Below are 43829 nucleotides of genomic sequence, written 5' to 3'. Positions count from 1 at the left end.
TCGACCATTATTATCCGTCGTACCCGAACCATTTATACGATTATCTTTATCAAGTAAATCAACATGAGTATTTGGATCCGTTGTCACCGTAATCGGTGTTTGAGTACCGGCTTTACCAACTAAGTCAGTATCAAGTGTTGGAACCGTTGGTGGCGTAGTATCAGTTGCTTTAACCGGATCAGACGTAGAACTATTTGGATGTTCCGCATTATCAGTGGCTTTCACAGTGACGTTACCTTCAGGAATAGGCACCGTTGGTGTAATTGTCGCATGACCCGTGTTATCAGTCGTACCCGAACCGATAACATTACCATCTTTATCCAGTAACTCCACTTTCGTATTTGGATCGGTCACTACTTCAACAGGATCTTTTGTTCCCGCTTTTCCATCTAGAGTTCCAACAACTGAAGGTTTCACCGGCGGTGTTAAGTCAGTCGCTTTTTTCGGTTGAGATGTAGAACTATTCGGATGTTCTGCATTATCAGTCGCCTTGGCAGTGACATTACCTTCAGGAATCGGTTTTGTCGGTGTAATTGTGACATGCCCTGTATCATCTGTCGTACCCGAACCAATAATATTGCCGTCTTTATCAAGTAAATCAACATGTGTAATTGGATCTGTTGTCACCGTAATTGGTGTTTGAGTACCAGCTTTACCAACTAAATCTGTGTCAAGAATTGGAACAGTTGGTGGCGTTGTATCTGTTGCTTTTTTCGGTTGAGATGTAGAACTATTTGGATGTTCCGCATTGTCATAAGCTTTCGCAGAGACATTACCCTCTGGAATAGGTTTCGTCGGTGTGATTGTAACATGGCCTGTATTGTCTGTTGTACCCGAACCAATAACATTGCCATCTTTATCTAATAATTCTACTTTCGTATTCGGATCAGTAGTAACTTCAACAGGATCAGTAGTTGTCGCTTTACCAGTTAAATCACTTGTAACCACAGGCGTCGTTGGCGGTGTCGTATCAGTCGCTTTTTTCGGTTGAGATGTAGAACTATTCGGATGTTCTGCATTATCGTAAGCTTTCGCAGTTACATTACCTTCCGGTATAGGTTGAGTTGGCGTAATAATGGCATGACCATTAGCACCCGTTGTCCCCGAACCAATCACACGACCATCTTTATCTAATAACTCGATACGAGTATTAGGATCAGAAGATACGTCAACAGGTGTTCGAGTAGTCGCCTTACCAGTTAAGTCAGTATTAACGATTGGGCTACCTGGAGGCGTAGTATCCGTCGCTTTCTTCGGTTGAGAAAGTGAACTATTCGGATGTTCTGCGTTATCCGTTGCTTTAGCACGTACATTACCTTCAGGAATAGGCACCGTTGGTGTAATCGTAACTCGACCATTATTATCCGTCGTACCCGAACCAATTATACGATTATCTTTATCAAGTAAATCAACATGAGTATTTGGATCCGTTGTCACCGTAATCGGTGTTTGAGTAGTCGCCTTACCAGTTAAATCATTCGTCACAACAGGTTCCGTCGGAGGCGTCGTATCTGTCGCTTTCTTAGGTGCAGAAGTTGAGACATTTGGGTGTTCCGCATTATCGTAAGCTTTCGCAGTTACATTACCTTCCGGTATAGGTTGAGTTGGCGTAATGATGACATGACCATTAGCACCCGTCGTACCTGAACCAATGACATGATTATCTTTATCTAGTAACTCGATACGAGTATTAGGATCAGAAGACACATCAACTGGAGTTTTAGTTGTTGCCTTACCTGTTAAGTCAGTATTAACGATTGGACTACCTGGTGGTATAGTATCTGTCGCTTTTTTCGGTTGAGAAAGTGAACTATTCGGATGTTCTGCGTTATCCGTTGCTTTAGCACGTACATTACCTTCAGGAATAGGCACCGTCGGTGTAATTGTAACTCGACCATTACTATCCGTCGTACCTGAACCAATCACATGATTATCTTTATCAAGTAAATCAACATGAGTATTTGGATCCGTTGTCACCGTAATTGGTGTTTTAGTAGTCGCCTTACCAGTTAAATCATTCGTCACAACAGGTTCCGTTGGAGGTGTCGTATCAGTCGCTTTCTTAGGTGCAGAAGTTGAGACATTTGGGTGTTCCGCATTATCGTAAGCTTTCGCAGTTACATTACCTTCCGGTATAGGTTGAGTTGGCGTAATAATGACATGACCATTAGCACTTGTCGTGCCTGTTCCAATGACATGATTATCTTTATCTAGTAACTCGATACGAGTATTAGGATCAGAAGACACATCAATTGGAGTTTTAGTAGTCGCCTTACCAGTTAAGTCAGTATTAACGATTGGGCTACCTGGAGGCGTAGTATCAGTCGCTTTCTTCGGTTGAGAAAGTGAACTATTCGGATGTTCTGCGTTATCCGTTGCTTTAGCACGTACATTACCTTCAGGAATAGGCACCGTAGGTGTAATCGTAACTCGACCATTATTATCCGTCGTACCCGAACCAATTATACGATTATCTTTATCAAGTAGCTCAACACGTGTATTCGGGTCTGTCGTTACGGTAATCGGTGTTTTAGTAGTCGCCTTACCAGTTAAATCATTCGTGACGACTGGCTCCGTCGGAGGTGTCGTATCAGTCGCGTTCTTAGGTGCAGAAGTTGAGACATTTGGGTGTTCTGCATTATCGTAAGCTTTTGCAGTTACATTACCTTCCGGTATAGGTTGAGTTGGCGTAATAATGACATGACCATTAGCACCTGTTGTCCCTGTTCCAATGACATGATTATCTTTATCTATTAACTCGATACGAGTATTAGGATCAGAAGACACATCAACTGGAGTTTTAGTTGTTGCCTTACCTGTTAAGTCAGTATTAACGATTGGACTACCTGGTGGTATAGTATCTGTCGCTTTTTTCGGTTGAGAAAGTGAACTATTAGGATGTTCTGCGTTATCCGTTGCTTTAGCACGTACATTACCTTCAGGAATAGGCACCGTCGGTGTAATTGTAACTCGACCATTACTATCCGTCGTACCTGAACCAATGACATGATTATCTTTATCAAGTAAATCAACATGAGTATTTGGATCCGTTGTTACCGTAATCGGTGTTTTAGTCGTTGCTTTACCAGTTAAATCATTCGTCACAACAGGTTCCGTCGGAGGTGTCGTATCAGTCGCTTTCTTAGGTGCAGAAGTTGAGACATTTGGGTGTTCCGCATTATCGTAAGCTTTCGCAGTTACATTACCTTCCGGTATAGGTTGAGTTGGCGTAATGATGACATGACCATTAGCACCTGTTGTCCCCGTTCTAATGACATGATTATCTTTATCTAGTAACTCAATACGAGTATTAGGATCAGAAGACACATCAATTGGAGTTTTAGTAGTCGCCTTACCAGTTAAGTCAGTATTAACGATTGGGCTACCTGGAGGCGTAGTATCCGTCGCTTTCTTCGGTTGAGAAAGTGAACTATTAGGATGTTCTGCGTTATCCGTTGCTTTAGCACGTACATTACCTTCAGGAATAGACACCGTTGGTGTAATCGTAACTCGACCATTACTATCTGTCGTACCTGAACCAATCACATGATTATCTTTATCAAGTAGATCAACGTGAGTATTAGGATCCGTTGTTACCGTAATCGGTGTTTTAGTTGTCGCTTTACCAGTTAAATCATTCGTCACAACTGGTTCCGTTGGAGGCGTAGTATCCGTCGCTTTGACCGGATCAGACGTAGAACTATTCGGATGTTCTGCATTATCAGTCGCCTTGGCAGTGACATTACCTTCTGGAATAGGACGAGTTGGCGTAATTGTAACACGTCCATTAGCACCAGTCGTACCCGAACCAATCACACGACCATCTTTATCTAATAATTGAACACTCGTATTTGGATCCGTAGTTACTTCAACAGGCGTTAAAGTAGTCGCCTTTCCACCTAAAGGTGTTGTCACTCTAGGTTTAGTCGGTGGCGTAGTATCCGTCGCTTTGACCGGATCAGATGTAGAACTATTCGGATGTTCTGCATTATCAGTCGCCTTGGCAGTGACATTACCTTCCGGAATTGGTCTTGTAGGTGTAATTGACACTCGACCTGAACTATCTGTTGTTCCGGTACCTATGATTTGCCCATTTTTATCTAATAATTGAACATTCGTATTCGGATCAGTTGTAACTGTAACAGGGTCAGTCGTACCTGCTTTTCCTCCTAGAGGTGAAGTAACTCTAGGTTTAGTTGGTGGCGTCGTATCCGTCGCTTTTCTAGGTGCAGACGTTGAAACGTTGTTAGCAGGATCATAAGCTTTGGCAATCACATTACCTTCAACAATAGGAGTTGTAGGAGTAATGATTACATGACCATTTCCGTCAGTTGTGCCAGTACCTATAATATGACCATTTTTATCTATTAAATCCACTCGTGTATTTGGATCAGTTGTAACGGTAATTGGAGTTAAAGTCGTCGCTTTACCTGTTAAATCTGTATCTACAGTTGGAACTGTAGGTGGAATTGTATCCGTAACAGGTACATGATCTGAATCGATTGAGTTAGGTGTCTCTGCACCATCTGTAGCACGTGCATAGATTTTTCCTAAAGGTAGTGGCTCTCTTGGCGTAATTATACCGTGACCGTCCATTCCAGTAAGAACTACACCATAACTTTTACCATTTTCGTCAAAAATTTCTACTCTAGTCAATACATCTGTAGAAACATCAATAGGCGTTCTTGTACCTACTTTATTTACTAAATTAGTATTAATTACTGGTTTTCTAGGTGGTGTTGTATCAGTAACGTGTTTTGGATCAGATGTTGCATTATTAGTTGCATCAGTTTGATCATATGCTTTCGCAGTGATATTACCTTCGAAAAGATAATGATCTGGAGTGATATTAACATGTCCATTAGAACCAGTAATTCCACGACCGATGACATTATTATTTTTATCTAATAGTTCTACTCGTGTATTAGGTGTAGATGTAATGTCGATAACTGGTGTAGAGAAAGCTTTACCTGCAACATCTGTATTAATGACTGGTTTCATTACAGGTATCAGCGTTGTCGCTTGAACAGGAATCGAAACAGAACTATTCGGATGTAAAGCATTATCTGTAGCTTTCGCAGTCACATTTCCCTCAGGAATAACTCTATCTGGCGTAATAATCACATGACCACTAGCATCCGTTGTACCTGCTCCAAAAATACGTCCATTTTTATCTATTAATGCAACATGTGTATTTGGATCAGTAGAAACATCAATTGGTGTTAATGTACCAGCTTTGTATACTAATCGTGTGTTAATTACAGGTGTTGTAGGTGGAATTGTGTCAGTTGCAAATTTAGGATCAGATGTTGAAACTTTTGTTTCATCACTGTGATTATAAGCTTTTGCAATGACATTACCTTCAGGTATAGGGCGAGTTGGCGTAATGTAAGCATGTCCATTAGAACCTGTTGTACCTGTACCAATTTTGTTACCATTTTTATCAAATATTTCGACTTTAGTATTTGGATCTGTAGATACATCAATAACTGTTGTCGTTGTTGCTTTACCTACTAAATCAGAGTTAATTGTTGGTTTCACTGGTGGTTGATTCTCGATAGATGGCAGTGTACTATCTTCAGGTAATATACGACCTGATAAAACTGTATAAGCAGATTTACTTACACCACCCATAGCAGCTGTATTGGCATATGACCAAGCATTTTCTAGCTCGGCAGTAGTTACATTATCTCTTAATTTAACTTCAAGGTGCATATGATACGCACGATTTGCACCTTCAGGATGGTTAGGATCTACTTGAATACCAATACCATAGTTCCATCCACTGAAAATGCCTCGTTGATCTTCGACTGCTTTTCTCAAATCAGGATTATTTCTATTTGAGTGGAAATATTCGTTCGCATCAGAATTAAAACTTCTACCTGGACGAACACCGAAACTAAGATAAAATGTTGTATGACCAAAATCACGCTGATTACTTCTTAGCATATCAATCATTTGCGTACTATTATCTGGATCGATAATAAAATCGCTAGGTGATTCACTTAATAAACTATTTCTACCACTTCTTTTTTCGTAAGCTGCATAAGATAGATTTCTAACTGAATCGCTAGCGAACGAACCATCTGAATTCAATTTCATTACTTTATATGGTAACAGCAAAGCCATACCTAAACGTTGTTGTGATCCAGGTGATATAAAATTAACGCCGTCATTATTAAAGAATACATCATAAACTAAGTATTTTGAATTACCTTCATGTTTATAATAAGCACGCATGACGGTCTTTCTAGAAGTTATACTTTCTACACCGTTTTTTTGTTGACCAGTACCAAGCGCTCTTCCATCAGGTAATGAAGCATAGTTACGTTGATATACAATGACGTTTTTCCCAGCATTCCAACGGCCATTCAATGTAGTAAATCTAAAATTCGTACCTTTTTCCATTTGTTGACCGTTTCTAGGATCTCGTTTACCTGATTGAGATCGAGTAATAACATTGACTAATGAATTACGTGTTTGCTCTAATCTTGTAATAAAATCTAAAAGTGATTGTTGCGAAACATTACTAGATTGTGTGAAATGATTACTTTCTACAATTATTTTTTTCGCTTTTTCAATGTGAGGATTTGAAGGTTCTAAAGTTTCAACTTCTGGTAATTTACTTTGAATTTCTTGAGTAAGATCAGTCAGTTTAGAAACGTTTTTGTCCTCAATCTTCTGTTCATTATCCGACTTAGATGCTTTAGTTGTGTTTAGCTTATCATCAATTTGTTTAGATGGGTTTGAGCTAGAGTATTCAACTTGTTGTTTACTTTGATTCGAAGATCGCGTCCCTACGATCGATGAAGATTTTTCTTTCAGTTCATTTGTTTTTTCATTTTTTATGACTGGCGATTTTTCTTCCATCTTTTCTTTAATAGATGTTGATGTCGAATTAGTAATTTCTTTTTCGCTTGTTTGAGTTTCTATAGTATTTTTTTCTGTAGTTATGTTGTCATTTTCTTTTGACTGCTTATTGATTTCTGCAGCTTGATCAGAAGTTTGATCATTTTGAATTGTTATTGCATCATTTGGATTACTATTATTGTCTCGGGATGCTTGTGGTTCAGTATTTTGCTGTGCTTTTTCAACTGTCGCATTGGTATTTTCATTCGCATGGGCTTGATCGGTATGCGTTCCTAAAAATACTAACGTGGCGATTAATGTTGAGAAAGTTCCCACTGCATACTTTCGAATACTGAACTTCTGCAATTTATCTCGATGATTCATTGATGCGCTTCTCTCCTATTCTATGTTGTATATTCTTGATGTTGATGTTATGAGTAGTTTTGAAAAAAGTAATTCCGATAACACATAGCTCAATATCAAATGGATTGATAATTAAGTTACCGTATTTATTGTCTTAATTTTTGTCAGTCATTAGAACATAAAAAATTACTCGACAAAAGTTTCACAACTCCTCTCGGGTATTAATTTCAATTATCATTATGAAATGAACAATTCAATAGTTGTTCTATTTAATTGTATCATTAATTTAATTTAGTGTGAAATAGATTTTATTTTAATAAAATAAAAAAGTATAAATATTGAGAAGCGTTATAAATTAGTCGAAAAAGAGACTCAAAACACATTATAGGTCTTGAGTCTTGTACTAAATTATAATTTTGTTGATATATATTTTCTAGAAACATAAAGTTCATGTTCATTGCAAATTGAAAGTATGTGGTTAAGTGAATGTGCATAAGCCATATCTCTATAAATTTCCATGCTATTTAGTGGCACATCAGTATATATTTCGGCTAACTTTTTTGACAAAGTTAAATTATACTTATCTGCTTCAATTTTCTTACGTTGTCCAGGAGTCAATTGTTCAATATTGGATAATACATTCTCAACACTTCCATAAGTTTGAATCAATTTAAGAGCTGTTTTTTCACCTATACCTTTAACACCAGGATATCCGTCTGCAGAATCACCCATAAACGCTTTAATATCAATTAATTGTTGTGGATTTAACTGATATTCTTCATTAAAATGAGTTAAAGTATAACGATTATAAATATTAAATCCTTTCTTTATTAACCAAACTTCTACATTATTATTAATGCATTGTAATAAGTCTTTATCTCCAGTGATGATGTGGACCTCGTTATTATCAGAAAATGTTTTTGCCAAAGTTCCTATCACATCATCAGCTTCATAATTAGTCATTCCAACATTTATAAAGCCAAATTGGTCTGAAATTTCTTTGACGTAGTCAAACTGTGGAATAAGCTCTTCTGGTGGTGATGGACGATTTTGTTTATAGTCAGTATACATATCATTTCTAAAAGTGGATTGTCCCATATCCCAACATACGGCTACATGACTAGGATTGATTTCATTTATTGCTGTGAAGATATGTCTAACGAAACCTTGAATTCCGTTAGTTGGTATACCTTTTGAATTATACATAAATTGATTGTGTAAACTTGTAGCATAAAAATGTCTAAATAATAAAGCCATTCCATCTACTAATAGGACACGATTTTCCATATTTTGTGCCTTCCTTCTATTTTAATAGTGCGTTTAATTTTTGATTCGCAATATGTAATTGGTCGATTAATGTATTATCTAAATTAAATGATAATAATTCATCGATTTGATCTTGAATCGCATCCTCAATTTGCGCAAATTTCTCTTCAGCTTCTTTATTCATTGAAGCAACATACTGAATCAATGCCTGTCTAAATTCACTAATTTGATTTTGCAATAACTCTAACGTATGTAAACTGATTTGTTCTTGTAACTCTCGTTGAGTATTTGGATTCAAAATTCGACGTTTCGTTAATTGTTTAGGTAAAGCATTAATCATGTCATTTAAATCAACACGCAAGAATGCCTTTTCAGTAAAATTAGGCATAATCGAAAAATCAGAATTAATAAATACATGCAATTGATTTAATTTTTGGATTGTCGGTGCGACTTGTTCGCTAAGTTGACGGTTATAATATTTCTTGATTCGTTCAACTAATAAACTTTGTTCTAAATATAGTCGTTGATGTATTTGATCCAAAAATGCTTTAGAAGAAACTTTCTTTTCATCATTAAAATCACTATTTTGAGTCATCTGACTATTATATATACTTTTAACATCATCCAATAATTGTAATTTTAATCTACCATTTAAATGATAAATCTGATCTTCAACTTCATTATTAGTATGTTGTTCGGTAGTATATAGCAATTGATTTGGTAACCTTTGTTCATTTTGATATTTCTTCAATTGTTGCTGACGTTGTTCAATATGAGATTGGTTAGTTTTATAATCATGAATCATCTCTTCGAAAGAAATATTGATTTGCTCAAGTTGTTTAACCATTTGTTGCTCTAAAATTATATTTGAATCAACTTCTACAAATTGGTCAATGCTATGACGCAGCTGATTAATACCTTTATCGTTCCCTCTCAATGCTTGTCTACTTGAAACACCAAAGATATCTGACTTCAAGTTTACTTGAGTTAAAGCATCTTTAACGTAATGTTTTACCGCAGTTAAATCATCACTGTTTTCTGCAAGGTCTACAGCGTTGATAACCATTTTGAATGCTTGATTTTCATTAAGTTGATTCATCTCTTTCATATGTTCGATGAAGTTTTTATCATTATCTGTAAATGAATGATTAAAATAACTCACATATAAAATTAAATCGGATGAAGTTAGAATTTGTTCAGTTTCGTTTGTATGACGTTGATTGTTTGAATGTAAGCCTAGTGAATCAACGATTATTTTTCCTTTCAACCATTCTAATGGTAAGTTGATGTGCACGGTTTTAACAAAAGTAGCAAACTCATCTTCAGCACTCCATTTTTTTATTTTCTCTTGAGAAATCGTATGTTTCACACCTTCATCCAACATATCTTTATACATAGAAAAATGTTTGTGAACTGCACTTACAAAAGCAAGTTGGTTCTTTTCTAATTTGTTTTTTAATTGTTGTACATCAGATTGGACAAATGCTTCGAGTGATTCGAAAGAAACATTATAGTATTCAATGAGTTGATTAAGTTCATTTAATAGTTGTTCTTCAGTTTTAAGTGTGATTTGACTATCCTCACCGTAAGATAATTCTGTCGTAGCTGCAGTTGTAGGATTTGGTGAACTGACTAAGTATTGCCCACCTAATAAGGCATTAATTAAACTACTTTTTCCTGCACTGAATGTACCAAATACACCAATTTTGACAAGTTTATTTTCTAATCGTTCTAACGTATCTTTAATATCATTTTTTGTTCTATCAAATAATGGTACAGGTTCAATAATGTTTAATGCTTCTTGAATGTTAACCTTTTTAGTATTACGCTCATTTAAATTTTCATCAGACGCTTGCTCTTCTTTTTCTAAAACTTGATCATTGCTTTCTAGAATATAGTTTGCTTCAGTTCTACCTATTAATTTATCTAAAGAGTCATCCATATGAATATAATAATGTTGATAATTTTTAGTTGTTAGAGATTCTTTTAAATTTTGTAATTCAATATAATGTTCATATATCTGTAGATCATCATTAGTTTCTTCAGTTAAACCTTGCGCTTGTGTATGATCAATCGCTTGATTAAATAACGGATTGGATTGTTTTTCTACAAAATTAGTAATTGCTTTAAGCACTTCATCACTAAAAGTAAGTACATAAGTATTACTTATACTCGTTTGAGGTTGATATAAATTGGAAATTAAACTTGAATCTATTTCGTAATGTTGATTTAATACATCATGATTAACTTCAGAGTTATTAATAAAACGCGTTAAAAATGACATGTCCTCTCGTAAGGGTTGTCGAATTTGTTGATTAACTTTGTCTTGAAGTTTAGAAACAATATTCTGTAAACGTGCTTCTTGTTCCTCTTGCTTTTTCTTCTTTTTATTTAAAAGGCCGCCAACTTTAAAATCATCACTCATACTTTCAAGATAATGTCTAATATCTTCACGCATGTCATGTGTCATAATGTATGCATTATCTAATATATCTTTTCGCTTTTGTTTTAAAAAACTTAATAATTGATCAGGATTATTTAAGAGTCGAGCTTCTTCACTAACGGCTTGATTTTGTTGAAATTTAGTATAGGCTTGTTCAAATTCATCTTCATTTATATTAAGCTGTTCTAGAATATCTTGTAGTTCATTTTGAATATATCCTAATTGAGCCTCTGTAATAAACTTAACTGTACGATTTACATAATCCTCAATTGGTTCTCTAGAATTATCTTTCTGTATTAAATATTGAGAAAGACGTGAAAGTTCATTTTCGGGATGATCGAATTTTGTTACATAGAAAATATCTGTAAGTTTAATATCCCAATCTTCTATTGATTTATTGACTCTTTGTTTGAAAGTTTCAAAAGTAATTTCATCATCATTATGTTTGTCGATTTGATTAATGATAAAAATGACTGGTATACCTACATCATTCATTCTTTTAATAAATTGAAAATTTAATGCAGATTGTACATGATTGTAATCTACTGTATAGAACAAAATGTTGCTTGTATACATGAATTGTTCAGTTGTAGACTGATGTGTAGCTACGTTTGAGTCTACGCCAGGTGTATCTTGAAGCGTAAAACCATTTTTGAATTTTGAAGAAGGAAAATTAATTTCAACAGACTCTACATCTACATTTAAACGATTCATTTTTTTGACTTCGTCATATGTTTTTAATTTAGTATATTGTTGATTTTCTAAATTAGCTATAATTTCTTGTTTATCTGCAACAGATACAATTGCAGTATTACTTGTGGTAGGTACTGGTGAACTTGGAAGAATATCTTGTTCTAATAATAAGTTAATTAATGTAGATTTCCCCGCTGAAAAGTGACCAACAAAAGAAGCGGTATATTGGTTTAAATATACCTTTTTTATTACTTGATTAATAGTATGTATTAAAGTTGAATTTTTTGATTTTTCAACTTCTTTTTTTAATTTATATAAAATATCTAATTGTTCATTATTAGCCATGCTAAGTCCCCTTTGTTTCAAACATTCAAATAAAAAAGTAACAGCCTGAGACATACTTAATGTAACAGGCTATTCTTAATCCGGTAGGCAGATTTAAAATTAAATATACTGTTTAAGTTTACTCAACAAAAATTATATTTATTAAAGTAAAAACTTTAATTATTATTTCTGACTCGCTACCTATTTATTAAATTTTATCACAACAATAGTTTGAAACAAATATAAAGAATAGTTAATTGAACCAAGCTGGTTTATCTCCATCAGTGTTTGGTTTATTGACACCTATATTTTCTTTAGAATATAATTCTGGATTTTTCGCTATACGTACAGCTAAACTTGCAATACTACGTCTTGAAACTTCTGTTCCTCTAAATTGAGTATCCTTCGATGTAACTTCGTAATCTGTCTCATTTTTAAATGTAAGCCATGCTGGACGAATAATAGTATAATCTAATGTTGATGCTTCAATAATATCTGCAGCTTTACGATATTTTGTCAATTTCTCTCCAAATTGAGATTTATTAAATTCATTAAATTTAGCTGGTAATTCATCGTAAATACCAGGGGCAGCTACAAAGATTAATCGTTTAACATCTTTTTTAGACATAGCATCTACAATAGCTTGTGCTTCGATATCTAATGATCCAGATAGACTAGCAAATACAACATCAACTTTATCAAGTGCTTGCTCTAAATCTTTTGAGTTTTTTGCATCACCTTCATAAACTGTTACTCGATTTGATGCGTAATCAGGAATTCGATGCGCATTTCTTAAAAATAAATCAACATTAAAATTAGAATCCTCTAAAAATATTTTAGTAGCCTCGATAGAGACCTTACCATTTGCGCCTATTATTAATACTGTTTGCATATTATTTCTCTCCTAACTAAGATGTATATAAAATTATGTATTTGTATCTATATTTAACACTCTTACTATCACTTTACATCAGTAATAATAAGAGTGCTAATGAATTGATTAAATTAATTAAATATTATTAGATACATTAAGAAAAATTTACAAATTTAATAAAAATTATATAGTAGTTGGCTTTTTACCCCAATATTGGTAATAAGTACATTCAATATAGCCGTTAAATAATTTTCTTCTTTTAGTAGCTTTTCGATTAACTAAAAATTCAAATTCCTTGTTACTAGTCAAGATGTAAGTTGATAAATGTGAATGTTGATTCATTAATTTACCAATATAACGATACATTTCTTCGACTTCTTCCCTATCTCCAATTCGTTCACCATATGGAGGGTTTCCAACTAAAGCTACTGGTTCATCGGTGTCAATTGATAATGTATTCACATCTTTAACACTAAATTGGATTATATCTGCCAAACCGACTTCTTCAGCATTACGTTTAGCAATTTCAACCATTTCAGGATCTATATCTGATGCAAATACTTGAATGTCTTTATCGTAATTAGCTTGTTGATCAGCTTCATCTCGCATATCATCATAAATATTGGGAGGCATAATATTCCATTCTTCAGAAACAAAATCTCGATTGAACCCTGGTGCAATATTTTGAGCGATTAAACATGCTTCTATGGCAATAGTACCTGAACCACAGAAAGGATCTATAAAAGGCGTATCTCCCTTCCAATTGGCAAGTCGTACTAGACTCGCTGCCAACGTTTCTTTAATAGGAGCTTCCCCCTGAGCAATACGATATCCACGACGGTTCAAACCTGAACCTGAGGTATCGATAGTCAATAATACATTATCTTTTAGAATAGCTACCTCAACAGGGTATTTAGCACCACTTTCATTTAACCAGCCTTTTTCATCATAAGCTTTCTTTAAACGTTCAACAATTGCTTTTTTAGTAATAGCTTGACAGTCTGGTACACTATATAGTGTTGATTTAACACTTCTACCTTGAACTGGGAATTGCCCTTCTTTATCAATAATGTTTTCCCAAGGTAGCGATTTTGTTTTTTCAAAAAGTTCATCAAATGTTGTAGCGTTGAAACGGCCTACAACAATTTTAATACGATCAGCTGTGCGTAACCATAAATTGCATTGCACAATAGCTTTAGCATCACCTTCAAAAAAGATACGTCCATTTTCAACCTGTGTTTCATAACCGAGTTCTTGGATTTCTTTAGCTACAACAGCTTCTAATCCCATTGGACAAACTGCTAATAATTGGAACATTACGTTTTCTCCTTTTTTATAGATATATTTATATGTTAACAAAATTTATTATGTATGAGTAAAAAATAAAAAGCTCTCCAATCAATGGGAGAGCTAAACTAGTTCATGATATTTCTGTAAGCCATGTTCTGTACCGTTGTACTCATAACGTACACTAGTTGTACTGGTACGTCGGTGGTAACCATCTGTCTACAAATCTTTATATTCCGAATAAAGATGTCTCGTTTATACGTTGAATTCCGCTAAACAAGTGCTCCTACCAAATTTGGATTGCTCACTCGAGGGGTTTACCGCGTTCCACCCTTCATATTTCTATGAAAGCTACGTCACTGTGGCACTTTCAAACTAATTTAACCATATCATAAGACTTAGGTTATTTCGTTGCCGTCAAATTAATGCCTTGATTTATTGTTTCATCAAGCACGAACACTACAATCATCTCAGACTGTGTGAGCATGGACTTTCCTCTATATTTCTATAGCGATTACCCAAAATATCACTTTTGCGATTATATCATAATTTTTTATACTATAACAGATATTTTTATAGTATATCTGTTGTTAATTGAATACTTAGTATTAGCAATAAATATCCAATTGATAACATTCATTAATTAAGCTAAGTTAAATTACTTTCCAAAAACAGCTTTTTCTAAGTTTGCAATTCGTTTCAAAATATCAACATTATTGTTTGATGAACTTGAGTTGTTTGAAGAAAACGATTTATTGTCAGAAGGTCTCGATGTTGCCACTCTAAGTCTTAATTCTTCAACTTCTTTTTTTAATTTGTTATTCTCTTCAGACAATTTTACAACTTCATTATTCATATCAGCCATTTTTTGATAATCTGTAATGATATCATCTAAAAAAGCATCTACTTCCTCACGACGATAACCACGGGCCATAGTTTTTTCGAAATCTTTTTCATAGATATCTTTTGCTGAAAGCTTTAAAGAAACATCTGCCATTTTTTCCACCTCATTCGAAACTTTGATCTTGCTCCCACTGCATATCATTTATAAAATCAGTGAGTTCATCAAATGCCACAATATCACAAGTATAGTTTGTTTTATTTATAAAATCAACTAACATCCTTTTAAAGAATTTTGGGCTTCCTTCTTGCTCTTCATCATATATAAGTATAGTCATATCTGTATGATCTAACATAAACTGATCTGTTTGTTTAAATTGATATGGTCCTTCATATTCGGTATGATGAACACTTTCCATAAAATCAGCTTCTTGAGCAATTTTATTATACTTCATTTGATTCTGTTCATTCCACTTAGAAGTATGCCCATAAAAAGGTGTTATAATTCCTAATTTTAAATCGGGATACTCGACTCGCAAATCAATAACTACTTCAGCAGTCCACAATTCAATACCAAGTTGTCCTTGAATAAGTACCCACTCAAGCCCCTCATCAATATATTGTAATAATTTATGTTTGATAAAAGCTTTTAAATAATACACTTCAGGTGCGTCATCTTTGAAAATATTTAGTTCAAAAGATTTATACCCTGTTACATACACAGATTTCAAATGCTCAACAACACCCTTCAATAGTTTGATAAATATAATTTAAATCGTAGTTAACAGCTTTTAACTTCTCATTAAAAAGCTTTTTGCTTGTTCTATAAAAGTGACAATCTACTGATAATTCTTTATATGAATTAATTAGTAAATCAAACTTATTAGCATTCATATAACTCAATTGAATAATCTGTGGTTTTAATTTAATGAGATTTTCTAACTTAGTGTCTATCAGTTGCGAATAAGGGTAAACTACTTCATAAAAATCATAGTTCGTCTCGGAATTTTTAACAATATTGTAGCGATCTTCTATAGTATGTAATTCATTGATTAAATCATTTATCAACATAGTATCCACGAAGACGCCCCCCCTATATTCAATTTAATTTATCATAATTTAATCTAACAGTCATTCAAATTGCTATCTATATAAACAGGATAAATACATTGAAATATTGTTTTACTAGTTAATTAACGTTAAAATAAAGTAGATTAATAATGAAATTCATAGATAAGATTAAATACTTATTTGTCTATTTCTATTATTATCTATCATAGTTTGAACATATAATCATTTTTCGTAAATGATTATTAATAGTATTAATTAGTGTAAGTTTTACATAACCACTATTATATGAATTCAAACTTGTGTGGTGAATTAAATGAATTACCCCAATGGTAAACCTTTTAAGGGAAATACGACTATGGTCGGAAGAAATGGTAAATCGAATTCTAGTAATATAGAATATGGTGGCCGTGGTATGACTCTTGAAAAGGATATTGAACTTTCTAATGATTATTATTTAAAACATGGTAAAGCGGTTATTCATAAAAAGCCAACACCTGTTCAAATCGTTAATGTTCATTATCCCAAGCGAAGTAAAGCAGTTATAAATGAGGCTTACTTTCGTACACCTTCAACTACAGATTATAATGGCGTTTATAATGGCCATTATATTGATTTTGAAGCAAAGGAAACTAAAAATAAAACATCTTTTCCTTTGAATAATATTCATGATCATCAAGTAGAACATATGAAAAATGCATTTCTTCAAAAAGGAATTGTATTTTTAATCATAAGATTTAAATTACTTGATGAAGTATATTTATTGCCATTTTCCAAATTTCAAAAATATTGGGATAGATATAAAAATGAAATAAAAAAATCAATAACAGTTGAAGAAATAAGAAAAAATAGTTACTATATTCCTTATCAGTATCAACCAAGATTAAATTACCTCAATGCAGTTGATAAGTTGATATTAGATGAAAGTGAGGACCGCGTATGACGGAAAATAAAGGATCTTCTCAACCTAAAAATGGTAAAAATGGGAAGTCCAAAGCAAAAAAGAATAAGAATGTTAAAAGAACGATTATCAAGATTATTGGCTTTTTATTAATTGCCTTTATCGTTTTAGTTCTATTAGGCATTTTATTATTTGCGTATTATGCATGGAAAGCTCCTGCATTTACCGAATCTAAATTACAAGATCCTAAACCGGCAGAAATTTACGACAGAAATGGTGACTTAGTAAAAAAATTAGATAACGGCGCAAGAAGAGAGCATGTTGAGTTAAAAGATGTTCCTAAAAATATGAGAAATGCTGTGTTAGCAACTGAAGATAACCGATTCTATGACCACGGTGCAATTGACTATAAACGTTTATTTGGTGCCATTGGTAAAAACTTGACTGGTGGATTTGGTTCACAAGGTGCATCTACTTTAACACAACAAGTAGTTAAACGAGCATTCTTAAGTGAAGAGAAATCTATCGGACGTAAAGCACAAGAAGCTTACCTATCCTACCGTCTAGAACAAGAGTACAGTAAAGATGAAATCTTCCAAATGTACTTAAATAAAATTTATTATTCAGATGGTGTTTATGGCGTTAAAGCTGCAGCTAAATATTACTTCAATAAAGATTTGAAAGATTTAAATCTTGCGGAAGAAGCATATTTAGCAGGTTTACCACAGGTGCCTAACCTTTATAATATTTACGACAACCCTAAACAAGCGGAAAATCGTAAAAACACTGTACTCTACTTAATGCATTATCACAACAGAATTTCTGATAAAGAGTATAATGCTGCTAAGAAAATTAACTTAAAAGCTAATTTAGTAGATCGTACAGCTAAGGAACGTCAAATTGGCACTGATAACTCTGATTCAGAATACGATTCATATGTAAACTTTGTTAAATCTGAATTGATGAACAATAAAGAATTCAAGAATAAAAACTTGAGTGATGTTCTTCAAAGTGGAATTAAGATTTACACAAATATGGACAAAGATGTTCAAAAAACATTACAAGATCGTATAGACAACGGTAATTACTATAAAAATGAAGACCAACGTGTTGGTTCTACAATTCTTGATAGTAAGACTGGTGGCTTAGTCGCAATTTCTGGAGGTCGTAACTTCAAAGACGTTGTTGACAATAACGCTGCAACTGATGCGCATTTAACTGGTTCATCATTGAAACCGTTCTTAGCTTATGGTCCAGCTATTGAAAACATGCAATGGGCTACGAATCATGCAATTCAAGATGAATCAAGCTATTCTATTGATGGTGGTACATTCCGTAACTATGATGGAAATGGTCATGGTACTGTAACTGCATATGATGCGTTAAGACAAAGTTTCAACATTCCAGCGCTTAAAACTTGGCAACAAGTTAATTCACAAGCTGGAGATAATGCAGTTAAGAAATTCGCATCAAAAGTTGGATTAGATTATCAAAGTGACATTGGTCCTTCTGATGTACTTGGTGGTGGCGCTTCTGAGTTCTCACCTACTCAATTAGCATCTGCTTTCGCAGCAATTGCTAACGGTGGTACTTACAATAACGCACATTCTATCCAAAAAGTTGTAACAGCTGATGATGACACAATTGAGTTTGACCATACAAGTCATAAAGCTATGAAAGACTACACTTCTTATATGTTAGCTGAAATGCTTACAGGTACATTTAAAGCCTATGGTTCAGCCTATGGACATGGCGTATCAGGCGTTACTATGGGTGCTAAAACTGGTACAAGTACTTATGGTACAGAAATTAACCAACAATATAACCTACCTGATAACGCTGCAAAAGACGTTTGGATTAATGGTTTCACACCTAAATACACAATGTCTATTTGGATGGGCTTCAGTGAAATTAAAGAAGGTGGCGTTAACTCATTCTTAGGTCACTCAGAACAAGAATATCCACAATATCTATATGAGGATGTTATGTCTGATATTACTTCAAGTGATGATGGTGACTTCAAGAAACCAGATTCAGTTAACGGCTCAAGCGCTGATAATTTATCAGTAAGTGGTCACCCAGATAACAACACGACTAATCGTGAAGTAAATGGTAGCAGTGGCTCAAGTTCATCAAATAGTTCAAATAACTCAAGTAATTCTAATAGTAGTAACACTAATAATAGTGGCAATACTAATTCAGGAACTACTAACAATAATTCAACAACACAAGGTACTAATACTGTCGGAAGTACACTTTCAAACATCTTTAATTTAAATAGTATTTTCGATTTTAAAAAATCCTCATAGTGTTTTTGAAATGTTAAATAATTAAAAGAAGGCAATTTCTATTACATTAAATAGAAATTGCCTTTCTTATACCCATTGATTCAAACTTAAATATTTGAATATAAATATAGCCAGTAAATGAATTAAATAACTCATTTTACTGGCTAATTAATGTTAGTATTAACTTTGTCGTTTTCTTCTAATTTGGTAAGACGCATTCATTTTAATTAACTCACTTTTTAAAGTCTTCATTTGACTATAACCCATAAAGTGATATTTTCTAGCTAACATATATCGATAGCGTTCTTCAAAGTTCATTGGAACTACTGGGTATTGATCTAACAATTTGAAATCAATAGTTTCAATTTCATTAATTTCTTTAAAAAATTGAATTATTAAGTCAAAGTACTTATCAATTACTGGCTTTGCGTTTGATGAATTTAATGATCTTTGTTTAGCGTATTCATCAAGTAACTCTTCAATTTCTTCAAATTCTTGTTTATTAATCATTTAATCAGGCTTCCTTTAATTGTGCTTTCATACGTTTTTGCCCTTCTCTACAATCATCTAGTAAGGGACATATGTCACACTTAGGCTTTCTAGCTAAACAATGGTAGCGACCAAAGAAGATAAGTTGATGATGACTTCTACTCCATCTTTCCTTTGGAATAATACTACATAATCTATCCTCTACTTGTGTCACATTATCTTTCCATCTATTAATTCCTAGTCGCTTAGAAACACGTTCAACATGCGTATCAACTGCTAATGATGGCTCATCGAAAGCTACACTCATAACTACATTTGCTGTTTTACGACCGACTCCAGCTAAACTTTCTAATTCTTTATGAGTACTAGGAATTTGACCATTGAATTGTTCGAGTAGTGACTGACAAAGCTTTTGTATATTTTTCGCTTTGTTACGATATAAGCCAATCGAACGTATATCATTTTGCAGTTCTTCGATATCCACATTCAAATAGTCTTGAGGTGTTTTATACTTTTGAAAAAGCGTACGTGTAACTTTATTTACTAAATTATCGGTACATTGAGCTGATAAAAGTACTGCAATTGTTAATTCGAAAGCATTATCATGTTTGAGCTCGCATTCTGCATTTGGAAACATATCAGCTATGACATCTATCATTTCTAGTGCTTTCTTTTTACTTATCATCTAACTTCTCCCCATTTAACCAATCAAATTTTGGTATATGATTAACCGTATGTGTCATAGATGGCTTGTTAAATTGTTCTCTTATTTTCTTAGATTCTTCAGTAGTTGTGACATTATTCTTTTTCCAATTTAACAATATACGATCTACGTACTTGAAACTAAGTTTATCATGACTATATGCTTCATCTAACGCTGCTCTAATTAAAGTAAAGTCATGCTTGTCTACGTCAATCCATTGATTAAGTGTTTCAATTTCATATGGTGAAATAGGTCTAGCAAATAAGGATTCTATATATTGGAAAAGATCTTTAAAATTTTGTTGAGCTTGATTTGTTAATTGTTTTGAATGATCTTGAGATAAAATATTGCTCAATTTTTCATAGAAACCATCTAAATTCATATATTCCGTAAATTTACCTTCTTCGTCCTTTTTTACATGAAGTTGTAATAAATCCCTTTGAATTAAATGTTGAATGATGCTAGTTATTTCACGTGGTTCCATATCTGAGCCTAATTTCAATTCATCTATGAATGGTTGTTTATTTGATGTTTCAGAGGCATAAATCAATTTAATTAAAATAATTAAATCTTTTTCTGTCAGTCCTAATTCACTATAATGGTCAAATAATTCTCTTCTAACGACGACAGGACGTGTTTTGAGTTGAATTTTATTCAAATTGATATTCCTCCTCTTTAAAGTTGAAAAAGCGTCCAGTCAACATGCTGACTGGACGAGTAAATTAGTATGGTATGTGGGATTAGAACTTATGGATATAAACGATTTAATAGTCGTGGGAATGGAGCAGTTTCTCTTACGTGTTCCACACCAGAAATCCAAGCAACAGTTCTTTCTAACCCTAATCCAAATCCGCTATGTGGCACACTACCATAACGACGTAAGTCTAAATAATAGTTATAACTTTCAGCGTCTAATTGATGTTCATCTATACGTTGTTCTAATAATTCTAAATCATTAATACGTTCAGAACCACCAATGATTTCACCATAACCTTCTGGTGCAATTAAATCTGCACATAAAACAGTTTCTTCATTCTCTGGATTTGGTTGCATATAGAATGGTTTAATTTTAGTTGGATAATTTGTAATAAATACCGGTAAATCATAATGATTTGCAATAGCAGTTTCATGTGGTGCACCGAAGTCCTCGCCCCACTCAATATCGTCGAAACCTTCTTCTTTTAAGAACTTAATTGCATCATCATAAGAAATTCTTGGGAAAGGTGCTGATACCTTTTCAAGTTTGCTCGTATCTCGATCTAGTGCTTTAAGTTCTAATTGACAATTTTTAAGTACAGATTTAACGACATGTGATACATACTGTTCTTGGACTTCTAAACTTTCCGCATGATTTGTAAATGCCATTTCTGGTTCAATCATCCAAAATTCAATCAAATGGCGTCGAGTTTTAGATTTTTCAGCTCTGAAAGTTGGTCCAAATGAGAATACACGACCATGAGCCATTGCAGCTGCTTCCATATATAATTGACCACTTTGAGAAAGGAAAGCATCTTCATCAAAGTACTTAGTATGGAACAATTCACTTGTTCCTTCTGGAGCACTTGCTGTTAAGATTGGAGGATCAATCTTAGTGAATCCATTTTCATTAAAAAATTCGTATGTTGCTCTAATAATTTCATTTCTGATTTTCATAACAGCATGTTGTTTTTTTGAACGCAACCATAAATGTCTATGATCCATTAAAAATTCAGTACCATGATTTTTAGGTGTAATTGGATAATCATGTGCTTCGTGAATAACTTCAATTGATTTCACTTGCATTTCGTAACCTAAATCTGAACGGTTATCTTCTGTTATAACACCAGTCACATAAAGTGATGATTCTTGTGTAATTTCTTTAGCTAGTTGGAATGTTTCTTCAGAAACCTCTGATTTAACCACTACACCTTGCATAAAGCCACTACCATCACGTAATTGTAAAAAGGCAATCTTGCCACTTGAGCGTTTATTTGTTAACCAAGCACCAATAGTCACTTCTTGGTTAAGATGTTGTTTAGCTTGTTTAATCGTTGTTTTCATAACCAATCTCCTAATTGTCATTCTTTGTAATCAATACTTATTTATTTTAACAAAATAAATTGTGAAGTTCTAGCATGTGAACACGCTATCTCATTGTATAACAGTTTGAATCATATATTGGCATCAATATTATGTTGGATTTTGTTAACAAGTTTGCTGAATTGTTTAATGTCGCCCTTTTTTTGCTTATAATTTTCTAAAGTTTGAGCAAAAAAGTTTTTATAGTTACTGCTTACAAGTCGATCATCAAAAGAGACAATCAACCCTTGATCATCTTCATTGCGAATTAAACGACCTAAACCTTGTCTAAAACGAGTAACTGCGTCGGGTAAAACATAGTCCTTAAAGGTAGAATCAAATTCAGAATCCATAAGCCAATGTTTAGTATTGTATTTATTCATAAATGGAAGTTTAGCTATCATAACACATTTAATACCTTTAGCTTGATAATCAAAACCTTCGAAAAACGTTGATGTGCCAAGCAAAATTGTCTTATCAAAATTATTAAATTGTTGAACAATTTTATAGTTTTGATTTTGTTGTTGTGTAAGTACTACATAGTCTTCAAAAGTGGGTAATTCATTTAATAACTCTTGTACCATGTGCATCATACGGTAGCTTGTAAATAACACTAAACATTTCGAATCAGTATTTATTACATACTCTTGAATATAATCCACTATAGATGCTACGTAATCATCGATATTTTTGAAGTTATAAGAACTAACATCACTAGGAATAAACACGTTCGTATTCGTGCGATTAGATAGTGTCGATGGAACTTGATACGTGTTAAAATGCACATCTTCCTTAAACCAATTTTTAAAGGCATCAAACTTATGATTAAACGTCAATGTTCCAGAAATAAATGTTAATGAATTAAATTTATCTAAAACGCGAGTCGTTAAAATATCACGAACTGCATAATCTTTAACAATCAATTTAATAGTTGACTTTTGAGTTAGATTCCTAATGGATAAGTAGGCAGTATGTTTATCTTTTAAACTCTGCTCTATACTTCGATAAGTATCATTAATATATAAAAGTTGTTTGCGTAAAGTCTTAATCGTTTTGTGCGTCATACCATTAAAAATTTCTAATGTCTTATTTATCTTATCAACAATCAAATGCAAATCTTTAAGTATCTGAGTTGAATCAAATTCAAATACATAATGGTGTCGATGTATATCATCATCATGAACGTCAGAGTTTTGAATGATTTCGAATATATGATTAAATAGACGCTCATTTAAATCATGTATTTCTGATATATTCATTTTTAAGCCAAATACATCAATCGGTGCAATATCTAAACGTTCTAAAATTCGTTGTTGTTCTAGTTTATCAATCGCTTTTAATAATTTTTCATTTTCATTTTTTCCTATTAAACCAAGTTGGTATTTTAAATCTGAATAATCGAGTTCATTAGTGACTTGGTTTAATGCATAGTCAGGTAAACGATGTGCCTCATCAATTATACAATCATCGAAAAGTTGATAAATTGAATTTTCTTGGTCTGAGTGTATGAGATGTGCATGATTAGTGATTCCGATTTGAATATGATGTGCATTTCGTTTGATGTAATTGTAATAATGTATATCATGTCTAACTGGTACATAAGTTTCAATCTTTTGGTCAAAATACATTTTCTGACCACCTTTAAGATTTAAATCTTGAATATCCCCAGTTTCTGTTTCGATAATCCAGGTCAATAATTGCATTTTTAAAATATTAACTTCATAGTTGGTAGTTTCATCTTTCAAAATCTGACTAATTAAGCCAAGTGAAATGTATTCAGATTTACTTTTTATAAGCGTGGCATTAATTTTAAAGTTTAGTGCTTGATTGATACTCGGAATATCTTTTAGCAAAAGTTGATTTTGTAACAGTTTAGTGTTAGTCGAAATCATGACATGACGTCCAGTTTCAATGTTATACATCAAAGCTGCCAAAAGATATGCCAATGACTTTCCACTACCTAAAGGTGCTTCAATCATAGCTTTATCATTGTGCATGAGTTGCTCTAGGATGATTTCAGATAAATATAGTTGTTGTGGACGATATGTTAGATTAAGTGAACTAACAACTTCACTATACAAATCTTTAAGTGATCCATTAAATGTTGTTTTAGGCGCTTTTAAATCAATTTGCTTTTTATAAATTATTTGTTCGAATTGACCGTATTGATTATCTAAAGGTGAATTTTCATGTTGACGTACCATTTCAAACAAGACATTAAATAAGTCATATTTTAAATTTTTACTTAAATAATAGAGTTGTTTTAATGTATCTATTGGTAGTTGTTCGAACTTTTGAAAGGCTTTAATCATTAGTAATGCAGTAGTAGTAGCGTCTTCATCAGCCCTATGTGCGTTGTCTAAGGGTATGTCGTGTGCCTCTGCTAATTCACTAAGTTGATAACTCTTATCTGTAGGATAAGCAATTTTAAATAATTCTAACGTATCCAGCACCTTTTTTGGTTCAAAATCTATATTACAGTTTTGAAAGGCCTTTTTTATAAAATTTAAGTCAAAATCAACATTATGAGCAACGAACACACAATCTTTCAATTGTTTGTAAATTTCTTGTGCAATTTCATGAAAATAAGGGGCTTGCTCTAACATGGTATCTTCAATAGAAGTCAACGCTTGGATGAATGGAGGAATTTCCAAATCAGTACGAATCATAGAATGATAAGTCCCAGATATTTTATTGTTACTTACAAAAGTAATACCAATTTGTATAATTTCATCATAATCAAGTTGATTGCCAGTTGTCTCTAGATCTACAACTGCATAACTTGTGTGTCCCATAACTAACTCTCCTTATCTTCATGTCATTCGCATTATATATCTATATCCGCACTAATAAGGCGTCTAACTTCATTATTTTCGTCTCTAACTATTAAGAAACCATCGTCATCAATATCGATTGCTTCACCTGTAAATTGTTTGTCGTTTTCAGTGAAACGCAATTGGCGTTGCCATATATTTGAGGCTTCAATATACTCATTTCGAATTTCTGTAAAAGGCTTTGTTAAAAATTGTGAATATCGTTTCTCGATTGATGAAATGAGCTTTTCTAAAAATGAGTATCGATTAATTTTATTATTACTATGTAAACGAATGCTTGTTGCTCTCTGTTTAATATCATCAGAGAAATCACTGCCATTGTGGTTTAAATTAATACCTATACCGCAAATAATAGCGTCAATTGAATCGTAATTTGCTATCATTTCAGTTAAAAAACCACATACTTTTTTATCAGCAATATAGATATCGTTCGGCCATTTAATTTCTACTTTATCATTCGTGAAAGATTGTATTGCATCCCTAATTCCTAAAGCAACAAACAAGTTAAATTTTGGAATCATTGAAAAAGGTACATTTGGACGCAATACTAGAGACATCCATAAGCCTTTTCCTTTTGAAGAAGCCCAATTACGATTAAATCGACCTCTTCCTTTTGTTTGTTCGTCACTTAATATAATCATAGACTTATTATTATCTACCAATTCTTGCTTAGCAATAATCTGAGTTGATTCAACACTTTCAAATACTTTTATCTCTGAAGCTAGTTGTGAATTTTTTAAAATATAAGATACGATACCATTATACCAACTATCTGGGAGTTCATTTAATTGGTGGCCTTTATGATTGATAGATTCGATATTGCAACCATCTTTTTTTAATTGATCAATGACTTTTTTAACAGCTGCTCTAGAGATATTTAGCTGATCAGCAATATATTGTCCCGAAATATATTCAGATTGATGCATATATAGCATACGTATAACATCTTGACTATATTTTGACATTCTCTTTCACCCACTTCAATAATTCATCTTTTAAATTTGGAACTTTATTTATTAACACATCAATTTCTATTTGTCTAAGAACTTCTTTCAGCCAAGGGCCACTTTTTTTAGACGTAATTCTAAGTATATCTCCACCATTAATATTTAGTTCTCTACGACTTCTAATAGGTAAATGTTGATCAATTTCTTTTATTGATTGAAGATTAAATATTAACGGAGAGGCTACTTTAATGTTATTGTCTTCAAGTATTGAATTAATAGCAATGATATCTAAAATAGTATTCATACCATAGTCATAAACGAACAATTTTAATTGATCTTTAGATGAAACATGAGGCATCTCTAACATTATTTTATGATATTGATTGATTTTAGTTTTCTCATTGTTGCTTATATTTAAGTCAGAAAGTGAAGTGTTTGTTTGTTCAACAGTCATTAATATTGCTAACCATAATTCAAAGCTTATTGGTGAATTAACTTTAGTTTGCTTCATATCAAGACTTCTAAAGAAAGGTACATAATTAAAGAAATTCAAATCTATTAGGTTTGAGTAGCTTTGGCTTACATTTTGACCTTTAATTAATTTTTTTAATTCCACGACAATGCGTTCTATAGATAAATGTTCTACATCTGCGATATGATGTTTCATCGCCTCAAAAGTATCATCTTCTATAGTAAAATTCAATTGGGATTGAAAGCGTAATCCTCTTAAAATGCGTAATGCATCCTCTTTAAACCGTTCTTTAGCATCACCAACAGTTTTAATAATATGTTGATTCAATGCTACATCACCGTCAAAATAGTCATAAATATTAAAATTTTTATCCATAGCAATTGCATTAATTGTAAAGTCACGACGTTGTAAATCTTCTTTTAAATCACGCACGAAATAGACTTCACTAGGTCTACGATGATCAACATACTCTGCTTCAGCTCTGAAGGTTGTTACTTCATAATTTGTTCCTTGATACACGACATTTATAGTGCCATGTTCTCTCCCTATTGGGATAGTCTTGTCAAATATTGATTCTATTTCATCTGGTGTAGCACTAGTAGTAATATCGATGTCGTGAATGGGTCTGTTCATTAAGTAATCTCTCACCGATCCACCAACGAAATATGCTTCGAATCCATGTTGTTCTATTTTTTCTAAAATGGGTTTTGCTTGATTAAATAGTTCTGTTCCCATACTAATCCTCTTTTTGATTTAACATTTTTCTATAGTAGTGTTCATATTGATCAGTTATTAATTCTGAACCAAATCGTTCATCAATATCCTTTAACATAGCAGTTTGCATTTTATTATATAATTCTTTATTTGAAAGCAGTTGTAACGCATACTCACTTGCACTAGTGCTATCTCCTATATCCACAATGAAACCAGTCTCATCATGTTTAATAACCTCTTTAATACCACCAGCATTAGAACCTATCGGCACTACTCCTGTTTTCATTGCCTCAAGCAAAGTTAATCCAAAGCTTTCTTTTTCACTTAATAGAAGTACTAAATCAGACATTTGGTAAAATTCACTAACTTGATCTTGCTTGCCTAAGAATAGTACATCACTATCGATACCTAAGTGACGCGCTAACTTTCTCATGTCTAATAATTCAGGACCGTCTCCTAACAAGATTAATTTACTAGGTATGTTTTTATGAACTTTAGCAAATGTCTCTAATATAGTATCTATGCGCTTCACTTTTCTAAAATTAGATACATGTATAAGTACCTTTTCATCAGGTTTAATACCATATACTTCTTTAAGCATTTCATCATGACGCGTTGGAAATTCATTTTCACGCACAAAATTATAAATAGGAACAATTTCTTTCTCGGTTTCAATGATTGATTTAGTTTGATGTGCTAAAGAGTGACTTACACTCGTAACAATATCACTTTGTTCAATACCAAATTTAATGGCGCCTTTGAGTGAGTGGTCGTAACCTAGCACTGTGATATCAGTACCGTGTAACGTGGTCATTATTTTAATATCTTTTCCAGACATTTGACGTGCTAAAATCCCACAAACTGCATGAGGTACTGCATAGTGCATGTGTAATACATCTAAATCATATTCCTTTATAACTTCTGAAATTTTAGTACTCAAAGTAATATCATATGGAGGATATTGAAAGACGGCATATTGATTTACTTCAACTTGATGAAAAGTAATATTAGGTAAAGGTTTACGTATTCTAAAAGGAATATTGGAAGTTATAAAATGTACTTCATGGCCTCTTTCTGCCATTTTTATTCCTAACTCAGTAGCAATAATACCAGAACCGCCCATAGATGGATAACATGTGATACCTATTTTCATGAAAATCTATCCTCCTCTTGCTTATATTTATTTGCGTTCAAAACGATTTTTATCTCTAGTGTTGAACTTTTCCATTGTTTCATTAAAACTTTCAGTCATATCAATATCTAATGAATTAGCTATACAAAGTAAAACAAATAAATTGTCTCCTAATTCAGCTTTAATTGTATTATCTTCTTCAGTTTCTTTCTTTTTCTTTTCACCATGATAGTGGTTTATCTCTCTAGCAAGTTCTCCAACTTCTTCTGTTAAACGTGCTAAATTTGCCAGTGGAGAAAAATAACCAGCTTTGAATTGTCCAATGTACGCATCCACTTCATTTTGCATTTCTTTCATAGATTTCATTATGATCACTTTCTCCTTTATTATTAACTCTTATTTAGTATATATCATATTAAAAAATCATGCATTTTATGAATATAAAAAGAACAGACTATATTTTAAATCATACTGCTATATTTAGAAATTAAAAAAGGAGCAGAACAGAATTCATCTTGAATTCATTGTTCTACTCTCTTATAAGGATATCTAAAGTTAAAAATTTTGGTACTTGAACATTCAAAGTTTTAAATAACTACTAAAAATTTAAAGTAGTTTTTATATCATTGTTTTTATACCTATAATCCTAACTTTATTAATTATCACTTGCTCTAGCGATTAGTATAATTCTTACTAGTTCTGCAACAGCTGTCGCTGTAGCAGCAACATAAGTCATTGCAGCGGCTGAAAGAACCTTTTTAGCATGTTTATATTCTTTTTCATTTACAATGTTTAATGCAGTTATTTGTTTCATTGCTCTTGAACTTGCGTCAAATTCAACAGGTAAAGTTACGATTGAGAATAAGACTGCAAGTGACATTAAACCAGCACCAATCCATAAGGCTGTTGAGCCAAACGCACTACCCATAGCTGTTAAGATGATACCTAACATGATAATCATGTAACTTAATGAACTACCTAAATTAGCTAGTGGTACTAATGCACTTCTAAATCTTAAAAATGCATACCCTTGTTGATGTTGAATCGCATGTCCAACTTCGTGTGCAGCAATAGCTGTACCAGCTACTGAAGGTCTATCGAAGTTTGCAGGAGATAAACAAACAACTTTCTTTTTAGGATCATAGTGGTCTGTTAAGAAACCTTCACCCTTTACTACGTCAACATCATAAATACCATTTGCATGAAGTATTTCTTCTGCTACCTCGCGACCAGTTTTACCACTTGTTGATCTTACTTGTGCATATTTTTCATAGTTAGATTTTACTTTGTGTTGTGCCCACATAGGAATGAGCATAATAATGACGATATATATTATATAAGACATTATAGACAATAATTCCACTCTCCTTTAATCATATTCTACTGACTATCTAGTATTTAATCAAATAATTTAACCGATAAGATTTTTTGTAAATTATAATATAAACTTAGTGCAAAAACACTTAGCCAGAAAGCAATATAGCCTACCATCTCTTTGTGCTGTTCAATAAAATCATAGTACGGATACTTATTTAAAACATAATCCATATAGTCATTGTTAAAAACCCAGATCATTGCCACTAATAGCCCACTAATCCTAATTTTCAAACGAGGATAGAAATAAATAGCTTGAATCGCCATAATACCATGACTCATAATCAAAAAAACATTCATTATGGTTAAGTTATGATCTAGATTAATCATGAGAATATTCATTATTACTGCCCAAAGTCCATATTTAAGTAAGGTTACGAATGCAAGCGCCTCTACAAATGGGATATGCTTATTAAAAATGAGACAAATAATAACAATACACAAAAAAAGTGAAGCGATTGGGCTATCTGGTATAAATGGCAAGAAATACCAAGGTGTTTTAACTAATTGATCACCATACCAAATAAATCCATATAAGGTACCGAGTATGTTGCAAATAAGTAAAAAGATTAAGCAAGAGTGGCGATATAAGGTTAACTCCCACATCTGTTTTAATGTAAGCATGTGATTAAATTCCTTTGTGACTTTATCGGTTTTCAAAGACTTCTAAAATCTGTGTTAATTGGTAAAATTGTTCTCGATCATTAAGTTGTAAGCTTAAATCTATATTATGTCGTAAGTGCTCTACTAGCGAATGCACTTTTGTAGAATCGAGAGATAAATTGTAAATTGTGTTTAGATAAGCCGTGTACTGAGGAGAGTACATTAATTGATGAATAATTAAATCATTGAATCTAAAATCTATCGAGTGTTGGTCTGAAAAATGAATAAGAATATCGAAGTCGTTATGGTGAGTTGTTACGTATTCGAATATCTCATTTGTATTGATAAGTAAGTGATTATTTTTAACTAATCTAATTGCAGGTGCATCTGTATTTGTTAATGCAAGTTCTAACGTTTTATGGTTAAATATTCTTTGATTTACAAAATGTACATGTTCAAGTAACTCGGTATGAGATTTAATATAATTTAAAATCCACACGCTGATTCTTGATTTAAAATGATAATGAAACAAAGCATATTCAATATAACTTTGTTTCATTTGTGTAAGTGTTTGAGTCAAAAGAATCACCTACATTAATAGTCAAGACGATTGGCTTCTTCTTGCCATGTCTCATTACTAGGGTCCATTTCTAATAATTGTTGTAATATTGTTTTCGCTTTTTCTTTATAACCTATTTCGATTAAATAATAGTAATAGTCACTTAAGAAAGCGCTTTGAGTTTTCATTGTTGGATAAGCTAGTTCAAAGAAATGTTGTGCTTCTTTATCACGTTCTTCTTGGCCAAATGCATGAGCTAAATGCCACATGAATACAGGGTCCAAATCATCTTCATCCACATATGATAGCAATGCGATGATTGCTTCATAATCTTCTTCATTTCGGAACAAATCACTCAAAATTAATAAAGGTTCATGATAAGCATTGTCCACTTCAAGTGCTTGTTTTAGTAATTCAACACCTTCATTTGCATCACCATGTTCAATTTCTAAACTTCCTGTTGAAACCATCAATTCTTTATAAAATTGATTTAAACGTAACCCCTCTTTGCCGGTCTCAATGGCATCAGGATAATTTTTTTCATTTTCATAAAGTGATTGTAAATAGAAATATCCTTGAATAAAATCCGGATCTTTCGATAGAAGGTTCTTAGTAATTTTAATGGCTTCATGAGTGATATCATTTTTTTCATACGCGATTGCTTTTTTGAAGAAATCTTCAGAAGTCATTTCATCTTCATTAATTTCATCATATAGATTAATCGCATCACTATAGTTACCACTTTGTAATGCACAATCTGCCATACGAGCAAATAAATTAATACCATTCACTTCATATTCACCCGTATCTAATACGACTTCATATTCACGTGTAGCACGCAAATATTGACCATCAAAATATAGCATCTCAGCTAATGCGAAATGGATGATTGGATCATTTGGCTCTAATTCCCTAGCTTCAATTAGCTTATCAATGGCAACTTCTGTCATATTAATTTGCTGATATAAATCAGCCTCTAACATTAATTTTTCTGTTGATATTGCAACTTGACTTAAATATTCTAATGCTTCATCAGTTTGATTCTCTGACATTAGACCTTCAATAAAATATATAAGTAATTCACTTTCATCTGGATATTTATGATATAAAGTTCTAAATACCTCTAGACCTTGAGGTGTTAAACCAAAATTATATAGGGTTTCACCAAGAATAAATAAGGCATCGTCATTATTAGAAGTTAAAGCATCATTTACACGAGAATCTAAATTATCTAATTTTTGAAGATTGATATCGTCTATTAATTTATAGATATCTTCCATACTGTTTTATCCCTCATTTTCTAAAAGCATTAATTTAGGAAGGAAACCTGGGAACGATACATTTACTGCATCAAACTGACGGATAGTCAGTGGTTCATCACTTAATAATGATGCAATAGCTAACATCATCCCTATTCGGTGATCTGTTAAACTATCTACGGTTGCTGGTTTTTTAAATTCTGAAGGATGAATAATAAGTCCGTCATCAGTGGGCTGCAATTCAAACCCCAATAAACCGAGCATGTCTGCAGTCGTATCAATTCGATTAGTTTCTTTCACTTTTAATTCTTCTGCATCTTTAATAATACTAGTACCACTTGCTTGTGTACACAATAGTGCAATAATTGGTAACTCGTCAATAGCTTTTGGAACTATATCACCTTCAATAAGAACAGGGTTTAAGTTTGGTGTGTATTTAACACGGATTGATGCAGTAGGTTCTGATGTATCTGTGATATTTAAACATTCAATATTTCCTTCCATTTGTTTAACGATATCTATAATACCTGAACGAGTCGGATTGATGCCAACATTATGAATTGTAATATCACTACCAGGAGTAATAAGTGCTGCCACTATAAAGAATGCTGCTGAAGAGATATCACCAGGCACATAAAAATCTTTAGCTTTTATATGTTCGATAGCATTTGGTTGAGTAGTAATTTCTTTACCAGAAATGCTAATCGGAATATTAAAATGTTCAAACATTGTTTCAGTATGATTTCGACTTACATCTAACTCAGTAATTTTAGAACTGTCATTAGAAAATAGACTTGCAAACAATAATGCACTTTTGACTTGTGCACTGGCCACTTCCATTTTATAGGTAATACCATTAATTGATGCGGGTTTAATAATTAATGGTGTAAAATTATCATCAATGCCAGTAATATTTGCCCCCATTAATCTGAGTGGCTTCATTATTCTATCCATAGGTCGCTTACCTATAGAAGCATCACCGGACAAAACGCAATTTAGATTGAGCCCACTTAGTAAACCAGCTAATAATCGTGTTGTAGTACCAGAATTTCCAGTATATAGTGTTTGATGTGGTGTTTTAAATTTATTATAACCAGGTGAATCAACTATAATCTTTTCTTCAGCAAGCTGTATGTTAACACCTAATAATTTAAATATTTCTATTGTGCGTAAACAATCTTCGCCCAAAAGAGGCTTATATATAGTCAATTGACCAGTTGCTAAAGACGCTAACATAATCGCTCGATGGGTCATTGACTTGTCTCCGGGCACTTCAATTTCTCCAATTAAAGGCCCTTTTATATCTATCATTTGATCATTTGACATACTGTAATCCACCTACTTTAATACTAGTTGTAAATCGTTAAATGCTTTTATTAATATAGTTTTTTCAACGTGACATACTCGTGGTTTTCCAAGTTTTTCTAGTAATACCATTTGAATACCTTCACCATTATTTTTCTTATCAGTTAACATATAGTGATACATATCATCAAAGTTTAATTGCTGAACAATTTGAACTGGATAATTAAGTTTCTTTAAATAGTTAGCATAATATGAGATGTCGAATTGTGTATCGAGTAAAGTATTAGCAACTATAAATTGGTAAATAATTCCAATCATAACAGCATGACCATGTGGTATTTTAGTCTTGTACTCAACGGCATGACCGAATGTATGTCCTAAATTTAAATACTTTCGCATATTGTGCTCTTTTTCATCTTTAATGATGACGTTTAGTTTAGCTTTGATTCCTTTGAAGATAAACTGATCTATATCATTCAAAGATTGTAGTTTTTCTTTTGTGGAGAAGTGTTTTTCAATGTCATCTACTGCAACTTGACCTGTTAATAGTGCATGCTTGTAAACTTCAGCATACCCACTTAGTATTTCGTCATAAGGCAATGTTGCTAAGAAATTTAAATCGTATATCACAGCTTTCGGTCTATAAAATGCGCCAATTAAATTTTTACCGTGAATGGAATTAATCCCTACTTTACCTCCCACGCTAGAGTCATGGGCAAGTATTGTTGTAGGTACTTGTATGAAATCAACACCCCTTAATAAAGATGAAGCAAGAAATCCAGTGAAATCTCCAGTAGCACCGCCACCTATCGCAACTAAACAAGTATTACGTGTTAAATTGTATTCAAGAAGGTGTTCTAGCGTTTGTTGATAATGTTCAAACGTCTTCATCTTCTCACCAGCTGGAACTATAATCTTATATATATGTGTTGATTCAAGTAACGGTGTAAACTTAGTTTTAAAGTTAAAATCGACGTACTCATCAATGATAAGAAACACTTTATCATAGTCTTGTATATATTCAGATAACTCCTCGAAAGCATTATGTTCAACTATAATTGGATAATTATTATTTGGATAGGTTGTTTGTAATTGCATATGAAATACCTCGTTCCTTACCTAATATTTTATTAAAATTCAATATTAAGGCGTCTTCGTTCATCAATTTGGGCTTTTAGCTGATCGATATGATTGGATTGAAACTCTTCTGTAATGGCTTTAGCAATCTCAAAAGCAACAACATGTTCACAAACAACACTTGCTGCAGGTACTGCACAACTGTCAGAACGTTCAATCGTGGCTTTAAAGTCTTCTTTAGTATTAATATCAACGGAATTAAGTGGTTTATATAAAGTAGGAATTGGCTTCATAACACCATTAACAATAATCGGCATACCATTTGTCATTCCACCTTCAAAGCCACCTAAATGATTGGAGCCTCTATAGAATCCAATTTCATTATCATATAAAATTTCGTCTTGAATTTCGCTACCTGGTTTTTCAGCAGCTTTGAATCCTTCACCGAAGCTTACTCCTTTAAATGCGTTAATACTTACAACACCTTGTGCTATACGACCATCTAATTTACGATCATATTGCACATAACTACCGACTGCAACAGGCATATTTTCAACCATAACTTGAACAACACCACCAATGGAATCGCCATCTTTTTTAGCAGCATCAATTTTATCTCTCATTTTTTGAGCGATCGTTTCATCAATTACACGTACGTCATTCTTATCAATATTTTGTTTGAATGTTTCAGTATCATATAAACCTTCATCTTTAATACCACCAATTTCAACAACACGACTATACATGTGAATGTCTAATTGTTCTAGAAGAATTTTAGATACTGCACCTACTGCAACACGTGCTGCTGTCTCTCGAGCCGATGAACGTTCTAAAACATTTCTTAAATCTCTATGATTATATTTCATACCACCGATTAAATCTGCGTGTCCAGGACGGGGTTTTGTAATCGTACGTTTCATATTATCTCTTTCTTCATCAGAAATAGGCTCAATTCCCATAATATTTCTCCAATGTGTGAAATCATCATTTGTGACAACAATCGTAATTGGACTACCAAGTGTATATCCATTTCTGACTCCTGATACAATCTCTACTGCATCTTTTTCAATTTGCATACGACGTCCTCTACCGTAGCCACCTTGACGTTTAAACATTTCTTTATTTATATCTTCCGCTTTAATTTCTAAATTAGCAGGCACACCTTCAATAATTACTGTTAATTGAGGACCATGTGATTCTCCAGATGTTAAATATCTCATGAGAATACGCTCCTTTCCCTTTACTACGTTAAATTGTGATATGTGTTATCATATCACATTCAACCTTATAACATAACTAGTGTGCTACAGTTATTTTTTTAATTTATTAGAATATTTTAATAATTATCAAACGATAGATTAGTGATTATATATTCAAATTAAAAAAAGAAGGTAGGACAGAATTCATTTTGAATTCATTGTCCTACCTTTAAAATGTTGACTAAAAAGATATATGCTAAATTTGAGAAATTATTTATTTCAATCAACTAAAGCTAATTTGAATTGTAAACGCTTATTAAATATTTGAATTTACTATTCGTATAACCAAGTATCTCTAGGTGCTTCGTAGCTACTTAATTCCTCTTCTTTGAACCATAAATTAATCTCTCTTTGTGCTGATTCAACTGAATCAGAACCATGAATTACGTTTCTTCCTACTGTTAAACCTAAATCTCCTCTTATAGAACCTGGTGTAGCTTCAGAAGGATTTGTTTTACCTATAATATGTCTTGATACATCTACAGCGTCTTCACCTTCGACAACCATCGCAAAAACAGGTGCTGAAGTAATAAATGAAATTAATTTACCATAGAATGGCTTGTCAGTATGTTCAGAATAGTGTTCTTCAGCTAGAGATTGAGGAACTGTCATTAATTTAGCACCGACAAGTTTTAACCCTTTTCTTTCAATACGTGAAATAATTTCTCCCACTAAATTACGTTGTACTGCATCTGGTTTAATCATTAAGAAAGTTCTTTCCATCGTAATTGATCCCCCTGTGAATTAAGTCTGATTAATTTAAGACTTAAAATATAAATGCTTATTTATGTATAGTAATCTTGTGTAACAAACAACCTGCTACTATTCAATAGTAACAGGTTGTTAAAGCGCTTTCAATATTTTTTCATTCTAAACACTACGTGATCCCATTTTCTTTATTAATTTAATAAAAAGACTTTGAGCATTGGGTTCATCAAGTTCATCAATTAACTTAAGCGCCTTAGCTAAATATTTATCACTAATTGCTTTTGATTCTTTAATACTATAAGAATTTCTAATCTGTTCAATTAGAGGTTTAAACTCTTGAGATTCAGATTGATGATTTAGTGCAGCAATTTTTTTCTTAAATGACGTATCTTTTTTCATTTCAAGTAAAACTGGTAACGTTATATGTCCATTCATTAAATCACTACCAACTGGTTTGCCAAGTTTCTTTTCAGTGCTAGTGAAATCCAAAATATCATCTACTATTTGGAAACTCATACCAATATAATGACCAATCATTTTAAGTTTTCGAATGGTTTCATCATTAGCTTCTGAAGTAATTGCTCCTACTTCAGTTGCTAGCTGAATTAATAATGCTGTTTTCCTATTGATACGTCTCAGATAGTTAGTAATACTTTGTTCGCTATTAAATTGATCTTGAAATTGGAATAACTCACCAAGTCCTACATTTACAATTGAATTTGAAATTATGTGATGAATTCGATTGTCACGAATTTCAGATAAATGTTCCAGTCCTAATGCTAGTAGAAAGTTTCCAGTTAGTATTGCAGTAGTAACATCCCATTTTTTTACTATGGTTAATCGTCCACGTCGTTTGTCACTCTTATCTATAACATCATCATGAACGAGCGTTGCCATATGAATTAACTCTAATGCAACTGCGACGCGATACGTGTCTTCTGTTTTCTTTTGTGGACCGAATTGACTACTTAATATAACAAATGCAGGTCTAACTCTTTTGCCCCCTGAAGAAAGCAAGTGTGATGAGGCTTCACGTAATATTGGATCATTGCTTTCAATAGCTTTTTGAAGGCGTTTTTCTACATTTTTTATCTCGCTATTCATGTTTAACTTTGCCACGTTAATCACCTTTTATTTAGTCGAACTTTTTTGTTTATAGCCTAGATGCATTGCAGCAACGCCACCTGTAAAGCTACGGATTTTAATTTTATTAAAGCCAGCTTGTTCAAACAATTGTTTTAACTTATCCTTATCTGGAAAATCGAACGTAGATTGTTGTAACCATTCATATTCTTCTTTTGATTTGGCAAATAATTTACCAAATACTGGCATTACAAATTTAAAGTACAATTTATAAACTTGTTTAAACACAGGCATTGTTGGTTGACTTGTTTCCAGACAAACAATCATTCCACCTGGCTTTAAGACTCTGTTCATTTCTTTTAATGCAACTAAATAATCAGGTACGTTACGTAGACCGAAACCAATAGTTACATAATCAAATGAATTATCTTCAAACGGTAAATTCATTGCATCGCCATGAACTAAATGAATATTGTTCATGTGTTTAGTTTTTTCTTTACCAACTTCTAACATGTTTTCACTAAAGTCTAAACCTGTCACCTCACCATGAGCACCAACTGCTTTACTTAAGGCTATTGTCCAATCAGCGGTACCACAACAAACATCAAGTGCTTTACTACCAACTTTAACGTGCATATCTTTCATTACATGTTTACGCCATACTTTGTGTTGTTCGAAACTAATTATGTTATTTAAACGATCATATTTACTTGAAATATTTTGGAAGACTGTATGAACTTGTTCTTTTTTTGCATTATTTTCAGCCATTAATATTACCTCTACTTTTCTCTATATAACTTTGATTGATATCTTTTAAAAACTGATGTACATCAGCGGCTTGATACATTTTAAGGTAAGGTGGATAGTAATCATCAACCTCAGGAATTAATTTTTGATACAAATTTAAAGGGGTTACTTGTTCTTTACTGAAATGAGACAAAGTTATATATGGGAAAATTGTTTCTATTTCAATAATTGCATCATAGATATCTTCAGTTTCTATTACTTGATGATGTAATGATGATTTTAATTCATTAGATTTAACGATTGCTTTACTCATTGCTAATTGAAAAGTTGGATCATTTATTTCAGCTAACAACGTATAAAAATGAGCACTTAGCAAATCACCAATCAAAATAGATTTCTTTGACTTTTGATTTTGAGTAATTTCATCAAGGTGTTTCATTGAAGTATCGATAGTGAGGCAAGCAAGTTTAGCATTCTCAGGAATATCATAACAATCTAATAATTCACCCAATCTAGAGTTTATGTTAATAGCTTCATAGTCATGAATTCCCTTAAGCTTTTGATTAATTTGTCTATTTAATTTGCTTATAGTTCTTTCCATGTTCACACCTCACGTTATTATCACTATACATCTTAACATTATATGAATAAAAATAAAATATAGTGACTTAACGTTACAATTACTTTATTTATTGAATAGAAAAGCTATTAAGGAATAACAACTTTCATAATATAGTAATAAATTATATGCATTAATTCTCTATAATGATTTATGTATAAAAAAAAGCCCTTTATAGGGCTTTTAAGTAAATTATTTAACAGCATCTTTTAATGCTTTACCAGCTTTAAATGCTGGAACTTTACTTGCAGGAATTTCAATTTCTTTACCTGTTTGAGGGTTACGTCCTTTACGTGCAGCACGTTCACGAACCTCAAAGTTTCCGAAACCAATTAATTGAACTTTTTCACCTTTAGAAAGTGATTGTTGGATTGATTCGAAAACAGCATCTACAGCTGAACCAGCTTCTTTTTTAGTTAAATCAGCTTGTTCTGCAACTGCATTAATTAAATCAGTTTTATTCATTATGAGTTCACCTCCAGATGAATGATAATGATATCTTTATATCATTATGCTATGACTTTAACACAACAATTAATGTTACCGCAATAATTTATGCACTTAAAACACTGAAATATCAGTATTTTATGTACAAATCTGCGAAAAATTTTTGATAATGAGTAATATTACACTTTATTCAGATTTTTTATCTCTTCCCATTAAATCTTTAACACTGTCTTTAACCGGATTATCTTCGAATAAAACCTTGTAAAGTGCATTAGTTATAGGCATATCAACATTTTGTTGTTTAGCTAAATGGTATACAGAATTAGTAGTATAAATCCCTTCTACTACCATATTCATTTCATTTAAAGCTTCATCCATCGTTTGGCCTTGTCCTAATTTAAATCCTAAAGTGTAATTACGTGAATGCGTTGATGTACAAGTAACAATTAGATCTCCAATACCACCAAGACCTAAAAATGTCATTGGATCAGCACCTAATTTTTCACCTAATCTGCTTATTTCAGCTAAACCTCGTGTCATTAAAGCAGCTTTAGCATTATCACCATAGCCCATGCCGGCTACAATACCACTCGCAACTGCAATGATATTTTTTAATGCTCCTCCTAGTTCAACACCGACTAAATCATTATTAGTGTATACACGTAAATAATCATTCATAAATAAATCTTGAATCAGTTTGCTAACTTTTTCATCTTTTGATGATGCGGCGACTGTAGTTGGTTGTTTAATCACTACTTCTTCTGCGTGACTAGGACCTGATAAAACACCGATACCACCATTGTGTTCTTCTGAAATTGAATCTTCAATCATTTCTGAAACACGTTTGAATGTATTATTTTCTATTCCTTTTGCAACATGTATAAAAGTTTTCTTAGTATCAATTAAATTATCAATTTCACTTGTAACTTCGCGCATTGCTTTAGTTGGTAGAGCCATTAAATATATATCAGTAAAATTCACGGCTTCTTTAATATCACTAGTTGCTTTAATACTACTATTTAAAACGACATCTTTTAGATAGCGTTTATTTTGATGGTGATCATTTAATTCTTTCACACTATCTTCATTTTTTCCCCACATTAAAACAGTATGTCCATTCTCAGCTAATACATTAGCTAATGCAGTACCAAAACTTCCCATACCAAAAACAGTAATTTTAGTCATAGTTTTATCTCCTTCTTAGTTTCTTCTTCTTGGAATGATGTGAATAGGTGTTCCTTCAAAACCAAATGCATGACGAATTTGATTTTCAAGGTAACGTTTGTAAGAAAAATGCATTAGTTCGACATCATTAACGAATACAACAAATGTTGGAGGCTCGATAGCTACTTGTGTAGTATAGAATACATTCAAACGACGGCCTTTATCAGTTGGCGTAGGATTCATAGATATAGCGTCAGTGACAACTTCATTTAAAGTAGAACTTTGAACACGTTTTTTATGGTTTTCGCTTGCTTCATTAATATATGGGAATAACGTGCGTAAACGAGTGCCTTCCTTAGCAGAAACAAAAGCAATTTGAGCATAATCTAAAAATTGGAACTGATTTCTGACATCATCAGCAAATTTCTTCATTGTGTTACTATCTTTGTCAACTGTGTCCCATTTATTCACTACAATGACAACTGCTTTACCTTCTTCATGAGCATATCCTGCAACACGTTTATCTTGCTCGATTATACCTTCCTCAGCATCGATTACAATCAAGACTACATTAGATCGTTCAATTGCTTTAAGTGCACGTAGTACTGAATATTTTTCAGTTGATTCATACACTTTCCCTTTTTTACGCATACCTGCTGTATCTATTAAAACATAATCTTGTCCATCATAACTGTATTCAGTATCAACAGCATCTCTAGTAGTTCCTGCAACGTTTGATACAATAACGCGTTCTTCACCAAGAATTGCATTTACTAAACTAGATTTTCCTACATTAGGACGACCGATTATCGATAGTCTTATAGTATCTTCATCATATGGATCTTCAGTTTCTTCATTAAAGTGCTTAACTACCTCATCTAATAAATCCCCTAAACCTAAGCCGTGTGATCCTGATATTGGATATGGATCTCCAAAACCTAATGAGTAAAAGTCAAAAATGTCATTTCTCATTTCAGGGTTATCTACTTTATTAACGGCCAATACAACAGGCTTTTTAGATTTATATAGCATCTGTGCAACCATTTCATCACTTTGGGTTAAACCTTCTCGAACATTCACCATAAAGATAATGACATCTGCTTCATCAATTGCGATTTCAGCTTGTGCTCTTATTTGAGTTTGAAATGGAGCATCTCCTATTTCTATTCCACCAGTATCAATAATATTAAATTCATGTGTTAACCATTCGCCTGATGAATAAATTCTATCACGTGTAACACCAGGTGTGTCTTCGACAATTGAAACACGTTCACCTACTACTCTATTAAATATTGTAGATTTCCCTACATTAGGCCTACCTACAATAGCTACAATAGGTTTCGTCATAAGCTAACTTCCTCTCTTTCTAAAATCTCTATAATTTTATCATATGACCTACTTATTTCAAACAAAGTATGTAAGTTAAGCAAAAATATGGTTTTTAAAACAATAAATCTCGCTACATTTCATAAATTAATTACCATTATAATCCATTAAATTGTGAGAAAATGAAAATTCCCAATTAAAGTCTTAAACTTTAATTGGGAATGAGTTTGTATGATAACTTGAGATTAAAATTTTAAGTCTTTAAATTTATCGCCAAAGACATCACCTAATGTTGGATTGTCTTCATTTGAATCATTACTTAAATAAGATTGAGTTGTAGCATCATCGCTCTCAACAACGTCTTCTTTAGGTAATGTAGCTTTAATTGAAAGTGAGATACGTTCATTTTCTTCATCTATACCTAAAATTTTAACATTAACTTGTTGTCCTGGCTCAAGTTTTTCACCTGGTGTGCCAATATGTTCATGAGCAATTTCTGAAATATGCACTAAACCTTGAACACCTGGAGCAATTTCAACGAAAGCACCGAAGTTAGCTAAACGCACAACTTTACCTTCAATAACATCTTCTTCATGAAATTGTCCTTTAATGCTTTCAAATGGTGTAGGTAAAGTATCTTTGATAGAAAGTGAAATACGTTCAGCATCTTTTTCTACAGACTTAACTTTTACATCTACCTCTTGACCTACAGAAACTACATCTTCTGGAGAATCAACATGTTCATGAGATAATTCAGAAACGTGGACTAAACCATCTACGCCACCGATATCAACAAAAGCACCAAAGTTAGTTAGACGAGCGACTTTACCTTTAATAACATCACCAGCATTAAGTGATTCTAATAAAGAAGCTTTTTTCACATCATTTTCAGCTTGCTCTACTGCTTTACGGCTTAAAATGACTCTATTATTTTCAGGATCTAATTCTTCTACTTTAATGCGAATAGTTTGTCCATCGAATACAGAGAAATCTTCAATGAAATCAGTTGAAATTAGTGAAGCTGGTACAAAACCGCGTTGACCTACATCTACAACCAGGCCACCTTTAACTACTTCTGTAACTTTAGCCTCAATTATTTCGTCATTATCAAGTTTTTCTTGTAAATATTCATATGATTTTTCAGTTTCAAGTTGACGTTTTGAAAGAATATAAGCACCTGAGTCATTTTCTTCATCAACTTCGATTTTAGTAACATATGCTTCAATTTCATCACCTTGTTTAACTACCTCACTTGGGTTCTCAATATGATGAGTTGAAAGTTGGCTAATTGGAATGATTCCATTGAATTTGCCACCATTAATATGAACTACGACTTGTTTGTCTTCAACTTGTTGAACCTCACCAGTGACTTTGTCACCTTCTTTAATATCATTAATCATTGATTCATTGAATTCTTCAGTCATCTTGTTTGCCTCCTTATACACTACATACATATAACATCTTATAAACCAGTAGAATTGTCAAGAAATTCCCCTTTAGTTTCATAAGTTCTTAAAAAAATTATCAATTATTAAAATTATAAAATGAAAATTTAACTGATTTGTAACTTTTGAAAATTCATAATTTTTATACGAACTAAATATATGTTATACGATTAAAAAAGTGCTTAATAGTTACCCCTTTTAATTATATAGAATAAAAATAGCTATTTAAAATAATTCGCACTTTAAACTTAGTTAAGTACGAATCACTCTAAATAGCTATCATTATTTAGGCTCTATAATAAATTGGAC

34 protein-coding genes and 1 other RNA gene are annotated in these 43829 nt (G+C 32.6%); 2 read left to right on the top strand and 33 right to left on the bottom strand.

The window, feature by feature from the left end; translation table 11 throughout:
• From F1592_RS05115 to F1592_RS05075, 9 genes are all read right to left on the bottom strand, one after another.
• Positions 1-7233 (bottom strand): YSIRK-type signal peptide-containing protein (locus F1592_RS05115; protein ID WP_149814160.1); only part of this gene is annotated, 7233 nt, incomplete at its 3' end.
• A 387-nt stretch (positions 7234-7620) separates the two neighbouring features.
• Positions 7621-8499, bottom strand: coding sequence for a 5'-3' exonuclease (locus F1592_RS05110; RefSeq protein WP_149809357.1), 879 nt, complete (start codon positions 8497-8499; stop codon positions 7621-7623).
• A gap of 16 nt (positions 8500-8515) precedes the next feature.
• Positions 8516-11959, bottom strand: coding sequence for a dynamin family protein (locus tag F1592_RS05105; protein ID WP_149809358.1), 3444 nt, complete (start codon positions 11957-11959; stop codon positions 8516-8518).
• 232 nt (positions 11960-12191) lie between these two features.
• Positions 12192-12830 carry an SDR family oxidoreductase gene (locus F1592_RS05100; RefSeq protein ID WP_037537074.1) on the bottom strand — a complete coding sequence of 213 codons (639 nt, stop codon included), beginning with the start codon at positions 12828-12830 and terminating at the stop codon, positions 12192-12194.
• Between the two features lie 165 nt (positions 12831-12995).
• Positions 12996-14129 (bottom strand): THUMP domain-containing class I SAM-dependent RNA methyltransferase, encoded by a 1134-nt coding sequence (locus F1592_RS05095; RefSeq protein ID WP_037537073.1) that lies wholly within the window; start codon positions 14127-14129, stop codon positions 12996-12998.
• Positions 14130-14241: 112 nt separating this feature from the next.
• An RNA gene (gene rnpB / locus F1592_RS05090) (RNase P RNA component class B) lies at positions 14242-14625 on the bottom strand.
• Positions 14626-14757: 132 nt separating this feature from the next.
• Positions 14758-15096, bottom strand: a complete 339-nt coding sequence (gpsB, locus tag F1592_RS05085; RefSeq protein WP_149809359.1) for a cell division regulator GpsB — start codon at positions 15094-15096, stop codon at positions 14758-14760.
• Positions 15097-15106: 10 nt separating this feature from the next.
• Positions 15107-15670, bottom strand: coding sequence for an SLOG family protein (locus tag F1592_RS05080; RefSeq protein ID WP_037537072.1), 564 nt, complete (start codon positions 15668-15670; stop codon positions 15107-15109).
• Positions 15671-15674: 4 nt separating this feature from the next.
• Complete coding sequence (locus F1592_RS05075) at positions 15675-16010, bottom strand: DUF1798 family protein (protein WP_267918351.1); 336 nt, start codon at positions 16008-16010, stop codon at positions 15675-15677.
• A gap of 313 nt (positions 16011-16323) precedes the next feature.
• Between F1592_RS05075 and recU the strand changes: the two genes are divergently transcribed.
• Positions 16324-16950 (top strand): Holliday junction resolvase RecU, encoded by a 627-nt coding sequence (recU, locus tag F1592_RS05070; RefSeq protein ID WP_037537070.1) that lies wholly within the window; start codon positions 16324-16326, stop codon positions 16948-16950.
• Positions 16947-19217, top strand: coding sequence for a transglycosylase domain-containing protein (locus F1592_RS05065; RefSeq protein WP_037537069.1), 2271 nt, complete (start codon positions 16947-16949; stop codon positions 19215-19217). Before recU ends, F1592_RS05065 begins: the two co-directional genes overlap by 4 nt.
• Before the next feature lie 159 nt (positions 19218-19376).
• Here F1592_RS05065 and F1592_RS05060 read toward each other — a convergent pair whose 3' ends face one another.
• The 24 genes from F1592_RS05060 to rpsA all read right to left on the bottom strand — a co-directional run bounded on the left by F1592_RS05060 (position 19377) and on the right by rpsA (position 43499).
• The gene (locus F1592_RS05060) at positions 19377-19706 is read right to left on the bottom strand and encodes a YpoC family protein (RefSeq protein ID WP_053017246.1); all 330 of its coding nucleotides are present in this window, start codon (positions 19704-19706) and stop codon (positions 19377-19379) included.
• 4 nt (positions 19707-19710) lie between these two features.
• Positions 19711-20370 carry an endonuclease III gene (gene nth, locus F1592_RS05055; protein WP_037537067.1) on the bottom strand — a complete coding sequence of 220 codons (660 nt, stop codon included), beginning with the start codon at positions 20368-20370 and terminating at the stop codon, positions 19711-19713.
• Entirely contained in the window at positions 20360-21046 is a 687-nt protein-coding gene (locus F1592_RS05050) for a DnaD domain-containing protein (RefSeq protein ID WP_149809360.1), read from the bottom strand. The genes nth and F1592_RS05050 overlap by 11 nt, the downstream gene beginning before the upstream one ends.
• A gap of 89 nt (positions 21047-21135) precedes the next feature.
• Complete coding sequence (asnS, locus tag F1592_RS05045) at positions 21136-22428, bottom strand: asparagine--tRNA ligase (RefSeq protein WP_037537065.1); 1293 nt, start codon at positions 22426-22428, stop codon at positions 21136-21138.
• A gap of 110 nt (positions 22429-22538) precedes the next feature.
• Entirely contained in the window at positions 22539-25241 is a 2703-nt protein-coding gene (locus F1592_RS05040; protein WP_149809361.1) for a helicase C-terminal domain-containing protein, read from the bottom strand.
• A gap of 32 nt (positions 25242-25273) precedes the next feature.
• Complete coding sequence (locus F1592_RS05035) at positions 25274-26245, bottom strand: biotin--[acetyl-CoA-carboxylase] ligase (RefSeq protein ID WP_053017249.1); 972 nt, start codon at positions 26243-26245, stop codon at positions 25274-25276.
• Positions 26232-27434, bottom strand: a complete 1203-nt coding sequence (locus F1592_RS05030; protein ID WP_053017250.1) for a CCA tRNA nucleotidyltransferase — start codon at positions 27432-27434, stop codon at positions 26232-26234. The genes F1592_RS05035 and F1592_RS05030 overlap by 14 nt, the downstream gene beginning before the upstream one ends.
• 1 nt (position 27435) lies before the next feature.
• Positions 27436-28566 carry an N-acetyl-alpha-D-glucosaminyl L-malate synthase BshA gene (bshA, locus tag F1592_RS05025; protein WP_149809362.1) on the bottom strand — a complete coding sequence of 377 codons (1131 nt, stop codon included), beginning with the start codon at positions 28564-28566 and terminating at the stop codon, positions 27436-27438.
• Between the two features lie 27 nt (positions 28567-28593).
• Complete coding sequence (locus tag F1592_RS05020) at positions 28594-28911, bottom strand: nucleotide pyrophosphohydrolase (protein WP_011275748.1); 318 nt, start codon at positions 28909-28911, stop codon at positions 28594-28596.
• Positions 28912-29200: 289 nt separating this feature from the next.
• On the bottom strand, positions 29201-29899 hold the full coding sequence (locus F1592_RS05015) for a zinc metallopeptidase (RefSeq protein ID WP_029376682.1): 699 nt from the start codon (positions 29897-29899) through the stop codon (positions 29201-29203).
• 44 nt (positions 29900-29943) lie between these two features.
• Positions 29944-30543, bottom strand: a complete 600-nt coding sequence (locus F1592_RS05010; RefSeq protein WP_053017252.1) for a DUF1405 domain-containing protein — start codon at positions 30541-30543, stop codon at positions 29944-29946.
• Between the two features lie 22 nt (positions 30544-30565).
• The gene (locus tag F1592_RS05005; RefSeq protein WP_053017253.1) at positions 30566-31102 is read right to left on the bottom strand and encodes a YpiB family protein; all 537 of its coding nucleotides are present in this window, start codon (positions 31100-31102) and stop codon (positions 30566-30568) included.
• A gap of 14 nt (positions 31103-31116) precedes the next feature.
• On the bottom strand, positions 31117-32361 hold the full coding sequence (locus F1592_RS05000; RefSeq protein ID WP_053017254.1) for a tetratricopeptide repeat protein: 1245 nt from the start codon (positions 32359-32361) through the stop codon (positions 31117-31119).
• 6 nt (positions 32362-32367) lie between these two features.
• Positions 32368-33666 (bottom strand): 3-phosphoshikimate 1-carboxyvinyltransferase, encoded by a 1299-nt coding sequence (aroA, locus tag F1592_RS04995; RefSeq protein ID WP_053017255.1) that lies wholly within the window; start codon positions 33664-33666, stop codon positions 32368-32370.
• Positions 33667-33678: 12 nt separating this feature from the next.
• The gene (gene aroB, locus F1592_RS04990) at positions 33679-34743 is read right to left on the bottom strand and encodes a 3-dehydroquinate synthase (protein WP_053017256.1); all 1065 of its coding nucleotides are present in this window, start codon (positions 34741-34743) and stop codon (positions 33679-33681) included.
• Positions 34744-34775: 32 nt separating this feature from the next.
• Positions 34776-35942 carry a chorismate synthase gene (gene aroC, locus F1592_RS04985; RefSeq protein WP_037537055.1) on the bottom strand — a complete coding sequence of 389 codons (1167 nt, stop codon included), beginning with the start codon at positions 35940-35942 and terminating at the stop codon, positions 34776-34778.
• 312 nt (positions 35943-36254) lie between these two features.
• On the bottom strand, positions 36255-36704 hold the full coding sequence (ndk, locus tag F1592_RS04980; RefSeq protein WP_037537054.1) for a nucleoside-diphosphate kinase: 450 nt from the start codon (positions 36702-36704) through the stop codon (positions 36255-36257).
• 147 nt (positions 36705-36851) lie between these two features.
• The gene (locus F1592_RS04975; protein WP_011275739.1) at positions 36852-37808 is read right to left on the bottom strand and encodes a polyprenyl synthetase family protein; all 957 of its coding nucleotides are present in this window, start codon (positions 37806-37808) and stop codon (positions 36852-36854) included.
• 12 nt (positions 37809-37820) lie between these two features.
• Complete coding sequence (locus tag F1592_RS04970; protein WP_053017257.1) at positions 37821-38540, bottom strand: demethylmenaquinone methyltransferase; 720 nt, start codon at positions 38538-38540, stop codon at positions 37821-37823.
• A complete protein-coding gene (locus F1592_RS04965; RefSeq protein ID WP_053017258.1) occupies positions 38533-39120 on the bottom strand; it encodes a heptaprenyl diphosphate synthase component 1 in 588 nt (195 codons plus the stop codon). Before F1592_RS04965 ends, F1592_RS04970 begins: the two co-directional genes overlap by 8 nt.
• Positions 39121-39330: 210 nt before the next feature.
• A complete protein-coding gene (locus F1592_RS04960) occupies positions 39331-39603 on the bottom strand; it encodes an HU family DNA-binding protein (RefSeq protein WP_011275733.1) in 273 nt (90 codons plus the stop codon).
• 168 nt (positions 39604-39771) lie between these two features.
• Complete coding sequence (locus F1592_RS04955; RefSeq protein WP_053017259.1) at positions 39772-40770, bottom strand: NAD(P)H-dependent glycerol-3-phosphate dehydrogenase; 999 nt, start codon at positions 40768-40770, stop codon at positions 39772-39774.
• A 15-nt stretch (positions 40771-40785) separates the two neighbouring features.
• On the bottom strand, positions 40786-42096 hold the full coding sequence (der, locus tag F1592_RS04950; RefSeq protein WP_037537049.1) for a ribosome biogenesis GTPase Der: 1311 nt from the start codon (positions 42094-42096) through the stop codon (positions 40786-40788).
• A 224-nt stretch (positions 42097-42320) separates the two neighbouring features.
• Positions 42321-43499, bottom strand: a complete 1179-nt coding sequence (gene rpsA, locus F1592_RS04945) for a 30S ribosomal protein S1 (RefSeq protein ID WP_149809363.1) — start codon at positions 43497-43499, stop codon at positions 42321-42323.
• Positions 43500-43829: the final 330 nt, after the last annotated feature.

This window comes from Staphylococcus sp. GDX7P312P (genome assembly GCF_008385775.1).
GTDB lineage: Bacteria > Bacillota > Bacilli > Staphylococcales > Staphylococcaceae > Staphylococcus > Staphylococcus haemolyticus.
This window is presented reverse-complemented; position numbering and strand designations above follow the sequence as displayed.

Coding starts and splice junctions, on each gene's coding strand:
- F1592_RS05000 (WP_053017254.1), bottom strand. CDS start 32,361: ATGGAAGATATCTATAAATTAATAGACGATATCAATCTTCAAAAATTA.
- ndk (WP_037537054.1), bottom strand. CDS start 36,704: ATGGAAAGAACTTTCTTAATGATTAAACCAGATGCAGTACAACGTAAT.
- F1592_RS05095 (WP_037537073.1), bottom strand. CDS start 14,129: ATGTTCCAATTATTAGCAGTTTGTCCAATGGGATTAGAAGCTGTTGTA.
- asnS (WP_037537065.1), bottom strand. CDS start 22,428: ATGAAAACAACGATTAAACAAGCTAAACAACATCTTAACCAAGAAGTG.
- aroC (WP_037537055.1), bottom strand. CDS start 35,942: ATGAGATATTTAACATCTGGAGAATCACATGGTCCTCAATTAACAGTA.
- F1592_RS05030 (WP_053017250.1), bottom strand. CDS start 27,434: ATGGGAACAGAACTATTTAATCAAGCAAAACCCATTTTAGAAAAAATA.
- gpsB (WP_149809359.1), bottom strand. CDS start 15,096: ATGGCAGATGTTTCTTTAAAGCTTTCAGCAAAAGATATCTATGAAAAA.
- aroB (WP_053017256.1), bottom strand. CDS start 34,743: ATGCAATTACAAACAACCTATCCAAATAATAATTATCCAATTATAGTT.
- F1592_RS05035 (WP_053017249.1), bottom strand. CDS start 26,245: ATGTCAAAATATAGTCAAGATGTTATACGTATGCTATATATGCATCAA.
- der (WP_037537049.1), bottom strand. CDS start 42,096: ATGACGAAACCTATTGTAGCTATTGTAGGTAGGCCTAATGTAGGGAAA.
- recU (WP_037537070.1), top strand. CDS start 16,324: ATGAATTACCCCAATGGTAAACCTTTTAAGGGAAATACGACTATGGTC.
- F1592_RS05040 (WP_149809361.1), bottom strand. CDS start 25,241: ATGGGACACACAAGTTATGCAGTTGTAGATCTAGAGACAACTGGCAAT.
- F1592_RS05075 (WP_267918351.1), bottom strand. CDS start 16,010: ATGTTGATAAATGATTTAATCAATGAATTACATACTATAGAAGATCGC.
- nth (WP_037537067.1), bottom strand. CDS start 20,370: ATGATAAGTAAAAAGAAAGCACTAGAAATGATAGATGTCATAGCTGAT.
- F1592_RS05060 (WP_053017246.1), bottom strand. CDS start 19,706: ATGATTAATAAACAAGAATTTGAAGAAATTGAAGAGTTACTTGATGAA.
- rpsA (WP_149809363.1), bottom strand. CDS start 43,499: ATGACTGAAGAATTCAATGAATCAATGATTAATGATATTAAAGAAGGT.
- F1592_RS04970 (WP_053017257.1), bottom strand. CDS start 38,540: ATGGCTGAAAATAATGCAAAAAAAGAACAAGTTCATACAGTCTTCCAA.
- aroA (WP_053017255.1), bottom strand. CDS start 33,666: ATGTCAAATGATCAAATGATAGATATAAAAGGGCCTTTAATTGGAGAA.
- F1592_RS05010 (WP_053017252.1), bottom strand. CDS start 30,543: ATGCTTACATTAAAACAGATGTGGGAGTTAACCTTATATCGCCACTCT.
- bshA (WP_149809362.1), bottom strand. CDS start 28,566: ATGAAAATAGGTATCACATGTTATCCATCTATGGGCGGTTCTGGTATT.
- F1592_RS05020 (WP_011275748.1), bottom strand. CDS start 28,911: ATGAAATCTATGAAAGAAATGCAAAATGAAGTGGATGCGTACATTGGA.
- F1592_RS05100 (WP_037537074.1), bottom strand. CDS start 12,830: ATGCAAACAGTATTAATAATAGGCGCAAATGGTAAGGTCTCTATCGAG.
- F1592_RS05110 (WP_149809357.1), bottom strand. CDS start 8,499: ATGGAAAATCGTGTCCTATTAGTAGATGGAATGGCTTTATTATTTAGA.
- F1592_RS04965 (WP_053017258.1), bottom strand. CDS start 39,120: ATGGAAAGAACTATAAGCAAATTAAATAGACAAATTAATCAAAAGCTT.
- F1592_RS04955 (WP_053017259.1), bottom strand. CDS start 40,770: ATGACTAAAATTACTGTTTTTGGTATGGGAAGTTTTGGTACTGCATTA.
- F1592_RS05065 (WP_037537069.1), top strand. CDS start 16,947: ATGACGGAAAATAAAGGATCTTCTCAACCTAAAAATGGTAAAAATGGG.
- F1592_RS05105 (WP_149809358.1), bottom strand. CDS start 11,959: ATGGCTAATAATGAACAATTAGATATTTTATATAAATTAAAAAAAGAA.
- F1592_RS04960 (WP_011275733.1), bottom strand. CDS start 39,603: ATGAATAAAACTGATTTAATTAATGCAGTTGCAGAACAAGCTGATTTA.